The organism is Spirosoma gilvum (assembly GCF_054776815.1).
This window is the reverse complement of record NZ_BAAHBH010000006.1, coordinates 230,687-288,357: the sequence shown is the minus strand read 5'-3', so window position 1 is coordinate 288,357 and position 57,671 is coordinate 230,687. Positions and strand designations below refer to the sequence as shown.

48 protein-coding genes (1 of these 48 cut by a window edge) are annotated in these 57,671 nt (G+C 48.2%); 24 read left to right on the top strand and 24 right to left on the bottom strand.

Going from position 1 to position 57,671, the window contains the following annotated elements; translation table 11 throughout:
- Positions 1-80 precede the first annotated feature (80 nt).
- The 5 genes from ACYVFD_RS17665 (at position 81) to ACYVFD_RS17645 (ending at position 6,765) form a co-directional block, all read left to right on the top strand.
- Positions 81-1,193, top strand: a complete 1,113-nt coding sequence (locus ACYVFD_RS17665) for an alcohol dehydrogenase catalytic domain-containing protein (protein ID WP_461091653.1) — start codon at positions 81-83, stop codon at positions 1,191-1,193.
- Positions 1,190-1,993, top strand: coding sequence for an alpha/beta hydrolase (locus ACYVFD_RS17660; RefSeq protein WP_461091651.1), 804 nt, complete (start codon positions 1,190-1,192; stop codon positions 1,991-1,993). Before ACYVFD_RS17665 ends, ACYVFD_RS17660 begins: the two co-directional genes overlap by 4 nt.
- 129 nt (positions 1,994-2,122) lie before the next feature.
- Positions 2,123-3,355: a DegT/DnrJ/EryC1/StrS family aminotransferase gene (locus tag ACYVFD_RS17655; RefSeq protein ID WP_461091649.1), complete on the top strand. Its 1,233-nt coding sequence runs from the start codon at positions 2,123-2,125 to the stop codon at positions 3,353-3,355.
- A gap of 27 nt (positions 3,356-3,382) precedes the next feature.
- Positions 3,383-5,743: a hypothetical protein gene (locus ACYVFD_RS17650; RefSeq protein ID WP_461091648.1), complete on the top strand. Its 2,361-nt coding sequence runs from the start codon at positions 3,383-3,385 to the stop codon at positions 5,741-5,743.
- A 95-nt stretch (positions 5,744-5,838) separates the two neighbouring features.
- The gene (locus tag ACYVFD_RS17645; RefSeq protein WP_461091646.1) at positions 5,839-6,765 is read left to right on the top strand and encodes an Rpn family recombination-promoting nuclease/putative transposase; all 927 of its coding nucleotides are present in this window, start codon (positions 5,839-5,841) and stop codon (positions 6,763-6,765) included.
- Positions 6,766-6,790: 25 nt separating this feature from the next.
- Here ACYVFD_RS17645 and ACYVFD_RS17640 read toward each other — a convergent pair whose 3' ends face one another.
- The 5 genes from ACYVFD_RS17640 to ACYVFD_RS17620 all read right to left on the bottom strand — a co-directional run bounded on the left by ACYVFD_RS17640 (position 6,791) and on the right by ACYVFD_RS17620 (position 13,904).
- A complete protein-coding gene (locus tag ACYVFD_RS17640) occupies positions 6,791-7,693 on the bottom strand; it encodes a glycoside hydrolase family protein (RefSeq protein ID WP_461091645.1) in 903 nt (300 codons plus the stop codon).
- Between the two features lies 1 nt (position 7,694).
- Positions 7,695-8,858 carry a XylR family transcriptional regulator gene (locus ACYVFD_RS17635; protein ID WP_461091644.1) on the bottom strand — a complete coding sequence of 388 codons (1,164 nt, stop codon included), beginning with the start codon at positions 8,856-8,858 and terminating at the stop codon, positions 7,695-7,697.
- Positions 8,859-8,908: 50 nt separating this feature from the next.
- Positions 8,909-10,174, bottom strand: coding sequence for a sugar MFS transporter (locus ACYVFD_RS17630; protein WP_461091643.1), 1,266 nt, complete (start codon positions 10,172-10,174; stop codon positions 8,909-8,911).
- Between the two features lie 187 nt (positions 10,175-10,361).
- Positions 10,362-11,198, bottom strand: coding sequence for an ROK family protein (locus ACYVFD_RS17625; protein WP_461091642.1), 837 nt, complete (start codon positions 11,196-11,198; stop codon positions 10,362-10,364).
- Positions 11,199-11,321: 123 nt separating this feature from the next.
- On the bottom strand, positions 11,322-13,904 hold the full coding sequence (locus ACYVFD_RS17620) for a family 20 glycosylhydrolase (protein WP_461091641.1): 2,583 nt from the start codon (positions 13,902-13,904) through the stop codon (positions 11,322-11,324).
- A 213-nt stretch (positions 13,905-14,117) separates the two neighbouring features.
- On the opposite strand from ACYVFD_RS17620, the gene ACYVFD_RS17615 reads away from it, so the two are divergent.
- Positions 14,118-15,224: an acyltransferase family protein gene (locus ACYVFD_RS17615; protein WP_461091640.1), complete on the top strand. Its 1,107-nt coding sequence runs from the start codon at positions 14,118-14,120 to the stop codon at positions 15,222-15,224.
- A gap of 34 nt (positions 15,225-15,258) precedes the next feature.
- Complete coding sequence (locus ACYVFD_RS17610; RefSeq protein WP_461091639.1) at positions 15,259-17,682, top strand: hypothetical protein; 2,424 nt, start codon at positions 15,259-15,261, stop codon at positions 17,680-17,682.
- A gap of 24 nt (positions 17,683-17,706) precedes the next feature.
- On the opposite strand, the gene ACYVFD_RS17605 is transcribed toward ACYVFD_RS17610, so the two are convergent.
- From ACYVFD_RS17605 to ACYVFD_RS17565, 9 genes are all read right to left on the bottom strand, one after another.
- Positions 17,707-18,624, bottom strand: coding sequence for an Rpn family recombination-promoting nuclease/putative transposase (locus ACYVFD_RS17605; protein ID WP_461091638.1), 918 nt, complete (start codon positions 18,622-18,624; stop codon positions 17,707-17,709).
- A 94-nt stretch (positions 18,625-18,718) separates the two neighbouring features.
- Positions 18,719-19,870: an acyltransferase family protein gene (locus ACYVFD_RS17600; protein WP_461091637.1), complete on the bottom strand. Its 1,152-nt coding sequence runs from the start codon at positions 19,868-19,870 to the stop codon at positions 18,719-18,721.
- A 12-nt stretch (positions 19,871-19,882) separates the two neighbouring features.
- On the bottom strand, positions 19,883-21,265 hold the full coding sequence (locus ACYVFD_RS17595; RefSeq protein ID WP_461091636.1) for a purple acid phosphatase family protein: 1,383 nt from the start codon (positions 21,263-21,265) through the stop codon (positions 19,883-19,885).
- A 25-nt stretch (positions 21,266-21,290) separates the two neighbouring features.
- Entirely contained in the window at positions 21,291-22,154 is an 864-nt protein-coding gene (locus ACYVFD_RS17590) for a glycerophosphodiester phosphodiesterase (protein WP_461091635.1), read from the bottom strand.
- A 4-nt stretch (positions 22,155-22,158) separates the two neighbouring features.
- Positions 22,159-24,270, bottom strand: a complete 2,112-nt coding sequence (locus ACYVFD_RS17585) for a hypothetical protein (protein ID WP_461091634.1) — start codon at positions 24,268-24,270, stop codon at positions 22,159-22,161.
- A gap of 11 nt (positions 24,271-24,281) precedes the next feature.
- Positions 24,282-25,100, bottom strand: coding sequence for an HpcH/HpaI aldolase family protein (locus ACYVFD_RS17580; RefSeq protein ID WP_461091632.1), 819 nt, complete (start codon positions 25,098-25,100; stop codon positions 24,282-24,284).
- A gap of 134 nt (positions 25,101-25,234) precedes the next feature.
- Positions 25,235-27,511: a hypothetical protein gene (locus ACYVFD_RS17575; RefSeq protein WP_461091631.1), complete on the bottom strand. Its 2,277-nt coding sequence runs from the start codon at positions 27,509-27,511 to the stop codon at positions 25,235-25,237.
- Positions 27,512-27,569: 58 nt separating this feature from the next.
- Positions 27,570-29,798, bottom strand: coding sequence for a hypothetical protein (locus ACYVFD_RS17570; protein ID WP_461091630.1), 2,229 nt, complete (start codon positions 29,796-29,798; stop codon positions 27,570-27,572).
- A gap of 20 nt (positions 29,799-29,818) precedes the next feature.
- Positions 29,819-32,083, bottom strand: coding sequence for a ligand-binding sensor domain-containing protein (locus ACYVFD_RS17565; RefSeq protein WP_461091629.1), 2,265 nt, complete (start codon positions 32,081-32,083; stop codon positions 29,819-29,821).
- A 511-nt stretch (positions 32,084-32,594) separates the two neighbouring features.
- On the opposite strand from ACYVFD_RS17565, the gene ACYVFD_RS17560 reads away from it, so the two are divergent.
- From ACYVFD_RS17560 to ACYVFD_RS17535, 6 genes are all read left to right on the top strand, one after another.
- Positions 32,595-33,143, top strand: coding sequence for an RNA polymerase sigma factor (locus ACYVFD_RS17560; protein WP_461091627.1), 549 nt, complete (start codon positions 32,595-32,597; stop codon positions 33,141-33,143).
- Between the two features lie 135 nt (positions 33,144-33,278).
- A complete protein-coding gene (locus tag ACYVFD_RS17555; RefSeq protein ID WP_461091626.1) occupies positions 33,279-33,482 on the top strand; it encodes a hypothetical protein in 204 nt (67 codons plus the stop codon).
- Between the two features lie 75 nt (positions 33,483-33,557).
- Complete coding sequence (locus ACYVFD_RS17550) at positions 33,558-36,959, top strand: SusC/RagA family TonB-linked outer membrane protein (protein ID WP_461091625.1); 3,402 nt, start codon at positions 33,558-33,560, stop codon at positions 36,957-36,959.
- 127 nt (positions 36,960-37,086) lie between these two features.
- The gene (locus tag ACYVFD_RS17545; RefSeq protein ID WP_461091624.1) at positions 37,087-38,736 is read left to right on the top strand and encodes a SusD/RagB family nutrient-binding outer membrane lipoprotein; all 1,650 of its coding nucleotides are present in this window, start codon (positions 37,087-37,089) and stop codon (positions 38,734-38,736) included.
- Positions 38,737-38,836: 100 nt separating this feature from the next.
- Positions 38,837-40,105 (top strand): hypothetical protein, encoded by a 1,269-nt coding sequence (locus tag ACYVFD_RS17540; RefSeq protein ID WP_461091623.1) that lies wholly within the window; start codon positions 38,837-38,839, stop codon positions 40,103-40,105.
- Positions 40,106-40,194: 89 nt separating this feature from the next.
- A complete protein-coding gene (locus ACYVFD_RS17535) occupies positions 40,195-41,565 on the top strand; it encodes a PhoPQ-activated pathogenicity-related family protein (RefSeq protein WP_461091622.1) in 1,371 nt (456 codons plus the stop codon).
- 176 nt (positions 41,566-41,741) lie between these two features.
- On the opposite strand, the gene ACYVFD_RS17530 is transcribed toward ACYVFD_RS17535, so the two are convergent.
- The 5 genes from ACYVFD_RS17530 to ACYVFD_RS17510 all read right to left on the bottom strand — a co-directional run bounded on the left by ACYVFD_RS17530 (position 41,742) and on the right by ACYVFD_RS17510 (position 44,133).
- Positions 41,742-42,278 (bottom strand): hypothetical protein, encoded by a 537-nt coding sequence (locus tag ACYVFD_RS17530; RefSeq protein ID WP_461091620.1) that lies wholly within the window; start codon positions 42,276-42,278, stop codon positions 41,742-41,744.
- A gap of 27 nt (positions 42,279-42,305) precedes the next feature.
- On the bottom strand, positions 42,306-42,731 hold the full coding sequence (locus ACYVFD_RS17525; protein WP_461091619.1) for a globin domain-containing protein: 426 nt from the start codon (positions 42,729-42,731) through the stop codon (positions 42,306-42,308).
- Between the two features lie 128 nt (positions 42,732-42,859).
- On the bottom strand, positions 42,860-43,240 hold the full coding sequence (locus tag ACYVFD_RS17520; RefSeq protein ID WP_461091618.1) for a DUF805 domain-containing protein: 381 nt from the start codon (positions 43,238-43,240) through the stop codon (positions 42,860-42,862).
- Between the two features lie 297 nt (positions 43,241-43,537).
- Complete coding sequence (locus ACYVFD_RS17515; RefSeq protein WP_461091617.1) at positions 43,538-43,780, bottom strand: hypothetical protein; 243 nt, start codon at positions 43,778-43,780, stop codon at positions 43,538-43,540.
- A gap of 137 nt (positions 43,781-43,917) precedes the next feature.
- A complete protein-coding gene (locus ACYVFD_RS17510) occupies positions 43,918-44,133 on the bottom strand; it encodes a hypothetical protein (protein ID WP_461091616.1) in 216 nt (71 codons plus the stop codon).
- A 292-nt stretch (positions 44,134-44,425) separates the two neighbouring features.
- Between ACYVFD_RS17510 and ACYVFD_RS17505 the strand changes: the two genes are divergently transcribed.
- Both ACYVFD_RS17505 and ACYVFD_RS17500 read left to right on the top strand, forming a co-directional pair.
- The gene (locus ACYVFD_RS17505) at positions 44,426-44,662 is read left to right on the top strand and encodes a hypothetical protein (RefSeq protein ID WP_461091615.1); all 237 of its coding nucleotides are present in this window, start codon (positions 44,426-44,428) and stop codon (positions 44,660-44,662) included.
- A gap of 129 nt (positions 44,663-44,791) precedes the next feature.
- Positions 44,792-45,223 carry a response regulator gene (locus ACYVFD_RS17500; RefSeq protein WP_461091614.1) on the top strand — a complete coding sequence of 144 codons (432 nt, stop codon included), beginning with the start codon at positions 44,792-44,794 and terminating at the stop codon, positions 45,221-45,223.
- An 8-nt stretch (positions 45,224-45,231) separates the two neighbouring features.
- Here the strand turns inward: ACYVFD_RS17500 and ACYVFD_RS17495 are convergent, their stop codons facing one another.
- The gene (locus tag ACYVFD_RS17495) at positions 45,232-45,666 is read right to left on the bottom strand and encodes a response regulator (RefSeq protein ID WP_461091613.1); all 435 of its coding nucleotides are present in this window, start codon (positions 45,664-45,666) and stop codon (positions 45,232-45,234) included.
- Positions 45,667-46,007: 341 nt separating this feature from the next.
- The gene (locus ACYVFD_RS17490) at positions 46,008-46,412 is read right to left on the bottom strand and encodes a VOC family protein (RefSeq protein WP_461091611.1); all 405 of its coding nucleotides are present in this window, start codon (positions 46,410-46,412) and stop codon (positions 46,008-46,010) included.
- Positions 46,413-46,595: 183 nt separating this feature from the next.
- Here ACYVFD_RS17490 and ACYVFD_RS17485 point away from each other — a divergent pair, with 183 nt between their 5' ends.
- Positions 46,596-47,192, top strand: a complete 597-nt coding sequence (locus ACYVFD_RS17485) for a GDSL-type esterase/lipase family protein (protein ID WP_461091609.1) — start codon at positions 46,596-46,598, stop codon at positions 47,190-47,192.
- A gap of 72 nt (positions 47,193-47,264) precedes the next feature.
- Here the strand turns inward: ACYVFD_RS17485 and ACYVFD_RS17480 are convergent, their stop codons facing one another.
- From ACYVFD_RS17480 to ACYVFD_RS17470, 3 genes are all read right to left on the bottom strand, one after another.
- Positions 47,265-47,804, bottom strand: coding sequence for an RNA polymerase sigma factor (locus tag ACYVFD_RS17480; protein WP_461091608.1), 540 nt, complete (start codon positions 47,802-47,804; stop codon positions 47,265-47,267).
- 461 nt (positions 47,805-48,265) lie between these two features.
- The gene (locus ACYVFD_RS17475; RefSeq protein ID WP_461091607.1) at positions 48,266-48,607 is read right to left on the bottom strand and encodes a LytTR family transcriptional regulator DNA-binding domain-containing protein; all 342 of its coding nucleotides are present in this window, start codon (positions 48,605-48,607) and stop codon (positions 48,266-48,268) included.
- Between the two features lie 254 nt (positions 48,608-48,861).
- Positions 48,862-49,200: a LytTR family transcriptional regulator DNA-binding domain-containing protein gene (locus tag ACYVFD_RS17470; protein ID WP_461091606.1), complete on the bottom strand. Its 339-nt coding sequence runs from the start codon at positions 49,198-49,200 to the stop codon at positions 48,862-48,864.
- Positions 49,201-49,702: 502 nt separating this feature from the next.
- Here ACYVFD_RS17470 and ACYVFD_RS17465 point away from each other — a divergent pair.
- The 8 genes from ACYVFD_RS17465 to rfbH all read left to right on the top strand — a co-directional run.
- Positions 49,703-50,491 carry a sugar transferase gene (locus ACYVFD_RS17465; RefSeq protein WP_461091604.1) on the top strand — a complete coding sequence of 263 codons (789 nt, stop codon included), beginning with the start codon at positions 49,703-49,705 and terminating at the stop codon, positions 50,489-50,491.
- Between the two features lie 268 nt (positions 50,492-50,759).
- Entirely contained in the window at positions 50,760-51,524 is a 765-nt protein-coding gene (locus tag ACYVFD_RS17460; RefSeq protein ID WP_461091603.1) for a polysaccharide biosynthesis/export family protein, read from the top strand.
- A 50-nt stretch (positions 51,525-51,574) separates the two neighbouring features.
- A complete protein-coding gene (locus ACYVFD_RS17455) occupies positions 51,575-53,902 on the top strand; it encodes a GumC family protein (RefSeq protein ID WP_461091602.1) in 2,328 nt (775 codons plus the stop codon).
- 110 nt (positions 53,903-54,012) lie between these two features.
- Entirely contained in the window at positions 54,013-54,495 is a 483-nt protein-coding gene (locus ACYVFD_RS17450; RefSeq protein ID WP_461091601.1) for a UpxY family transcription antiterminator, read from the top strand.
- 113 nt (positions 54,496-54,608) lie between these two features.
- Positions 54,609-55,379, top strand: coding sequence for a glucose-1-phosphate cytidylyltransferase (gene rfbF / locus ACYVFD_RS17445; RefSeq protein ID WP_461091600.1), 771 nt, complete (start codon positions 54,609-54,611; stop codon positions 55,377-55,379).
- 8 nt (positions 55,380-55,387) lie between these two features.
- Positions 55,388-56,467, top strand: a complete 1,080-nt coding sequence (gene rfbG / locus ACYVFD_RS17440) for a CDP-glucose 4,6-dehydratase (RefSeq protein ID WP_461091599.1) — start codon at positions 55,388-55,390, stop codon at positions 56,465-56,467.
- Positions 56,460-57,374 carry an NAD-dependent epimerase/dehydratase family protein gene (locus tag ACYVFD_RS17435; protein ID WP_461091598.1) on the top strand — a complete coding sequence of 305 codons (915 nt, stop codon included), beginning with the start codon at positions 56,460-56,462 and terminating at the stop codon, positions 57,372-57,374. The genes rfbG and ACYVFD_RS17435 overlap by 8 nt, the downstream gene beginning before the upstream one ends.
- Positions 57,349-57,671, top strand: partial view of a lipopolysaccharide biosynthesis protein RfbH gene (rfbH, locus tag ACYVFD_RS17430; RefSeq protein ID WP_461091597.1) — the start only. The gene runs 1,000 nt beyond the window's last position; only the first 323 of its 1,323 coding nucleotides appear in the window; it begins with the start codon at positions 57,349-57,351; its stop codon lies beyond the right edge, outside the window. Before ACYVFD_RS17435 ends, rfbH begins: the two co-directional genes overlap by 26 nt.

Genomic DNA, 57,671 nt, shown 5'->3' with positions numbered 1-57,671 from the left:
TAATATCGAGTATAGACATTCTTTTCTGTGCATAGATCCAGGTTAAAAATGCTCCAATTTACTACCCAATTTTTAGTCTTATGACCGACTGCAAAGCCGCCATTGCTGATGGAAACGGCAGCTACTCCATCGAAACCATTTCTATTGCCGATCCGCAGGGCGATGAAGTACTTGTCAAAATTAAAGCGGCCGGTATCTGCCACACCGACTGGGATTCTCAATCGTGGGCGAAACCCCTGGTTATGGGTCACGAAGGGGCCGGTATCGTCGTTAAAACGGGCAGTCAGGTACGTGGATTACAACCCGGCGACCCGGTCATGCTGAACTGGGCAATTCCCTGCTACGAATGTTTTCAATGTCAGGAAGGCAATCAGCATATTTGCGAACGCAATTCGGCCGTAACGGCGGGCAATAAAGTGAGCGGTGGTCATGCCACGCTGGCATCTACGCTGTACAATGGCGTACCGATTGAGCGGGCATTTGGATTAGGTACGATGGCCGAGTATGCGCTGGTTCGGGAAGCTGCCTGTGTCAAAATTCAGGTCGATATGCCCTTTTCCTCCGCAGCGATTGTCGGCTGTGGTGTCATGACGGGTTATGGATCGGTAGTCAATGCCGCTCGGGTAAAACCTGGTCGGTCGGTGGTGGTACTGGGTACCGGGGGCGTTGGCCTCAATGTGATTCAGGGAGCCCGTATTGCCGGAGCAAACCCAATCATTGCCGTCGATGTGAATCCCTTACGACTGGAAATGGCACGGTTCTATGGTGCTACCGATACGGTCTTAGCCGCTAAAGACGATATAGGATTGATACAGGCAGCATCGCAGGTCAAAGCCATGACCAATGGGCGCGGGGCCGACTATGCCTTCGAGTGTACGGCCATTCCGGCTTTAGGGGCTGCGCCCTTAGCGATGGTTCGTAATGCAGGTGTCGCTGTGCAGGTGAGTGGCATTGAGCAGGAAATCAGCATCGACATGAATCTGTTTGAGTGGGATAAACTATACATTAATCCCCTCTATGGCAAATGCCGCCCTCAGATCGACTTCCCCATTTTGCAGCATTTGTACGCCAAAGGTGAGTTACTGCTCGACCAGATGGTCAGCCGAACTTATCCATTAACCGATCTAGATCAGGCTTTTGCCGATATGCATGCGGGTAAAAATGCCAAAGGCGTTATTGTATTTGAGGGATGAGCTGTTTTTTCACCACCGAACGTGCCGAACTCGCCGGTTTGCAGTTAATTACAGTCAAAAGCAACGCACTAAAACGACGAGCCGACCTGACTGTTTTTCAGCCGAAAGGAACTGAAAATAGCATCGATCTTCCGGTTGTCATTCTGCTGCATGGCGTGTATGGCAGTCACTGGGCCTGGGTAGCTAAAGGGGACGTTCTTCAAACCACCCAGACGTTGATCGATAGCGGAGCCATAAAACCCATGTTGCTGGTGATGCCATCCGACGGACTTTTTGGTGATGGGTCGGGCTATGTACCGCATCGACATGAAAACTACGAAGCCTGGATTATCGAGGATGTAATTGGCGTCGTTAGGGAGCAGTTTACGTGTGTAAGTCCTGCGTCTCAGTGGTTCATTACGGGATTGTCGATGGGTGGTTATGGCGCGCTTCGGCTGGGCGCTAAGTATCTGCATCTGTTTAGCGCCTTCAGCGGCCTGTCGTCCATTACTCATTTTACGCAACTGAGCCAGTTTGTCCAGGATTTTGCGGCCCTACAGGCTGAAGTGATCGAGCAGGACAGCGTTCTGGACTGGATGCTGAAACATAAAGACGACCTCCCTCCTTTCCGGTTCGACTGTGGACTAGAGGACAATTTACTAGCTCCGAACCGTGAATTACACCAGCACCTACTTGCCCAGCGGATTCCCCACACCTATGAAGAGTTTACGGGCGGGCATTCCTGGGAATATTGGCAGGAACATATTGGCCAAACATTACGCTTTTTTAATCAGTATATTTTTGAAAGAGCGAAAGAGTGAAAGAGCAAATTGCTGCCGCACACTTTACATCGCTCTTTCACTCATTCACTCTTTCAAAAATCCTCCTCACGAATAGTCAGAAATAGACATCCCGGCGTATTATAACTGAAGTGTTCTGCCCAATACGCTATGAATAAACCCGGATCAATTCCAGCATTGGCCATCAATAACGGTGAAAAGACCATCACCAAAACGTTTCCCTGGCCAATCTATACCGAAGAGGATGTACAGGCCGTGGCCGAAATAGTTCGGTCGGGGCAATGGGGAAATCCCGATTGTTCTGGAGCCGTAGCGGAGTTCGAACAGCAGTTTGCCGCGTACTGTGGCACTAAATACGCCATCGCTTGCGTAAACGGATCGGTATCGCTGCGACTGGCGCTGATGGCTTGTGGCGTACGTCCGGGCGATGAGGTGATTGTTCCGCCGTATACGTTCATTGCCACCGCTTCGGTAGTGCTGGAGGTAAATTGCGTACCGGTTTTTGTGGATATACACCCCGACACGTATAACCTCAACCCAGCCACCATTGAAGCCGCCATTACCGAACGAACGAAAGCCATCATCCCTGTTCATTTTGCCGGCCTTCCCTGCGATATGGATGCGATTCTGGACATTGCCCGTCGGCATAATCTGCGGGTCATTGAAGATGCCGCCCACGCACATGGTGCCGAATACAAAGGTCGGAAATTAGGCTCCATCGGCGACGCGGGAAGTTTTAGTTTTCAGTCGTCTAAAAATCTGACATCGGGTGAAGGGGGAATGGTAATTACCAACGACGATGCCCTGTACGAAACCATGAACTCCCTGCGCAATGTAGGCCGACTTCCAACAGGTCAGTGGTACGACCATTTTAATCCAGGTTGTAATTACCGCATTACCCAGTTGCAGGCGGTTCTACTAATCGAACAACTCAAGCGACTGGAAGAACAAACCCAACTCCGCAACGAAAACGGCCTTTATCTCGACAATCTGCTGGCCAATATAGAGGGGATTACGCCATTGAGTCGAGGCTCGGTCGATATACTTCATTCGTATCATCTCTACATTTTCCGGTACGACAAATCGAAATTTAATCAGACGTCTAAACAACAATTTGTAGCCATGCTGGCGGCTGAGGGGCTTCCCTGTTCGTCGGGTTACCCGCATCCGTTATACAAACAGCCGGTTTTTCAGAACAAGAACTGGATGTGCTATGCTATCCCCGATTCGGTCGATTATTCGCAGGTGAACTGCCCGGTTGCCGAGCGGGCCTGTTCGGATGAAGCCGTCTGGATTTTTCAGCAGGCCATGCTCGGTACGCAGAGCGACATGGAGTCCTTTGCCGAAGTCATCCGCAACGTTCAGCGTGCTGTCAACGCCTAACCTAATTTTCCCTATATCCTTTATTTCATGAAACGGATTGGTATTACTAACTGGTGGATTTTCGTACTGCTGATTCTGAGTGGTTTCGAGCGAATTCATGCTCAATCGATTTCGTTGGGCCGGGCGGTCGTGCTGGTATCACCTTCTGTACCGCTTCCGATGCGCGAGACGGCTCCGCAGATACTCCGCGAAGAAATCGCCAAACGAACCGGAATTTCCTTATCTACTCGTTCAAGTTGGCCTGCCAATGCAGTACGTATCGCGTTTGCGCTTGCTGGCGACAAAGAATTATATGGCAATCCCGTTCCAGTCAATACCGATCCTAATCGGGCTGAAACACAACCAGAAGGCTTTCGCATCGTTAGTGAAGTTGGCTCAACTGGGACTACACTGTGGGTTATCGGTGCCGATAGCCGGGGCATTCTGTTTGGCACAGGCTGGTTGTTACGCAACCTGCAAATGCGGCCGAAGCAGATTGAATTAACAACCCCGGTAAACGTCGCAACCGCACCCGCTTACCCGATTCGAGGGCATCAACTCGGCTATCGAACAACGGCCAATTCGTATGACGCCTGGACCGTTGCTCAGTTTGATCAATATATTCGGGAACTGGCCATTTTCGGCACCAATGCAGTGGAAGGTATTCCGTTTCACGAAGAAGAAAAACCCAGCCCACATTTTAAGGTACCAGCCCCGGAAATGCGCATTCGGATGAGCGAAATCTGCCAGAAATATGATCTGGATTACTGGGTCTGGACACCGGCTACTTTCGCGCTAACGGATGTTGCCAAACGCACCGCTGAGCTAGACCTGCATGAAACTTTCTACCGAACCTGCCCCCGGCTCGACCATATTTTCATACCCGGTGGCGACCCCGGCGACAATCACCCCAGGGAGGTCATGCCATTTTTAAAAGACCTGCATACGCGACTGATCAAATATCACCCAAAGGCTAAGATATGGCTTTCACTCCAAGGCTTCAGCGTCGAACAGGTCGATTATTTTTATGATTATCTGGCCCAATATAAACCTGATTGGCTGGCAGGGGTAGTGTACGGTCCCAGTAGTCCTTCTCTGTCGGAAACCCGCTATCGGCTCCCCAAACAATACCAGATCCGCCAATATCCCGACATTACACATAACATCCGTTGCGAGTTTCCGGTCTCGCATTGGGATCAGGCCTATGCCCTGACGCTAGGCCGTGAAGCGACCAACCCCCGCCCGTATGCGTATGCCAAAATACAGGCTGCCATGGCCCCATTTACCGATGGGTTCGTTTCGTACTCCGATGGTTGCCACGACGATGTGAACAAAATTGTCTGGAGTATGCGGGGCTGGGAGCCGGATAAATCTGTTCATGAGATTCTGGAGGAATACGGGCGTTTCTTCTTTAAACCCGAACTGGCGGCTCCTGTTGCGGACGGGATTGCCGCCCTCGAAAACAACTGGCAGGGACCACTGGCCGAAAACGGAGGAGTCGAAGCCACGTTTACCTTCTGGAGACAACTGGAAACGGCTAACCCTCAACTGGCTCAAAACTGGCGCTGGCAACTTTTCCTCCTTCGTACCTATTACGACACCTACACCCGCCGACGACTGCTCTACGAACAGTCACTTGAACAAAAAGCGAACGAACGACTTGCACTAGCCGACAAAATAGGGTCGGAAACGGCCATGAATCAGGCACTGGCGCTGGCCAGTCAGGCCGATACCAAACCGATTTCAACCGACTTACGCCAGAAGATTGAAACACTATGCGCCGATCTGTTTACCTCTGTTGGCTTACAGACGAGCGTTTCCAAATATAAGGCCAAAGGATATGAGCGAGGCTGTTTGCTCGATTTCGTCGATTATCCATTGAACAATCGCTGGTGGCTGGCCGACGAGTTCACCAAAGTAAAGGCTATGAAATCACCTGATGAACAAGTGGCTCGTCTGAAGGTCATTGGCATCTGGGAAACTCCTGGCAAAGGCAGTTTTTATGATGATGTATCCAGCATCAGCAAAGGCCCCCGCATTAAAACGACTTCCGACGATGCCACGGATATTGCCTGGTGGAAAGATGGGTTTAGCCGAGCCCGACTTTCGTCGCAAACCTTTCAACGCTGCCCCGCTCTCGACTATAGTCAACTTGATCCGGGGGCTCGCTACATCATTCGGGTCGTTGGATTTGGCGAAGCCCTGTTACGGGTAGATGGTCAGCGTCTGGAACCTACCGTTTATAATCGGGAAGCCGATACGGTGAAAGAATGGATTGTACCTCTGTGGGCTACGCAGGATGGCCGTATCAGCGTTACCTTCGACCAGCCCGAAGAATCGCACCTGAACTGGCGACAGAACTCCCGCATTTCTGACATCTGGCTACTGAAAGAAAGTCAGAAAGAGTAAGCCGCACACCACAACATTCATTTTCTGAATAGTAACGAACAACACTTTCTGGCGTCTAACCGCAACGCAGCATAGGTTGTTCGTTACTATTTTTCATGAAGCACGACGATACACTCTGGAAAGCAATAATAGAGGACATATTTGAGGATTTTCTACGGTTTTTCTTCCCCAATACGGATGACTTGTTCGCACTGGAAAAAGGCGTTGAATACCTTGACAAGGAATTAGAGCAATTATTTCCGCCCGATCAGGATGCCTATTCCCCTCGTTATGTCGACAAACTAGTAAAAGTGTTTGTCCGGGCAGATGATCAGATTCAGGAACAGTGGATACTCATTCATATTGAAGTTCAGGGTTATAAAGATTCCAGGTTTGCTGAACGAATGTTCCAGTACTATTATCGCATTTTCGATAAATATCAGCAACCGATTACAGCGTTTGCTATTTTCACAGATGGTCACAAAGGATACCAGCCTGCTCACTACGAGCGTGTTTATCTGGGAACAAAACTCCATTATCAATACAACACCTACAAGATACTTGAGCAACAGGAGACGGAGCTACTAACCAGCAACAATCCATTTGCGCTTGTCGTATTGACCGTTAAAGCAGCGTTGACAGGCAAAAAGTTAACTGAAGACCAACTTGTCGAACTAAAGATACAAATCGCCAAAGTGCTATTGAGCAGTCAGTTACAAAAAGCTAAAATCAGGAGCTTAATGAATTTTCTCCGTTATTATGTTCGCTTGGAAAACCCGGAAACGAACCGTAAGTTTGATACAGCGATCGAAGCACTCACAGCGACCAATACAACAATGGGCATTGAGCAATTTTTATTAGACAGAGCCAAAAAAGAAGGCCTCCAGGAAGGAGTTGAGAAAGGCTTTGAACAAGGAATCGAGCAGGAGAAACGAGTGATTGTCACGCGGCTTTTGGAAAAAACCAGCTTTAGTAACGAACAAATCGCTGACATTGCCGACGTTCCTGTAACCTTTGTTGAGCAACTCCGAAAAGACCTATAATTCTCTAGTTAGATCAGGGAGCAGCTTACTTTTTCGGCAAAAATACCTTCACGTCAGGATGCATGGTATAGAGCCTGTACGCTTCCCCATCCGGTACGAGAATCCCACTGGAGCAGTTGTTGCCCATAATCGGATTGTGCGGGTATTTTGTCCAGTGAATCAAATCCGTCGATACCGCGACATTCGTTGACCAGTCATGCCAGTCTTTGTACGCCGATGCATGATAATAGGCATAATACCGACCTTTATACTTGATGATCTGGTTCATGGCTACCGCGTATTGGTCATACACCTCAGGGCCTTTCTTCAGAACGGGCTCATCCTGTACATTCGTCCAAACAGACAGGTCTTTTGAGGTAGCCAGCCAGACGGCTTCATCGTTTCGTTCATAGAACAGATACCAGGTGTCGGCTTCTTTCCAGATTGCGGGCGTTCCATACGGGCCTTTGCTCAGTGGTGCGCCGTTTTTGTAGCGAATATCGAGCAGGCCATGTTCCTGCCAGTGAATCCGGTCAGTGGAGGTCAGTAAATGCGCTACATCGTTCTTCCCTTCCGCGAACATATAGTAGGTTCCTGCCGATTTAACGACCGACATGTCTTCAACCCAGGTATCGATATGAATTGGATTTCCAGCATAACGTGTCCAGTGTAATCCATCGGGCGAGGTTGCATAGCCCAAAAACTTCGTCTGGTCTTTGCCATCCCGATAACCCGTATACCATAAGTGATAGGTATCCCCTTCCCGCAGTATATACCCTCGCTCACGAATGTGTTTGTCCCAGGTATCCTGCCCAGTGCCGCTGAATACAGGATTTGTTGTATAGGGCGTAAACTGAACTAGTTGATGAGGAAACCCAGGCTCATCTGTTACAGGCTGACGATAACCAGCGAACAAGGCCAGACAAAGGAGTAGAAACCCGTTTTTCATATTATTTACCCGCCAGGTATTTATGGCGATATTCGAGTGGGGTAAGGCCTTTGACCTGTTTGAATTGCCGGGCAATATTCTTCGAATCGTTAAGTCCCAGATCCATCGCAATTTCAAAAACAGCCTGATCGGTTTCCAGCAGTTTTTTCGAGAATTTCTCAATACGCAGATTCTGGATGTACTTGTAAATCGGATAACCTACTACTTGCAGGAAGCGCATTTCCAGTGATCGGCGGGACAGGGGCACCTGCTTCACCACCTCATCGACCTGTAGGTTTTTGTCGATATTCTGGTGAATGTATTTGAGCGACAAGGCAATGTATTCATCGGCCGTCGAATAAATATCCGTCGACTGGCGGGTAATGATCTGCGTAGGCTCTACGATAATATCATAAAACGTGCTGATCTCCTTCCGAATCAGTTGATCGAGCAAATGGGCTGCGTCGTACCCGCCTTTCTCGGCATCCTGCACAATACTCGACAGGGGTGGATCGGATAGCTCGCAGAGTGTTTCATCATTATCCACACCAAGTACGGCCACCTCTTCGGGAATTCGAATTCTTGTGTGTCGACAGGTTTCGGTAATGTGCTGCCCCATCCGATCGTCGCAGCACAGGATGGCAATAGGCTTGGGTAGTGACTTCAGCCACTTACTTAACGAGCTGGGTTTATAGTACCATAAATCGCTCGAACTGTACTCTTCATGCTCAAAATAATGCACCGTACACCCTGCTCTGGATACCCGTTCATCGAATCCTTCGGCTCGCTCCCGAGACCAGACGATGTGCTTAAAACCGTAGAACGCAAAATTCCGAAAGCCCTTACGCAGAAAATAATCGGCAGCCATAGCGCCCGTTGCTCGGTGGGCACCCGTAATATTCGGAATTTCGGTGAATCGCTCTTTGAAATCCTGTGCAATGACCGGAATGCCTGCCTCAACGATTTTTTCGACACTGCTCTCGTTATAAAGCTGCCCAATAATACCATCGGCTCCCCACTCCTTCGCCCAGTTCAGAATCCCATCGACCCCTAGTGTTTCGCGGTGAAACAGGGGCATCTGGCAAAACACCCAGGGACCATGTTCCCGGGCATATTTGGAGATTCCTTTCAGCAAACTCCGGCTGTAATCCTCCGCAAAGTCGATGAGTAGAATAATCTTGTGCATGAGAAAAGAGTGATGAGCGAAAGAGTGAAAGAGCGAAAGGCGGCACTCTTTCACTCTTTCACTCTTTCACCGCCCGGCGGCCCGGTCTTTAATTTAATCGTTGCATTGGTAACCAGCGGTTTCGCCCAGACGCCGATACTGAAAATATAGCCTAACGTAAATAGCATGACCAACATAGCCCAGCGCAGTCCAAGCCACTCGGCCAGTCCGCCGATGACGAGCGGCACCAGCGCTCCGCCCACAATTCCGGTACACAAGATACCAGAAAAAGTGCCATGATGCTCAGGTACAGAGTTGAGCGCCAGCGAAAAAATAATGGACCACATCACCGACGCAAAAAAGCCAGTGCCCGGCAAGGCAATCAGTGCCCACTCTTTCGGGCCAAACAACCCGACCAGCAACGAGAGCACAGCCCCCACAGTAAATAGCTTCAAAACGGCCCGGCTGTCGGCCACTTTCAGAAGAACCAGCCCCAGCACACAACCAATCGTCATCAGCCCCCAGAAATAAGCAACGACTTGCGCTCCCACGGTTGATGGATCGACCCCATGATACAGTTGAAGAAATTTGGATATCCAATTGGAAATACCCTGTTCGGTACCTACATACGCGAAGATACCAGCGAAGTAAAGCAATACGGTTTTATCCCGAAGCAACGCTGTCAGGGTTCCACCTACTTCCACTTTCTCGTCGTCTTTTAGTTCGACCTTCGGGAATCGGATCAGGGCTACAATTCCGATCATCAGAACCGTAGTCAGGGCAAATACCCAGTATAACGAGACCCATTCAACGCCTGTCGGTACGACCTGATCGAGCCATTGAATCCAGAACGAGCGATCACCTTTATGAACGGTCTGGACGAAATAGCTGTACAGCCATGGACTCAGGAATGAAGCCGCCCCCGAAAATAGTTGGGCCAGAACAGAATTAAACGCAAAATGCTCTTCGCCACCGGCTACCCGAAGTAGGGGGTTAATAGCGACCTGTAGCATCGCCATACCGACACCAATGGCAAACAACGACCCCAACGCCACGGCAAAACGGGGCTCCAGGGCAAATAACAACGACCCCAGAAAAGCCAACAGAAAAGCACCGATCAGCACATTCTTTTCGCGGTACTTCTCAACCAGTATACCCGCCGGTATCGACACACCATAGGCGACAAAAAAAGCAAACGGCAGAAACCCAGCCAGACCAATACTCAGTTGAAAGCTATCGACCAGATCCGGTATAATCGGACCCAGGATGTTGGTCAGGAAGGAAATGACGAAGAAGATGACCAGCACCAGGATCACCAACAGGGTATTTCGTTTCATCGTATCTTTTTCAGGTGTTTTGCCAACCCAGGATTCTAATCTGACCAATTATTCGCTGCTGGACCGTATGACTTCATGACAACAGCAGGAAGTCATACGATCCAGTAAAAAGAAAAGTTTAGTCATAACATTTATCTTACCAACCTACAGGAAATACTGCATTTATACGGAGTAGCGGCTAACTCGATCACACCAATTGGCGAACCAGCGCAGCGGCTCCCAACAGGGCTATATTTTCGTTTTGCGATTGAAACAGCTTGAGTCGACGGAGCGTGACCGGGTACGCGAAGTCGGCCATACTCTCAAACATCGTCGTTTTGAAAAACGGGTATGCTTTGGCAATTGAACCACCCAGAATAATGACTTCGGGATCGAAGGTATACAGAACTACCTTCACGGCATTGCCAAAATGTTTGCCAAAATCGGCCCATAGGTTCAGCGCATGTTGCCCACCCAGCAAGGCAGCCTGACTGGCTTCCAAAGCTGTGGTTCCGTGAATAGATTCGAAAAAATCACCAGCGGCATACGACTCGATATTCTTATCCAGATAAGGCAACAGACCAATCTCGCCCGCTCCGCAGTTACTGCCCGTATACAATTGATTATCAATAATAACGCCCGAGCCAAGGCCTGTTCCGATAGCCATACCCACTGCCGAACGGTAACCCTGCGCTAGACCGAACTGATGCTCACCCAGAATAAAACAGTTCACATCATTGTTGACAAACACGGGCATATCGAACTCTTTTTCGAGAATATCCCGCAGGGCTACCTCCTTCCACGACGGAATGTTGGCGACATCGTACACCACCCCCTGCTCAATGTCGACTACAGATGGAACGCCGATACCAATACTGGTAACGGATGAGTCAACCAACGGACGGATGAGTTCAATCAGTTGGGACAAGGTAGCCGACAGGGAGTCTTTTTGCTGTAAGGTTTTGCTATGTTGCCGGACAATTGTACCGTCTTCAACCAGACCCGCCCGTACATTCGTCCCTCCTAAATCAACCCCAATAGTCATAGTGGAAATATTTTTATATTAGTTCAGATTAGTATAGAACGCAGATTAGTATGATTGTTATAATTTAATATGATCTGTGCAAATCTTAACGATCATACTAATCTGCGTTCTATTTTTATCGAATTACTTGCTAACAGTTATTGATCGACTGGATCGGCCTGCGGCATCAAAGCTTTTAAGTTTTACTGTACCTGTCACGGTAACGGGGCTCGCAAACGCTGTGGATTGTGCTGTGGGCTCAGATCCATCGGTTGTGTATCGAATCGTTAGGCCGGGTAGCTCGACATTCGCTTTCAACATCCCGTTTTCGATTAATGCACCCGGTGGTGGTATGCGATAGTTATAACCGCCATTCAACCGGGCCAGTCGGAAAAATTCCTTCTGAGCCAGTGTATTGGCAAATACATTCCAGCCTGCATCCATGGCCCGTTCGCGTGCCTGTTGGTTTTCGATAGTCTCCCAGGTACGCTCGGGTGCCCAGGCGCTCTCCGCAAAGCCAAGTAATTTAGGCAGTATATCATATTCGGCCATATCGCGCCCTTTTACAGTCTCGCTCCACAATTGGGATTCTACCCCCCGAATGTTTTTTCGGGCTTCGGGTTTCATCCGTTCCAGCCCGGCAAAACTGAGCGGTTTTCCCATCGAGGTTTTGTAGGTGGTTTTAAACATGTCGTACGGCGCAAAGGCCCAGTTGTCCCGAGTATCGACATAGCCCGCCCAATACAGTCCCGGCTCCAGTGGGTCGTTGTTGTACGACATATCAAAGTAGAAGTTCGACACGTTGCACAACACTACCGGATACCCGGCATTGGCCAGCCGATTACCCAAATCCAGATCGAACAGGTTGTTCCAGACGTACGGCACTACGCCTTTTCCAACAAACTCAGGGTTCACGGCCAGTTTCCCATCGGCCGATTTTGTGAGTACAACCTCCTCCCAGCCATGCACTTCGAGCTTCCGTTTGGCGAGTCGGTCGCGAAGTTTACGGAAGAAATAAGCCTGCAAATTTTTAGGGTCTTTGATGGTCGGATTCTCACTCAGCAGTTTAGCGGCTATTGGTGATTTCGTCCAGACACCTTCCGGCACTTCGTCGCCCCCCGCGTGCATCACATCCATCGGCAGGCCCGCTTCCTTGTACATCTTCGTGATTTCGTCCACCACTTTTTCGTAGAAATGGTAAGTCGACTCCCGCCCAACACTCACTACGTTATCGGTATAGCCCTGAGCTGACAGATAAACTGATTTGTCGTCGGGGTCGATCAGGCGGTATTCGTTCGCTTCTTTTTCCTTACCTTCTTTCATGAACCGCTGGTAGCGGGCTTCCATTGCTTTGATAGCCGCTCGTGCATGACCCGGCAGGTTCACTTCCGGTACAACCTTGATGTGCCGTTCGTGAGCATATTTCAGAATTTCGATAAAATCGGCTTTAGTATAATAACCGCTTCCGTATTTTTCTTTGTCGTAGGCCTTTGGACCCGACCCATAGGCCGGATGGAGTACAGGAGCTTCTTTACCCGAGGTATGCTCGCGTTGGGCCCCTACCTGCGTCAGTTCGGGCAAGCCATCGATTTCGAGTCGCCAGCCTTCGTCTTCGGTCGTATAGAACAGAAACTTGTTGATTTTATAATAGGCCAGCAAATCCAGAAGGCGGAGAATTGTCTCTTTGGTCTGAAAATTTCGGCTTACATCCAGATGCATCCCTCGAAATTCGAAACGAGGGGCATCGTCAATCTGGGTATAGGCCAGTGGAACATCAGCCGAGGGATTCCGATACGCGTCGGTTGGGAGAAGTGCCAATAAGCTCTGCGTTCCATAAAAGACTCCGGCCGCATCGCTTCCCGTAATCGCAATCCCTTTATCGTCGATACGCAACTGGTAGGCTTCTTTGGCAATGCCATTTACCCGAACCACTCCCGTTTTCAGAAAAATGCCTTTAGCCGTTGGCGCCTGACTGCTCAACGAAACCTCTCTCCCTACCAGCGCCTTCAACTGTTTACTCAGCAATCTAGCTTCGTTCTCCAGTCCTTTATCGGCATAAATCACAAAGGTCGAATTGAAGGCCAAAGTACCTGGCGACGTAACCAACCTGACTGGCGATGGAATGATTGGCTGCAGTTTTTCGGCGGAGAGCAAGGAAACCTTCAGGTTATTCTGGTAGGTTGTTGCCGGGCCTGCCGGTGGGTACAGATCGCCCGGTCCCCGTAGGATTTGCTCTTTCCGAATAAAGGGTTTAACCGTATAATTAGCGACCTGTACGATGGATTCTTCTTTGCCACCCTGATCATAAAAAACCACGTAAAGTCCCATCGGCGCATCGGTCACTTTGGTAACGGCCTCGGTTCCTTCATAACTGATTTCTGTGTATGCACCCGGTTTAAGACTGAACCCTTTAGCCGGAACCAGCTTATACCAGTCGCCATTGATATGCTGAACCGTTGCAGATTGGGGCGTTCTGGATGGCAGAATAGGCCGGGGCGACATGTTGAAAAACAAGGCCCAGTTGGCATCGGTCAATTCGTTATCGCTGTTGTTTTTCAGCATAAAACGAGCCTGAAAACCATCCTTGACATCGGTAAAATTGCTGACGAGTTCCCAGGAAACGGTGAGTTGGTTGCCAAAGCCTCCGCTTTCGGTAGCAGCCCGCTGACAGCCGTTTATGCCTATGATAAACAGGCAAATGAGGGTAATGTAGAAACTCTTCCGCATAAATCGTCCGGTTTAGTAGCCTTTATAGTACGCTAATCAGTACTAAAGATACCATTGTCAGATGTAATAAAATGGTCATTTAATTGTCATTCGCTGTCATTCATTAGTCATTAAGGTCGTTAATGGTCATTTTGTAGTCAGTGATCATTGTAAACTAAAAAAGGATAATCTATGACGACAAACGACCAGAAATGCCAAGTAAATGACTACTGAATGACCAAAATTCCGATGACGCCGAATCGACTCATTTCCCTGGATGCGCTGCGAGGGTTTACCATTGCCGCCATGATTGTTGCCAACTTTCCGGGCAGTGAGAAGTTCGTGTATTTCACACTGCGCCATACCCGCTGGAACGGTCTATCATTCACTGATTTAATTGCCCCAACGTTTCTGTTTATTGTCGGGGTATCCATTACGCTGGCTTATTCGCGCCATGTGGTCGAAGGAAGTCCGAAAGGAGAACTTTACCAAAAAATTATCATTCGCTCACTGAAGATTTTTGCGGTGGGCATGTTCCTCAATTTATTACCCGATTTTACGTTTTCGGATGTGCGCTGGACCGGCACACTCCACCGGATTGCCATCGTCTTTCTGGTTTGCGCAACGTTATTTTTAAACACAACCTGGAAACAACAGGCCTGGATTGGGGCTATTACGCTGGTCGCTTATTGGCTGGCCATGACGCTGATCCCTACGCCCGATGCGGGAAAGGTTGTTCTGGAGCCCGGCCAGAATCTGGCGGCCTGGCTGGATCGAAAATACCTTCCGGGGCGCATGTGGCAGGGTACCTGGGACCCGGAAGGTATTCTCAGTACGTTTCCATCCATTGTGACCACGATAACGGGTATGCTGGCCGGGCGGTTGATGCTTACCTCAATTAGCCCCGCCGAAAAAGTAGCGTACCTGATGACAGCGGGCCTATTCAGCGCAGCCGTCGGGTATTTCTGGGGTCTGACCTTCCCGGTCAACGAAAACCTATGGACAAGTTCGTTTGTGTTGGTCACATCGGGCTTTGCCGCCCTGCTGCTGGGAGCCGTTTATTTTCTGGTCGATGTACTGGGGCATACTCGCGGCACCAGGCCAGGCATCATCTTCGGCGCCAACGCCATCACCGTGTATGTACTGGCCGACATCTTTGCCCTTGTTTTTTACCGAATGAAATTCGGCAGTTATTCACTTAACGAACATGTAGTCAATGGATTGATTGGGATTGGCATTCAACCGGAGCTGGCCAGTTTACTGTATGCCCTGTTTTTCATCAGTGTCAATTTCATTCCAGCCTACATCTTGTACCAACGCAGGATTTTCATCAAGCTGTAGAAACCGGCTCGTCGGTACATATCCTACCCTTCCTATGCTTAAACGAATCGTTTTCTCCGTTTGCTTTTGTTTGGCGCTGACTACGGCTACGGCTGTGGCAAATCCAATCGATTTGTCTAAAGCACGGATTGTTAATACCGTTACGGACAAAAGCATGCTGCATCGAACGGTTGAAGTACTTCAACAGGAAGTTCGAAAACGGACCAACATTTCGCTACCCGTCATCACAAAACTCCCTGCCGACAACCAACCATTGATAGGACTTGTCCTGGAAAGCGATATAGATAAACTGCCCAAATCCTTTCAGAAATTTGTGCGCGATATGCCAGCAACGCAGCAGGAAGGTTTTAAACTGCTGACGGTTGAATCGGCCAACGCCGTACTTATTGTGGGGCATGATGCCCGTGGGCTACTCTATGGCGTCGGGCGATTACTGCGCAAGCTGAACATGCGTCCGGGAAAGCTTGAGTTGCCCGAACCGATTACCCTAGCCACTAGTCCGCGTTATCCGATCCGTGGGCATCAGTTGGGTTACCGGCCCAAAACCAATGCCTACGATGCGTTTTCGGTAGCGCAGTTCGACCAGTACATCCGCGAACTAGCGCTGTTCGGAGCCAACAGCATTGAGATTATGCCCCCCCGTACCGACGATGATTTTACCAGTCGGCATATGAAGTTACCAGCCATTCAGATGATTCGGGAGCAATCGCGTATCTGCGCCGACTATGGGCTGGATGTCTGGATGTGGTACCCGAATATGGGACAGAATTATACGCATCCCGATTCCATACAGAAGGAATTAGCCGAGCGAAATGAGGTGTTTGCGACTATTCCGAAACTGGATGCGGTGTTTGTACCGGGTGGCGACCCCGGCGAACTGGAACCGGATGTACTCTTTGCCTGGCTCGAAAAAGAAGCACAGGTTCTGCATAAGTACCATCCAAATGCTAAAATCTGGGTTTCGCCCCAAGTCTTCCGGCCAACAACGCGCTGGTTCGATGCCTTTTTCAGCTATGCCAATCGCCGGTACGACTGGTTTGGTGGAGTGGTTTTCGGTCCCTGGGTCAAACTGCCCGTACAGGAAATCCGGCAACGACTACATCCATCTATTCCGATTCGCCATTATCCTGACATTACTCACAATTATAGCAGCCAATATCCGGTACCGCATTGGGACCTGGCCTGGGCCATGACGCTTGGTCGCGAAAGCATTAACCCACGTCCGCACGATGAAAAGATCATTCACAATGCCCTGGATGAATTTGGAGCAGGCAGCATCAGCTATTCGGAAGGCACCAACGATGATGTTAATAAATTCGTCTGGAGCGATCAGGACTGGAATCCCGAAACCCCTGTTATCGAAACCCTTCGCGATTATGCCCGGCTGTTTATTGGCCCCGATTATACCGAAACCGTTGCACAGGGTCTTGTAGCGCTTGAGCAAAACTGGCGGGGTAGTCTGCTAACCAACGAATCTGTCGAACGTACGTTAATGCAGTGGCAGACGATGGAAAGCTCAGCTTCGCAGTCGATACGGCAAAATCCCAGATTTCAGATGGGTTTGTTGCGTGCTTACTATGATGCCTATACTCGTCACCGTCTACTCTATGAAACAAATCTGGAACAACAGGCACGCGACCGGCTGACGACTATAGAGCCTGGTGGTTCGTTGAGGGCGATTGAGCAGGCAAAGGCCATTCTGATGAAATCCTGGAAAGAACCTATTTTGCCTCAATATCGTCAAATCTGCTTTGCCTTAGCGGACTCATTATTCAAAAACATCGGTGCTCAGCTAACCATCGAGAAACATGGAGCCATGTCGGGACGAGGTAATTTTCTGGATAACATCGATATTCCACTCAACGACTCTCCCTGGCTCCTGTCGCAACTGGAGTCTATTGAAAAAATCAGTGATGAGCGCACACGTTTAACCAAAATCAATGAGATGCTCCACCGAACCGATCCAGGTCCAGGTGGCTTCTACGATCACATGGGTGCTCCCGAAAGCTGGCACCGGGTCGTCTCAGAAAAGCGCTGGGAAGAAGACCCCGGCAGTTTGCAATCGGCCCGAATCGGTTTTGGCGTCGGGCTAGTGGGTGTTGAGTGGGTCGATGAAATTAAAGCGACGGGTTTCAAAGGGCAGATTACCCCGCGAGTCTGGATGAAGCAGGCGAAAACGCTGTATGATCAACCCTTAAAAATTGCCTACAATGAACTGGACCCCAAAGCCATTTACCGCCTTCGCATTGCGTACACGGGTCGGTTCCGTTCGCGCATGAAGCTCACGACCGACGACGGTTCAGTCGTTCATGAGTTTATCCAGACGGGTGAGCAGCCAATCTATGAATTCGACGTTCCAAAGGCGGCACTGGCCGATGGAAACGTAACCTTCATCTGGACATGTGGCGAAGGAGAACGCGGTTCGCAGGTAACCGAGCTTTGGCTACTGCGCAAGTAGTGTGTGGGCCTAAAAAGCCTAAACTTATACGCTCTTCTTTTTGACCTCTTCGACAAACGATACCGGTACGCCAACCAATCGGGCGATTTCCTCAACCGTAAAGGAGGTTTCCCGAAGAAGCATTTGAGTGACAGTCTGGCTCTTTTCTTTCACCCCCTGTTCTATTCCTTGCTCTCTACCCTCTTTTTTAGCACGTTCCAGCAAAAATTGCTCAATTCCCATTGTAGTATTTTGTTGCGTTATAGCTTCAACAGCCCGCTCAAACTTATCGATTGCCTCCTGTTTTTCCAAACGTACATAATACCGAAGGAAGTTCATCAAACTTCGAATCTTATCTTTGGACAATTGGCTCGCTAACAATTCCTTAGCTATATTTATTTTAACGGCCAGCAATTGCGCTTCAGTCATCTTTTTGCCAAGTAAAGCAGCTTTACCGATTAACAATACTTTGGCAAAAGGATTTGTACTGCCTGATAAAGCAGCATCGCTTTGCTCCAGTAGTTTATAGACATTGTACTGATAACGGAGCTGGGTTCCCAAACAATCCTGTTCATAATAGGCAGGTTGATACCCTTTATGACCATCTGTAAATAAGGCAAAAGCTGTAATCGGCTGCCGGTATTTGTCAAAAATACGGCAATAATACTGGAACATTCGTTCCGCAAAATTGGGGTCTTTGTAGCCCTGTACTTCTATATGGATTAAAATCCACTGTTCCTGAACTTGGTCGTGTTGACGAGTATATACTTTTACAAGCTTGTCAACATACCGGGGTTGATAGCTATCCTGTTCAGGAGGAAACAATTGTTCTAATTCCTTATCCAGGTAGTCAAACCCTCTATTCAGAAGAAACAGTTCTTCTGCTTTCGGATAGAAGAATCGTAAAAAATCATCAAATACATCTTCTAAAATTGCCTTCCAGAGAGAATCATCTCGTTTCATCGTCTGGCAAAATAATAACAATTTACCAATTAGTCACCTAAAAGGTTAAATTGTCACTATTTTTTATTACCAGACAAATCCGGTGTATAACCTATTATACCCGCAGGAACGTCTTTTTCTTATACATGAAATATAGGAAAGCCCATTTGACGGCAATTACGCCCAGTGCCATGCCCACTTCCTGGACGGCTTCGGAGGAGGACAATTTCAGCAAGCCCTCGAAGAAGAACCGGCCTGCGTAGCCAAAACTAATAAACTCACCCGCCAGGTAGATCAGGATGGAGTTCATGCCGATAACCGTAAAGAAAAACGTCCAGCCTTTTATATCTTTTACGTCGATGATCCAGTAAAAAATAGCCAGCAGCACCAGGCTAAACCCGCCGGTAACACAGACGAACGAACTGGTCCAGAGGTTTTTATTGACCGGAAAAACGAAATTCCAGAGCCAGCCCAACAAGACAAATCCTACACCTATACCCAGCAATCGAAGCGCCTTCTGTACGCCCGTCCGCCCATGCGACCGGAGGAATGTACCGGCAAAAATGCCCAACAGCGCATTGCCAATGGCTGGAAGCGTTGAAAACACCCCTTCGGGATCGTGAATCGTTTTGTAAAGATGACCCGGCACAATCTGGCGGTCGATGTAGCTGGCCAGGTTACACTCCATCGTCAGAATACCTGCTCCACAGCCTGGTACCGGCACCAGCATCATTAACGCCCAGTAGCCTAGTAGCAGTCCGACAAACCAGATGTATTGGAAACGCGTGCTGGCATACAGGTAAATCAATTGCCCAAACATGCCCGCCAGACCAATGCGGCCCAGCACACTGGGGAAACGTGTATCCTGAAACGCTTTGACAAACAGACCATTGTTGTAAATAACACCCAGCAGCACCAGCACCAATCCCCGAATGATTATTTTCCGGGCAATCTCCGATTTATCCGCACCTTTATCCAGTCGGCTGCCAATCGAAAAAGGAGTCGACACACCAGCCATGAATAAAAACAAGGGGAAGATCAGATCGTAGGCCGCAAAGCCATTCCAGTCGGGGTGGCTTAACTGATCTGCCATGACCACCGCCCAGGCCCAGCCTGTCGTTTTAGCCAGTCCATGAAACACATCCTCACCACCCATAATCCAGAACATGTCGAAGCCACGCAGGGTATCGAGCGAGAGGAGTCGTTTGACAGGAGCGGGTTGGGCAACAGCGGGTTCGGCCGTCGATTGTGCGGTAGATGTTTGCATAGTAGGTTGGTTTTATTCTTTTTTCGCCTGTTTGCGGGCTTTATACTCCTGAAAACGATTCCGGTATTCATCCATTTGCGTGGGCGTATACCGTTTTTGATACTCAGCCGGTAATTCAAGCCGTTCGGGCGCTAGTACCGGAGCCTGGTCGACCAGTGTATTTTTCCCTTTACTGTCCTTCAATAAGTCAAACGAATCGTATTTCTCACCGGTCACCGTATACGATTGATAGGACAGCTTAGCCCCGTCGATTGAAATGGTCTGGTACAACTGCGTATTCGAGGCTGCCCGGTCCATCCAGTTTTGCAGACCAATGTCGTACATTTTCGGGCCACTGACCGATACCACGTAGATCGGCCCATCGGGATGTTTTCGACTCTTGCCTAATGGCATGTTCAGCCCTCGGCCATAGGTATGATCATGTCCTTGCAATACCAGATCGACGCCATACTTTTTGTAAATAGGCTCCATTCGTTCACGCCATTCGTCATTGTCCCGGCCTTGTTTGGTTGAGTAAATGGGATGGTGATGGGTCACGATGGTCCAGCGATTCGGATTGCTGCTCAGAACTTGTACCAGCCAGTTAGCCTGTGTGGTCATCACCGCCGAATCGAGCAGAGCGGCCTGTGAATTTAAGGAAATAAACCGCACACCCTGATAGTCGAAAAAATAAGCGGTCTCTTCCAGCCCTTTCGGTCCATTCTGGGGCAATACAAACGACGGACGCCAGTGCCGCGATACACGATAGGCCCCTTGTTCATCTTTGAAGTATTCATGATTACCCGGTGTAGCCAGCGTAGGTATCATCCCATTGATCCAGCCACCCGCTTCAAACCATTCGGCCCATTGCCAGTCGGCGTTGGACGTAGTGATCAGGTCGCCCGCATGGATCATCAGGCTTACGGTTGGCAGCGTGGAATACGCTCCGCGAATGGCCCTTGACCAAAGCGATCGGATGTCGTTCTGTGCATCGCCAAAATATAAAAATGAAAAGGGTGCTGGCTGATCTTTTGCTGTTTTAAACTGAAACCACTCAGTCCAATGCATTTTGTCGCCCACCCGGTAGGTGTACTTTGTGTCTGGCTTCAGATTAGTAAAATGGACGGAATGGTACAAAACGGCTTTGCCATCGAGGACAACCCGTTCGGCAATAGCTTCTACCGTCACGGCTTTGGTAACAAAATCAGGTGATGGGTCTGCCTCAGCAATAGCGCCTATAGCCTGAGTAACCGTTGAATCGGTACGCCAGTTAACCGACTGTGATGTGGCTGGATTCGCTTGCCAACCCAGAATAACCCGGTCAGGATAGGCCGTTGGGGTATAGTCTTTGTGTACCTGCGCCCATCCCGACGCCGTTATGGCTACCAGAAAAGCTGTATAGATCAGTTGTTTCATCACGTTCAAGTCAGGTTGTTTTAGATTACTTAGTTGGCCGTTGGGCTACTGCTCGGTAGACGCTCAGGGTATGATCAGTCTGAATCACATCAACACCCAGTTGGGCTGCTTTCCGGTAGTATTCGGGTGTATCCCCCTCATCCAGCAGATCGACAAATACCCGAAGGCCGCGTTGATGTAGTTGATCGACCAGCTCTTTTGTCAGTATCCGGGCATCTATATCGAATGCATACGGATGCAACCTCGCCACTTTATCTGTCAATTCTTCCATTTTTCGGAGTGAGGGCATACATTTCGCTTTAGGAGCCACTTGTTGAAGGGAAAGCAAAAATGCATCGGAGCCATAAAAGACCGCATCATTCAACAGACCATATTGCGACAGCACAGCGACCAACGGTTCAGCAGCCACCGCCTTGCAATCGACATACAAGTTGGTTTTCGTGCGATGGTGCTTATTCCAGTCAGCCACCAGTTGGCATACTTCGGCTAAAGTCGGAATTTGCTCGGCCAGGAATGATGCCCCAGCTCCCTTACCGGCCGACAATCGTTTCAGTTCGGTCAATGTTTGATCGGCTACTGGCCCTATGCCATTGGTCGTTCGATTGAGGGAGCCGTCGTGCAGAATAATAAGCTGGCCGTCTTTGGTCGTGCGAACATCGATTTCTATGTAGTCGACCTGTCGTTGCAAGGCGATCCGAAAGGTTGCCAGTGTATTTTCTGGCGCAAGACCTGTATTGCCACGGTGGGCCGACACCTGCATAACTGGCTTATTCGACAACATTTTCCGATAATAGGCAATGGAATCCATTGGTAATTCCGGCGATTGACCATACGCAACACCGGCACAAATCAACCCTCCTAGCAGATAGGTACGTATAATAGTTTTCATAACGCTATTTGTGTTCAGCATTTTTCAGATTCGGCTTGGCACGCCAGTAAGCTTCTGGCCCGAAGCGGGTATGCATGGTATTGCCTAACTCTTCATGCGCCGGATAAGCGTACACAAGCCGATTCGTCAGCACGAAAAAAACACCCGATAGAACAATAGCTCCAACTGTTCGTAGCCAGGCCTGGCGATAAAGCGGCTGAAACGATTCGGGTGGAGCTATCACGATCCGCTCCCGTTCATGTGGCATGACCAGCACCAACAGGGTCGCCCCAATGGCGTTGAGCGTAATCACCCATTCGGTCAGTAGCCGCTGGGGGTGCCAATCGACCAGAGCCCGTTCAAAATTCCCGACCACCATCAGCCAGAGCAGGACTAAAAAAAGCAATTGCCCACGACCCAGCCAGGAGGCCGGAATGATGGACAAGGGCTCCCGAAAATGCCGCCGGATCAGCCCAATCAAGAGGACTAGCAGCAGTAGCCAGGTCAGATTGAACCAACCCACCGGACTTAACTGCCAGGAATCGATACCGGGCAAACGGCCCAGATAGGGCACATCCCACAAAGCAGTGGTCGTTTTCGTCGATCCGTCGGGAAGTGTAATTGACCGGGTCCACACGTCAGGATTCAGTTGCTTACCCCATTCCTCGACGTTCTTGACCAGATTGACATACGGAATCGCCAGCCACACGAATACGGTCGCTACTCCTAACGTCCATCGCCCCTGTCTGTTCACAGGTCGATCCTGATGGATAGGCACTCGTGTTGCCAGAAAACCCAGCGCGACCACAATAGCGATGCCGTTCACAAAGCCGTACGTCTGTTCCAGAAAGCTGTGCCAGTTCTGCTGCTGCCAATTGGCCCAGTTGGCTACGACGGTTTTAAATTCAGCGTTATCGGGCGAAAGGCCACGTCCAGCCAAGATGCGCGGATTACCCGGTACCACCAGCAGTTGTTTCACCCACTGAATACCCGAAAAGCCCAATCCGCCAATCAAACCACTGATGACGGAAGACGTGGCCACAGCCTCTAACTGATGTCGTCGGAACCAGAGAAGTGCCCCGATAAAAACGCCCGTGATCCCCGCCCAATCGTCGCTGCGGGGCGGTGTCATTCGAAAGCCACCATAGTTGGCCAGGCCGATGCTTCCAAGTACAGGCACGGCCAGGAAGAAAAGTAGCCAGCCCGCAGCCATGTAGACGATCAGCGATGCGCCCTGGCGAAATTTCCCAAAGCGAACAAAATAGGCGGTAATTCCCAGCAGTAGCCCAATAAACCAGCCAATATGCTGCGGATAATCGCCAAACCACTGCGGCCAGTTGTTCAGAAAATTATGGGGATCGAAAGCCCGTTGCCCGGTTTCGGGACTGATATAGGTTGGATCGCCCAACGGGTACGTTAGCCACGAAGCCAGGGTTTTGTCCAGGCCCGCTACGCGTAACAATACCTGAATTGCCCAGCCGAAGAGCGCTCCGATGGCCGCAAAAGCAGGCAGCCACAGCCTGTTTTTTTCAGATCGATCGGTTAAGTCGAAAATCCCCATTGCCAGCAAAGCCGTGGAAGCCGCCAGATAATCGGCATCGAGCCAGTATAGCGGACTTTTATGCCGCGAAGCCGTATGATCGAACCCAATGCCTGACTGGAGCCACTCGGCTATCGGGTCTTCAATACTATCCTGAATAAACCACGCTCCAAACAGAAACAGTATTGGCTTGAACAGGTCCACCAATCGCTGATGCTCGGCGACAGCCGCTAATGCTGTACCGGCTCCGCCCAAAGCCGCCCACAAAAAACCGATATAAAACAAGCCTACATACCCATACCACTGCGAAAGGAACTGGCCACTTTGCGTATAGGCAATGACCTGCATGTAGGAAATGGAGCCGCCAAAGCCCCAACCAATAGCGCCAAAAAAGGCAAAGTAAAGCACCCGCTCTCGCCAGTCGGCCCGGCCCGATAACAACGCGACCACAATAGCCGCCAGACAGCCCGCAAAAGCGGCTCCGTATTCATGGCCAAAATTACCCCGAATGCCCCAGCCAATCGACAGCGCAAGGCCGCCTAATACGATGGATTGCGGACGCCAGATAGGAGACAGCGCCTGGGTTGCCGTAGTCATTAATCGTCAGGTTAAATAGTCAGTGAATCTGGCTGACTAGGCTCCTTTCCATCGCCAACGGCTTCTTTAATGATAGCCAGGTCGTGGCGCAGGCGCTGACTGAACAGGGCAATATCGAAGCTATGCACAACGATATTGGCCCCTTCGGCCATCCAGCGAATTTGCCGTTCGGGTTCCAGCGAAAAATGAATGCCGATAGCCAGCCCTTTCTGGCGGGTTTTGTGAATAATGGTTCGTACAGCCGCTTCGAAATCAGGGTGATCGTACTGCTCAGGAAGCTCCAGACTTACCGACAAATCGTGTGGCCCAATAAATACCGCATCCAAACCCGGTACTGATAGCATTTCGTCCAGCCGGTTCATCGCTGGAACACTTTCGATGTTGGCAATACACAGATGGTCGGCATTATACGCGGCTATGTAATCAGCCATTTCGGGCGACAAGGTATCGGTTCCGTTCAGGTAAGCGGCTAGCTTTTCGCCTTTCAGCGGACGGTATTTAGTAGCGCCTACCAGCGTCTGTACCTGTTCGACCGATTCGAGGTAGGGAGCCACGATGCCGATAGCTCCGCCATCAATAGCCTGACAGGCCAGATACGGATCGGGGCTGGGGATGCGAACGATCGGCGTAATGCCATACGTCCGAAACTGCTGACAAAGCCGGGCCAGTTCCGACCGATCCAGCGGTATGTGTTCAGTATCAATAAACACAAATTCAAGACCGATCTGTTTTATGACTTTAGGCCACATCGGGCCTGTCGAGGTGATACAGGTTCCGTATACATTTTGGCCATTTTTAAGCCGTTGCAGAAGACTAGCAGAACCACTCATAGGAATCGAATAGTAAACGTGATAAGCTACAGTACTCATCTACAGTACTACGGCCTATTCCTCTATTCGGGCTACTCTTTATACGAATTTAATGCGAAGGTGGCGGTCTACTTTGCGGTTGCGCTCCCAGCTATTCATCGTTCAATCGGTGCGCTGATTACGCCCAAATACCTACCCATCCAATACGGCAACAGGAAGGAATCACCTGCGCTCAGTTCAGAAACTACCTTACCCGGCCGATCCAGTTTGAAGAGATTGCGGTTGTGTTTGAGTTCAGGTCGTTCGTCGGGAGGCAGGACTTTGGTAGTTGTCTGGCCCCGGAAGTTGGCGGGTATAAACTCTATGTCTTTCCGATGGCTGTTCAGCATAGGCCATTCGACCATATCGAGCGGAAATTCCTGCAAATACCAGATGGTTTCGGGTAGATCGAAGGTTTTGGCGCCCGTCATGGCATAACATAAATTCCAGAGACCATCTTTTTCGGGGCGTTCCGCCTGCCAATGGTCTTTGATGGCCTCCCGGTATTTTGCTTTTAATTCAGGGGTAAACGCATACGGATACAGGCACCAGTAGGCCAGAAAATACATTTCATCGTCGGAGTGGTTCCATTCTTCCGAAAGCATCTTTGCCCAATCACCCGCGCCTTTAGGCGCCTTCCCAATCTCGCTCATGGGCCACATCAGGTTGTCCAGATAGCCGTACTGCTGCATCAGTTCGTAGGCTTTCTGCTTATAAATCGGCTTTTTGGTGAAATGATAAGCGGCCTGTAAAAAGGCAATGATGTTGGACGACATGATTTTCCGGTCGCCCACCGAAGTCGGAAATGCGTTGACATAGTCGGGATGCCACTTGCCCCAAAGCGTAGGTTTGCCATCTACATCGATCAAATACCAGTTGTTTCGGATGATGTTGGTCATCAGGCCGTCCATCAGTGTAATGGCTCGTTTTTTCACGTCACCATCCATCAGTTCGGCCAGCATGGTCAGGCAAAATAGCTGCCCTACCGTCTGATCGCTGCTGGTGGTGCCCCGCCAATCCCACTGTGGGTCGCTGGCATGGTTCCAGCCGTTGGTAAGTCCGCCATCCCAGGCTTTGGCCTCAAATTTATGATACCCCTGCCGTTCGAAGCCCCGTCCGAAAAAACCGTCCATTCCGGTAATGCTAAATAGCCGTTCCATAGCCTCGAACGATTCCAGGCAGTTCTGCAACGCGTCCTTACTTCCGGTCACTTTATAGCGAAACAACTGGCTGACCAAGTACATCGATGTCCAGAGGTTGTCACTGTCCCGTTGCCCCATTTGCGCTGTCGACAGATCACCGTTCTGAATGACGGTCACATCACAGTTGAACCCGTACCGAATGTGCCGTTGCCGAACCTGCTGTTCATAACGCAAGGCTTTCTGTTCCAGGGTCATCGACTCGAAATGGATTTCGCCCAGACCCTTGTTGGTTAGTATACAAACTGTTTTTTCGGCTCCCTCCTGAATGGCCGTTACGCGATTGCCCGGCAACCAGCGTTCGCCATAGTAGTAGTTAAATGTACCGTCGGGACGCAGCATAAACGCTCCCCTGGTCGAGCCAAACCACAAATTCCCCTGCACCACCGAAATCACGGTCAGGTCCGGCCAGGGTACTTTCTTCTGTATACCGCCAATCGGCGTAAACGAATGGGCGTCCAATACTTGATACCCGTCGTACGTGCCGAGGTATACCTTGTTTTGAAAAACCGCTAAACAGGTTAAACCCGGTTGTTCGAAAACAAGTTGGAGCTGACCTGTTTTCAAATCAAGCCGACTCAGTGAGTGCTTTCCCAACACCCAGTAGCGTTGCGCAATGGTTTCGTAGTGTAGACCAATTACTGAATCCTGTGGTAACGTACCTGCCCATACGCTCGAACCGTTTCGCCAAGCCCGGAGCCTGACCCCATCCGAAATCAAGCCTGAAAACGACTCGCCATTCCCAGTGGCTCCTCCACAAAATAGCCGAGCAGCAGGCATATCGTGCCGAACAGACAGTTTCCCAGCCCATGCATTGCTAAACAGGGCGGTATTGTCCAGGTAAACAAACTGTTGGTTATAAAGACCTAAAGCGGCAATAGCCCGGTCAGCCATCGGTCGGTACGTTTGGTCGGCCACCAGTTTACCGGGATATTGAAACTGTCCACCTGATGGACGCAGCAACCCTTGCGACGAAAGAACCTGTGTTATACCGTTTCGATCCGTACCGACATAATTAAGTTGGCGTGTCGTATCCGTAGTGTAGTATTTGACGCTAAAATCCTGTAGGTACGGCACATCCCGATAAACCGGTTGCTGCGCCGGGACAAAGGGCGAAAGAGTGACTGAGCGAATGAGCGTTCCGTAAAACAGCCAGCTCGTTCCGTTTTTTTTAAGAAGGGTTAATAGATTCATGATCAGCAAACGAAGTCCGTTTCACACTCAATCACTCAGTCACTCTTTCGCTCTTCATCTATCGCACCGGTGCGCTGATTACGCCCAGGTACCGGCCCATCCAGTAGGGTAACAGCCAGATGTCGCCCGCGCTATGCTCGGAGGTGCCGTTGCCCCGTGTCCGCTCCAGATCGAACATGTTGCCATTATGCCGCTGGATAGGCCGTTCGTCGGGTGGGAGTACTTCTTTGGTGGTCTGCCGACGAAAATTGTCTGGAATCAGCTCAATATCTTTCCGATGACGGTTTCGGATCTCCCAGTCGATCAGGTCGAGCGGAAACTCCTGCAAATACCAGACGGCTTCGGCCAGATCGAACGATTTTGTACCCGTCAACGCGGTGAAGATGTTCCAGGCGCCTTCTTTTTCGGGCCTTTCCAATTCCCAGTGATCGATAATGGCCTTCTTGAAATTGGCCCGGAGGGTATCGTTGAAGGCGTAGCGATACAGCCCCCAGTAGCCCACAAAATACATTTCATCGTCGGAGTGGTTCCAGCCGTCCGACATGTGCTTGCTGTGTTCATCGGCATTGTCTGGGGCTTTACCGATGATCCGCATGGGCCGCATCAGGTTTTCGAAATAGCCGTGCTTCTGCATCAGTTCAAACGCCTTTTTCTTATACTTTTCTTTATGCGTAAAATGATAGGCTGTTTGTAGCATCGCCACAATATTGGACGAGTTCAGTTTGCGGTCGCCTACATTGATCGGGAAAGAGTTGACATATTCCGGGTTCCAGCGGCCCCACATGGTTGGCTTCCCATCGAAATCGATCAGGTACATATTATGAGTGAGGATATGACTCATCAATGTATCAATCAGCATGATAGACCGGTTTTTCAGGTCTTTGTCATCGACCAGTTCGGCCATGGCTCCAAAGGCAAAGATGTGCCCGATCACTTCGTCGCTGCTGGTAGTCGATTTCCAGTCCCAGCCGGGCAGGGGTGAATGCTGCCAGCGTTCCACATCATGTAGTTTGCTGATATACCCTGCCCGCTCAAACGAACGCGCCGGAAAACCGGGAACCGGGGTAACGGTATACAATCGTTCCATCGCATCGAGCGACTCCCGGCAGTTTTGCAGGGCTTCTTTATCTTTCGTAACAGCGTACCGGAAAATTTCACCGGCCAAATACATCGACGTCCACAGACCATCATTATCCGAATCTTCCATATAGCCACTCTCCAGCACCCCTTTGTCCATCCGAACCAGCGACGCATTGAACCCATTCCGAATATGTCGGGTCCGCACCTGCCGATCGTAGAACTGCGCTTTCTCAGCGAGCGTCATCCATTTCGACTCAATTTTAGCCAGACCTGCCGTTGTAAGAATCAGGACCGAATTGGCTGGGCCTGCAACAATTTGTGTCACCTCATTGCCCGGTAGCCAGCGCTCACCATTGTAATAGTCGAACTTACCGTCGGAGCGCAGCGCAAAGGCTCCCTGATTCGAGCCGAACCAAAGCTTTCCAGCCACCTCCGCTACAGCCGTAATGTTCGTAGCTGGCACTTTTCGATGAGCCGCACCAATCGGTTTCTTCGTGTTCGAATCGAACTCCAGATAGCCGTCAGTGGTACCAATCACGACTTTAGTACCTTTTGCGGCCAGATCGAACGCGGTAAAGTTGGCCCCCTCCAACGCTTTGCTCAGTTTAGGTGCTTTGCCCGATAAGGTATACAGTGATTTTTTACCCAGTATCCAGAATTGATCGACACCGGGCTGATACCGAATTTGGATCGCTTCGTCATCGGGTATGACTCCTTTCCAGCGGACATCTTTGCCGTTGACCAGATGTAATGCTTTTCCATCTGAAACCAGAAATGTAAAATCAGCCCCGCCCGCAAACAGTCGGGCTTGTGGAAGCTGGTGTTCGGCAAAGAGTTTACCAGCCCAGGCATTGCTCAGCACCGCCCGATTATCGAGGTAGACAAGTTGATGGTCGTACACACCAATGGCCGCCAGCTTCATATCACCCATTGGCCGATACGACTGATCGGGCCGTACAGTACCGGCAACCAGAAACTGACCGCCTGATGGATGCATCAGCCCATTGCTCGTGAGCAGTTGAATAACTCCATTCCGGTCGCAGGCAAGCCCAGACAAACTGGCATCTGGCTTATCGGCATAATACTTAATGCTGTAATCCTGCAAAAACGGTTTGTCCTGATACACAGACTGAGCACTCGCCAGAATCCCCAACGACATTCCCAACGCAACCCCAGCCAAGCTTTTACGAATTATTCCTAAACACATAGATTTTGTTTTTCAACAGATTATTGAATCATTTTAAGGTATCGACCCATCCAGTACGGTAGTAGCCAGAATACCGGCTCCCGTTCAATATCGGGCGTACCATTCACTGCCGCCCATGGATTTTTGTCCCAGCGTACCACAGTTCGGATACTAGCCGGTGGTAATTCACTCACTTGCCATTCGTCCAGCACAGGCGTCCGCACGATTCGAACATCTTCCCGTTTGGTATGATCGACCATCCAGTTGACTAAATCGAGCGGTGTATCGACCAGAAATTCGACGGACGATGCCAACTCAACGGGCTTATTCCGGGCATAACAGTACAGAAAATTGATCAGTGGATTCTTATCGGCTTTCCGTTGCTGAAGCCACTGATCCATGTGAGCTTCGTAAAACGACCGAAGTTTAGGGTCCTGTTCGCAACGGACCAGAATAGGATACACATAAGCCGCCAGCATCACATCGAAGTATATGAACCAGGCTGGATTCTGATGCTTGATCTGCGCCATATTGCCCAGATATCCTTCTTTATCGATCAGTCGCCGGTAGTGCTGTTCATATTTAGGCTGACCGGTCATGTAGTACGCCAGCTTCAGAAAAGCCAGTAATTCCATCGAATTCTGAGCCCTGTCCGGTGCCCAGTCGGGGTCACGATTTAGCTTATCGGGCGACCAGACACCCCAACGCGTATGCTTCCCGTCGATGTCGGTCAGGGTAAAGTTATGGGCAATCAGGTGATCGACCAGCCAGGCTACGTGTGCCCGAACCACGGCCTTCTCAGCCTCGTCGGCTACCAGTTCGTAGTAGAAATAATAACCCATCATGTGCCCGCATACCTCATCGCTGCTGGTATCGCCTTTCCAGAGCCACTTGCCATCTTTCGATTTCCGCCAGCGCACCTCAACCGGTTTGAAACGAGGCTCTTTCACGAGTTCGTCGGCCCGCTCCTGCTCCGTGTAGGTTCGGTTGGTATCGTCCACCCGCGTCCAGTTGGCTGGTACAATCGTGCGGGCGAAAAAGCCATCCGTTTCGGTTACCTCCTGAAGAAGTTTTAAGAAATCGAACGCTTTTTTTGCTTTGACTTTCGCATCTGGCTGTTGGGTAGCCGCATACCGAAACGACTCCATCGCCAGGTAATTGCCCGTATATTCGCCATCATTGTCGTCGTCATCTGGCTCCCAGGTGCTTATGTCGCCCGGCTGTTTCAGACGACATTGTCCGGCAATCCAGGGCTGTCGAATATGCCGTTTCATGAGCACATCGTAGAAATAATCCTGTTTCTGAGCCAGAGTCATCGCTCGTCGTTTGATCGCGCTGACTCCCTCGGCCGTAGCCATCCAGGCCGTGCCCTGTGCATCGAAAGCAATGTCTTCGACCCGGTCATCGAGCAGCCACCGCCGGGTAAACCGCAACGAATGGCTACCGTCGGGGCTGTATCGCACCACGCCCACATCCGTACCGATCCACATCCGTCCATCAGGAGCCCGACCGACACAGTTTACGTAAATGGACGGGATGCCCTGCTTAGGCTCCAGCGTTTGCTTCGGTTTATCCTGACTCAGGATCGTAACGCCACCTAATCCACCTGCCCAAACACTCTGGTTCGAGTCCAGCGCTAAGCCCCGAATCAAAGCGCTCAATAGCTCGTCGGGCCGTTGAAAAATCCGGGTTTTGGTATCCTCAACATGATATAGCCCTACATCGGTAGCCACCCAAAGACCAGCCTGTTTATCCGATAGTACCCGCCGGATGGATCGGGGAAGCGAATACGCCTTTTTCTGACATCCCTGCTTATTGATCAACCATACGCCCGATGGTCCTAATGCATACACTCCCTCCGGGGTCGGGCAAAGCTCTGCAATCGGCCCGATAGGCCCGTCGATCTGTTCGAAACGCTGGTTTGTGTAGCGGAAAAGGCCATTCCACGCACCTACCCAAACGGATGATTGCGCATCGACGGCTACGGCATAGGCTGAGCCCTGACCGGTTGGAAAAGGCAGGCTTACCCAATCAGACTGGCTAGCCTTTTTCTGAAAAACACCCGCTTCCGAGGCAATCCAAACCGTCGATTGTCGGTCGACCGTAATTCTACGTACAGCTACCGAATGCCCATTTACAACCAGTGGGTATGCTTCGTGGTATTCCTGGTCAAAAGCGCGATCCCGGTAGTGCGTCGTACTATCCAGTTCTATTGCTCCTTCTGACCGACAGGCATAGCTAAGCCAGCACACCATGACGATGGCACATGCTGCAAACCCACGTCGAAAGGCTACACAACTATTCATCTGGAGAAAGGGAAGCTAACCGCATAAAGACCAATAGTGCCTTGTGCATTTGTTATACGGGCGTTCCAGGGCATTGGGCTACTAGTGCCCAACTAAAAATTTAGCGCTGACATGCCAACCGATACCTAACCCATCCATTCTCCACGCTAGTAAATCATTCCGAGTGTATCACGCAAAAATCCAGATAGGACGGCCCCTAAATCACTGAAAGTCAAATTAAAACGACTTGCGCAAATTGACGGTTATTTTACGCAAAGTGCGAAATTCTTTTGAAGTCCCCTCTTCTATATTTGTCTCGATAGTGGCGTAGAATCCAAATATAATTCGGTTTCTAAAGGGCATGTTAAGATATTATGAAGGATTTGTAAACTTTTATAGCGAATCCTTTGGCGAGTATTGTCAAAATTTTATTCGGCAATTCAACTTAAATAAGTTATAAAAATTCTACAGACCATTCAATACAAAGCATTTTAGTGGTTTGTTGCTCGTCATCCACCTTACTTTTCTACCTATGGCCATTAACTACTCAATCGAATCTATTTTAAGCAAGGTTGTTTTGGGCGACCAGGCTGCTTTCGCCAAATTATATAAGCATTACCGTACCCCTTCCCTGCGTTTCTGCCTGTCAATTCTGAAGGATCAGGAAGAAGCTGAAAACATGGTTCATGATGTATTTATTAAGATTTGGGAGCGCCGATCGACTATTAACCCGAGTCTAAACTTCAATTCCTATCTATTTACCTGTCTGAGAAATCAGGCGTTCGACTACCTGAAGCAGGTTGAAAAAGCACAGCTTCTCAAAAACCGCTATCTGGAACGCATGCAGGAAGCGCACGACGAATCACCGGAGCGTCAGGAAGCCCAGTTTAACCTGGTTCAAACAGCCGTCAGTGCGCTTTCCGAAAAACGCAAACTGATTTTACGCATGAATGTGGAAGACGGGAAATCGTATCAGGAAATTGCTGAATTGCTGAACATTTCAAAAAATACCGTCAAAAATCAACTGGTGAAGGCCAAGCAGCTTCTACGGGAACGGATCGACTTTGCGCTTTTGTCCTAGTTCGGTTGGGTTGGTTACGGGTTAACCTGCCTACTAACTCATGTCCCACTCTCTTTTCTAAAAAATACGCTGCGTCCTGATAGTCCTATCGCAGCCTTTCCGAGTACTACTGACAAACTGTCAAACGGAAAGGCCATGACTAATCAGGGCAGCCGCTATCTGATCGAACAGCTCCTCAACAATAAACTGTCGAGGGCCGAACTGGATGAATTTCTGGCCGGTCTGCATGACGAGCAGGCAGTACAGGCCTATTCAGATGTACTGGAAACCCATTTTAATCAACTCATAACCCAACAAAACCCCAACCCGGAACCCGATGAGCCAACTAGTTCAGGCTGAGCTAGTAACAGTCCATTCGGTCATTCTGATTTTTTCCCCAATGTATTTTATCGAACCTCTCATAACTGAACACGCATGAACACACATTCTACTTTTCAGTTGCTTCTGAGGCATTCTCTGACCATCACGTTGCTGATAGGAGCATGCTGCTTGCACGCGCTGGCCAAAATCAAACCGGCCAAAACCATTACCGGAACGGTTACGCTGGCCACCACCAGCCAACCCGTTGCCGGAGCCAATGTCCTGATCAAAGGGACCCAGTTAGGAACCGTCACCGATCAGTCGGGTAAATACGCCATTACAGTCAATAGCGACAATGCCGTACTGGTTTTCTCCTTCATCGGCCATAAAACCCAGGAAATCGCTGTTGGCAATAAATCAGTGATCGACGTATCCCTGGTCGAAAACAACGAGGTGCTGGGCGAAGTAGTCGTAACGGCGCTAGGCATCAAGCGGGAAGCCCGTTCGCTGGGCTATGCCGTGGGTGAAGTGCAGGGCAAGGACCTGAGCCGGGTGGCACAGGAAAACGTACTGAACTCACTGGCAGGTCGGGTTCCGGGCGTACAAATCAGTTCGACAGGCCCTTCGGGTTCATCGGTCAGCATGATCATTCGCGGAGCCAAATCGCTGAATAACGATAACCAGCCCCTGTTTGTGGTAGATGGTGTCCCCATTGCCAACTCGCTCAACAACGTCAGCCAGATCGGTAACGACAACCGCGTCGATTACGGGAATGCCATTTCGGACATCAACCCGGATGATGTCGAGAATATCTCTATTCTGAAAGGTCCCAGTGCAGCCGCCCTTTACGGCTCACGGGCGGCCAACGGTGTCGTGCTGATCACAACAAAAAGTGGATCGAAATCGCAGCGTATGACGGTGAATGTTTCGTCCAATACCGTTTTCGATCAGCCGTATAAATACCTGAAAATGTCGAGCAAGTTCGCTACGGGTATTCTGCCGTTTACGCCCAGTGCCAACCCTTATCCGGGCGGTGTCCTTCAGATCGATGAAAGTTCGGCCGGTGGCGTTGGCCCCGAACTGGACAAAGGGTATAACGCTATCCAGTGGAACAGCCCAATCGGAACCGATGGCAAGCCCATTCCAACCCCGCTGGTGTCGCATCCGAATAACATTAGCGATTTCGTTCGGACGGGTATTACCAGTACCAATGGGGTATCGATCTCGAACAACAACGACAAAGTCACCTACCGACTTTCGTATGCCAACATGAGCAGCCGGGGTATCGTCCCAAATTCCGACCTGTTCAAAAATACACTGGCTCTTAATACGTCGGTCCGTATCAGCAACAAGTTGAGCCTAAGTACGAACCTCGATTTTAGCCGGAGCAACTCCAACAACCGGCCCGCTGGTGAGCGCGGTACCAATCCGTTGCAGTGGGCTTATGGCGTTGGTTCTCATATTAATATAAACGATCTGCGCGACTACTGGGTACCCGGCAAAGAAGGTCTCCAGCAGAAATCACAGAGCATTGGCAACTACAACAACCCCTGGTTCCTGGCCTACGAAGTGAACAACAGCTTCGTGCGGGATCGGATGTTCGGGAACATGAAAGCCGAATGGCAACTCACCCCCGACATCAAACTGATGGGTCGCTACGCGCTCGATACCTATACTGAGCAGCGGGAAACCAAAATTGCCAAGAGTTACACGGGCGAACCGAACGGTGCCTACGGCCTGATCAACCTGAAACGCTACGAGCGGAACGTCGACTTCCTGGCTACGTATACGAAACGGTTCAATGCACTGAGCCTGGTGGTATCGGCGGGGGGCAATAACCGGTATTCGCAATCGACGGATATTAACACCAGCAGCAAAAACGGCGCGGGGCTAATTATTCCAGGTCTGTACACCATCCAGAACATCGCAACGGCCAACATCAACTACAGCAATTACCTGTATAAAAAGGCCATCTACAGCGTTTATGGTACGGCCAACCTGGGGTATAAGGACATGATTTACCTGGACCTGACGGCCCGTAACGACTGGGCCAGCACGCTCCCTGTCAACAACCGTTCGTACTTCTATCCATCGGCCTCGTTGAGCCTGCTCATCAATGAGATGGTCCATATGCCGTCGGCTGTCGATCTGTTTAAAGTCCGGGCGGGTGTAGCTCAGGTGGGTAACGATGCGAATCCATACAGTCTGTTTCCCACGCTGGCCGATGCCGGAGCCTGGAATGGCGTGACGCGTCTGAGCAAATCGGGTAGTATCCTGCTCCCTGATCTGAAACCGGAAATAGCCACCTCTTACGAGGTAGGTATCGACTACAATATGTTCCGAAACCGGCTTCGTTTTTCAGGAACCTATTACGTGTCGGAGAACCGCAACCAGATTCTGCCTTCGCAGATTGCCCCCTCCAGTGGTTTTACGACCAAAAACATCAACGCTGGTTTGCTCGAAAGCAAAGGAGTTGAACTGTCGCTGGGCGGTACGCTTATCGACAAAGGGGGCCTACGCTGGGATCTGACAACGAACTTCACCAAGAACGTTACCCGCATCAAAGAACTGGCCGAAGGCATCCCCTACTACACCCTTTGGACCGATGCCAAGGGCGGAGCCTGGACCTACGTAGGCGATAAGGTCGGCGACATTTACGATGCCGAAATTATTACCGTGACCGACCCGGCGTCGCCCTACTATGGCTACCCGATTCTGGATAACGATGGGTCGTGGCAGAGCAAAAGTGCGTCCACGGTCAAGAATAAAATTGGCAACTTCAACCCCAATTTTATCCTTGGTGCCCAAAGCTCGCTTTCCTACAAAGGCTTTACGCTTAACCTGTCGCTCGACTGGCGGGCCGGTGGTGATTTCGTATCACAAACCTACCGCTATATGGAGTCGGATTTGCGGTCGCAGCGCTTCCTCGATAACCTGATCAATCCGGGTGGCCGCACGGGCGATGCCCTGCGCAACTGGCTGGTCGAGAATGCCGATCAATACATCAAAATTCATGGCAACTACTTCCCGATTGTGGGCGGGCCAACGGCTGAGTATGGTGGGTATCCGTTCGAGTTTGGTGGCAAAACCTATGCGTATGGCGTATTCAACCCAGGCGTTATTGCCCAGTATGATGCCAATGGAAACATAACCGGTTACACCGAAAACCTGGGTGGAGCCGGTACCAAAATCATCCCGTACGGCGATAACTATCCCTGGTCGTTTACGAGAGCCGCTACCTTCGATGCATCGTTCGTTAAATTGCGGGAAATTTCGCTGGGCTACGATCTACCGGCTCGCTTCGTGAAGTCGATTGGGTTGCAAAATGCCAATTTCTCGATCTATAGCCGCAACATCATTCTGTGGACAGCGGCCAAAATCAACGTCGACCCTGAAATGGCATTTCAACCACAGTCGGGTGCCCAGGCCGGAACCCAGTTTAAACAAGGTATTGAGCGCTACAACGTAACTCCCTGGGTGATTCCGGTTGGTTTTAAACTTGGCCTAACATTCTAAAAAATAGTCAAGGATTGTCAACTGCTCCGCGTCAGAAATAGTCATTCATTGCCCTATTGAACGACACCTGACCACTCCTAACGCGAAGCAGTTGACCACTGACTGAAAAAACTTTAACGATTCTGTCATGAAAACTATATTCCAAAAGATCACTGTCGGCCTGGTGCTGGTTTTGGGGCTGTTCGTCCTGTATTCCTGTAAGGACCTGACCCAGTTGAACATTAACCCCAATGGTGTTCAACCCGAAACGGTGAACCCCAACCTGATTATGCCGACGGTGCTGACCGAAACGGCGAAGCTCTACACAAACCTGGGCTTTCAGGATATTGCCGGGGTTGTTCAGCACACGCAGAAAGATGCCTGGTTCAGCGGTCATAATGACTACGACTGGGGGGGCGACCAAAGCTGGACAGCCTATTACGATCAGTTGCGAAATAATGACCTCGTCTATCAGCGCGCTGTAGCCCTCAACATGGAATTCCAACAGGGTGTGGCGCTGGTTATGAAATCGATGCTGTTTGGCCTGATCACCGACCTGTGGGGTGATGCGCCGTATACCAATGCCCTGAAAGGCGAGCTGGGTGGAATCGACAACATTGCCCCCAAATACGACAGTCAGGATGTCATTTACGCGGGTATTCTGGCCGATCTGGATAAAGCCAGTACCTTATTGTCGAAACCCAAAACGGCCTATAGCAGTATTGTCGAAAGTGCCGATGTATACTACGCTGGTGATCCGACCAAATGGCAACGCCTGGCAAATTCGCTTAAACTCCGGTATCTGATGCGGATTTCGGCCAAACAGCCAGACATAGCTAAATCGGGTATCGAGAAAATCGTAGCCAATCCAGCACAGTACCCAATCATTGACGATGCGTCGTTCGATGCAACGATGGCCTACGTAGGAAACAACTCGGGTGATGCCTGGCCATCAAACTCTGTTTTCGACATCAGCGGTAGTAACTATCGCCGGATTAAAATGTGCGCAACGCTGCTGAAAGCCATGCAACCTACCAACGACCCTCGTCTGGCGATCTGGGCCAAAAAAGTAGAGATTCCGCTGAAAGTGGACGCCACATTACCGGCCGGAACCGACAAAATTATCAGCGGTGTTCGGTACCTCTCGCCCGATAAGGTCGGAACTACCCCAATCGACACCGACCCCAATTATGTTGGTCTCCCACCCAGTGCCTCACAATTACCATCGGCCTATAATTTCAACCCAACGCCTGGCCAGACTTCAGTCAATCCGCACGTATCATACCTCAACGAAATCTATACACAGGCTAAAGGCTCGTTGCTGAAAGCCCGACTGGTTTCGGCGGCCGAAGTGAACTTCATCCTGGCCGAAGCGGCTCAGAAAGGCTGGGCGGCCGGCGACGCAAAGACCCGTTACGAAAACGGCGTAAAAGCATCGCTAACGGCCTGGGGACTGTCGAGCAGCTATGCAGCCTTCATTGCCCAGAAAGGCGTTGCTTACGAAGGCACCCAAGCGCAGATCATCGGTCAAAAATGGATTGCAAGCTGGACTAGTGCTACCGAAGCCTGGTTCGACTACCGACGAACTGGCCTACCTGCTCTTCAGGCCGGGCCTGTAGCCAAACGGAAAGCCCTACCCCTACGCTTCTACTACATGCGGGATGAGCTGAACCTGAACAAAACCAATTCGAGTGCCGCTATCGACAAACTCGAAGCGACGACGAACTCCCAATCGGACGGAAAAAACAGTGCCTGGTCGAAACCCTGGCTGGTTCAGGGCACCGGCAAACCCTGGTAAGCCAGTAGCAATGAATAATGGATAATGTAAAATGGATAATGATGACCTACTCGTCATTCTACCTTTTACATTATCCATTATTCATTATCCATTTTACATTATGAAAACCCTACTCCTCTCAACCTTACTGTTCGTCGCTTCTCAGCTGGCTTCTGCCCAATCCTTTAAAGCAGGAGCAGCCGTCAGGCTGATTACCCCAAATCCGTTACTGCCGGTTTCGGGAGGTATCGGCACGCCCAAAAAAGCCGTCGAGAAAAAGGGGGAGTTGTATGTCAGGGCCTGCGTGTTTGAAAAAGGAGGTACCCGCGTTGCCATCGTCAGCGTCGATAACCTGGGTTGGCCGTCGGTGCTGGGTAATAAATCACGAGCACTGATCAAAGGCATTCCGCCCCAGAATATCCTGATCGGCTGTACGCATACCCATAGTGGCCCCGATGCCTATGGTTTTCCCAACGAAAAAGGGGAATCGTTTGCCGACCTGCCGTACCTCGATCAATGCGTACACGCCATCGCCGATGCGGTTAATGAAGCCGTTTCGAAGCTAGCGCCCTCTTCGCTGAAAACGGCCGTTGGAGAGGCCAAAGGGCAAATTGCTTACAATTACTACGCCCCCGACCTGTACGATCCTCGCTGTGGTGTTATCCAGGCCATTGCTACGACCGGTACCAACGCTGGCAAACCGATAGTTACACTGGTCAACTACGCCATTCACCCCGAAATCATTGGGTCGGGCCGAGGTATTCTCAGCCCCGATCTGTGTGGTCCGTTGTACGACCGTATCGAGTCGAAAGTAGGTGGTATCGCTATGTTTGTTAACGGGGCACAAGGAGGCATGGTTACGGCCGATAACCGTCGGGAAGGGGGCAAAGAAGCCAATACCTGGGAAGAATGCATCCGCATTGGCGAACTCCTGGCCGACGAAGCCCTACGGATTGTTGGCCCGGCCGACTCTCAGGCGAACCCATCCCTGTTTTGTACCATGCATCCGGTCACGTTTCCTATTGAGTCGGAGGTTATGAAATACATTGTCAAAAAATCGCCACTTCATTACGAGCTGGCTCCCGGCGATAAGGTGATTGCACAGGTCAACCTACTCAACATTGGTTCGGCCCAGGTGCTGACAATTCCGGGCGAGGCTTTGCCGAATATTGGCTACTACCTCAAGCGGCAGATGCACACCAAAGTGCCGCTCCTGTTCGGCCTGACCAACGATGCATTTGGGTATATGCTGACCCGAGTCGACTTCACTAGTTTTAAACGATACGATTACATTAGCCGAACCAGCCTCGGCGAAAATACGGCCGAGATTTACATAGCCGAAGCCCTGAAACTCATCGCCGAAGCGCCCAAAGCCGACGGCGCCAACTAACGCAAAACCACAGATTTCACCCAAAACCTGGTTAACAACCCTACCAATTAACCCTTCAGGATCATCTTTCAATTAATCTCAAAACCCTAATGAACACCTATTTCCTTAAAATCATCGCCACTATTGGCCTGATCAGTGTGCTGTTTGCCTTTGCGCTGCCGAAACCGACCGACGGCATTACCCCCTCGACCGCGCTGGATGCGTACTTGCACAATGGCGACCAGTCATTCAAATGGGAGGTAAAAGACACCTATACCTATGGCGACATTACGGCCTATGAGGTGCTGCTTACGTCCCAGAAATGGCGCGAATACACCTGGAAACACCAACTGTCGATCCTTGTCCCGAAAGAAGTCAAACACGATGGGGCACTGCTGTTCATCACGGGCGGATCGGTCAACAAAGAGGGCGAACCCAACTGGAATAAGCGGGAGGATATGTTCAACCGGGCCATCAGTCAGTTAGCGACCAAAAACAGCGCCATTGTGGCCGTACTTCGACAAACGCCTAATCAGCCGCTGTACGATAACCTGAAAGAAGATGCCCTGATTTCCTACACCCTGCATCAGTTCAAGAAAGATGGCGACTATAGCTGGCCGCTGCTTTTCCCGATGGTCAAAAGTGCCGTTCGGGCCATGGATGCTGTGCAGGCGTTTTCTAAACAGACACTCCAAAAAGACGTCAATCGCTTTGTGGTATCGGGGGCATCGAAACGGGGCTGGACTACCTGGCTGACTGGTGCCAGCGACAAACGGGCCGTAGCCATTGCCCCCATGGTAATCGACGTACTGAACATGCCGGTTAACCTGGATTACCAGATGAAAATCTGGAATAAGTACAGTGAGCAGATCGAAGACTATGTCAAGCTGGGCATTCCGCAGACAGTGCATAGCAAAGAAGGCAGTGCCGTTACGGAAATGATCGACCCCTATTCGTACCGGAAAAAGCTGACGATGCCCAAAATGCTGTTCATGGGTACTAACGATGAATACTGGACGGTCGATGCCGTGAAGCACTACATCAGTCAGATTCCGGGCGAAAATTACATTCATTATGTGCCGAACGTAGGGCACGATCTGGGCGACAAACGACAGGCACTCGAAGCCCTCAATGCCTTTTTCGGAACCACACTGACTAAACAGCCCTACCCTACCTGCCAATGGACCGTAACGCCAACTAAAACCGGCGTCAACCTGACGATCAAATCCACGTCTGATAAACTGGAAGATGTGACGGTCTGGTCGGCCAACTCCACCGATCGGATTTTCCAGGATGAAAAGTGGGAAGGTAAGTCTTTAGGCCTCAACCATACCGGAAGCGTGTCAGTAAGCGAACCCTATCCGGCTTCTGGCTACCGGGCATTCTATGTCGATCTGAAGTATAAATCCCCTACCGGTGGCACCTATACCGAAAGCACCCGCATGTTCATGACCGATAACGACGAGGTATTTCTGAAGTAATCTTCCAATAGAACCTGTTTAAACTTCTCCTTTAGCAGAAAATGTAAGCCCTTTTTTGTCATTCCGACGCAGGAGGAATCTCAAGCTTGACTAATCAACAACGTTAAGATTCCTCCTGCGTCGGAATGACAAACCGAACCAGTTTTACTAAAATGTAGAAAGTTCAAGAAGGTTCTTCATTTAGACTGACCTATTTCCAGTTTCACAATGCGGTTCAGGATACGATCGTCGTCGAGTTGCCGTTCGGGTACGTAGTGAATGCGCACGGCCATACCGTCGCGTAGGGAAACCTGCTCGGGGCCACCGTTAAAGAATCCGGCCATTTCTACATTGCGGTAATAACCGAACGAAACAGTATCGACCCGAAACGCTTCGTAACTGTAGTGATTGTTCTTGCCATCTCTCCGCTCCGTCCACTCTTTTTCCCAGTACCCCACAATCGGTCCTTCGACCTTCAGGGCTTTCTGGTGTTTTAGCTGGTACTGATCAAAGAGCGGAATACCTACCGACACCACCACGGCTATGACGGCAAACGCTATCAGCCCATTTCGGCCCGAACCCGGACGACTCGTGTACGCAGCTATCAATGCAGCCGCTGCCAGCCCGAACGGTAACACCAGCGACCGCCAGTTGAGCAACGGCTCTGTCGATAGATCGTAGAGGGTAGTATAACGAATGACGCCGTCTATCATGGTCAATCGAAAAGCGCTCATTTCTATTGAATGATTAGTCGATACCACTTAGCAATACGCCATGGTTTCGGCCAGCATAAGCTCTACCAGGCACGTATAACAGGCAACCCAGGCCTCTTCCATTCGTACTGACCAGCGGTAGCCCAATACGCGTTTGAGACTCCAGAGCATGGCCTCCTGCATCCTGAATTGCATATACTGTAGCTCCTCTACCCCGTATTGCCGATGCCGTCTGGCCAGCTGCACCAGAATATCGACCAGTGAGTCGGGGCGGTCCAACCGCTTAACCCCATACATCAGCATCTCGACCAGTTGCTGAGCCTGGTCCGTCAACGACGTTCGGCAGAACAACGGCTTTAGCTCAGGGGCGATATAAAAGAGTCGGCTGTAGAAAAGACTCCCTATCCTGTTGACAGATAGGGAATCAATTCCGGTAAAGCTTTGCTGGACAAGATACACCTGATTCGTTGTCATGATGCGATGCCGTATGTAGGGTTGCTAAATGGATTCATGACTCTTGTTTTATACTTAGTCAAGCTATAACGCTTGCATATATACGTAGAGAGAAATGAGCTGTCGAAGCCTGAATCACCTTTAGGCCATTACGCGTTTTGTTTGGGGTCGTTACCGTATTCGTTCGTTTCCTTAACGCCTTCGGTGCAGGCCAGAATCAGGTTATAAATCGGAATCAGCACATACCAGCCGCTTTTCCCTACGTCGTGCATCCGGCGAATTGCCACAGCTACCGAAGGAACCAGAATAGCCAGGTTCAACAGCATCAGAATACCACCGATGACACCTGATCCATTGAAGATCAATATATTGACAAAATTCAGTCCCTGTGTAACCAGTACATTCACCAGGAAGAAATACCAGTATTCGCTGCGACGGGCGCGTCCGTTAAAATCATTGTACTTTTTCAGTACGGCTACATAATTGTCCAGTATTGAAACACTACTGACGGAATTGGGGAGGGTGTTCATGATTGTTGTTTTTGTTGGTTATATAAAAAAGATGAAGGGCTACTTATCAAACAGCGGGTGTTCCTGCGCCGTTGTTGGTGCCTGCGGAAGCAAAAGTAGCGGACTGATAAAGGGGGTATCAACTACCGTCTGGTAACTGGTAGCGAAAATCTGATGATAGGCGAAAAACAGCAGGTAATTAGTTTATCTCATCAGGACTGAGTCCTGGCGCCCAGAGGTAGAAGGTTAATAAAAAACAATGCCGTTGACGATCAATCGAGACAACGGCATAGAGAAAATGGTCATGAAAGCCCATAGCTAGCCATGCTTGCCGCTGACCAGTTGGGTAATGGCTCCCCGGGTTATCGTCAATTCAGAGGCAAACTCGTCGAGTATTTGCTGGCAATCCTCAATGTTATGGCTAACCCGCTGATGAGCCAGCTCCAGGGCATCGATCCGCGACCGGTAATAGGGAGTCTGGTCAACAGGCCCTATTTCCATCAAATCCCAATAAATAGTCTGCAATTGGGTCAATAATTGGTGTGTTTCAACCTCATACATAGGACTTTTGTCAGGATAAACTTTATAGACAAATGTTAAGCCTATTCCGTATTCTTCCCAGTTTATTTTGCCGAATCCCCAATTTTGGGTGCTAAAAGTCAATTTTTAAGGGTTGTAATCGCCCCCTGCCCTCTTCCTCAGTCAGTAGATGAACCGGTCGACCTGTCCTGTGAAGCCCGATACTGGAGTAGGTTGATCAATCGCTTATACGGAATCAAGGCTTTAAGCTCACTTCCACTTCGCAACACCACCAGGGTCTTTTGCCCACCTTCGAGGGGCTCCAGCTTTCGTATATGATCGATGTTGACTAAACTAGTTCGCTCACTGGTACGTATGGGGACAAATGGATTCATAACGATAAGGGCAGCGTCCGGACTTGATGCCAATTGGTCATCAGAAAGGATGCAATTAATGAACAGGCAAATACGTCATGTATTCGAGTCAATGCTAACACGCACGTTACATTGTTTAACAACTATGTTGCATTTAGGCTGTATCTACCATGTAATGCGGTTAATCGCCCAAAACAGACTCCTTCCCGACCTGATTTATAACTGAGGAGGCCACTATGTGAACATCCAGAAGCCGTTTATAAATTTTTTTAATAAAATAATTACCAACAACATAACTTTTATATATTTGAGTATGGAAATCACACATGAAATGTTACTGTACCTCGGTTTCGACCATATGCCGTCAGGTCCCTTTATGATCTATAGTTATAAAGGATTTACAGGCCGGTTCGATATAGAAACCGGCACATTTTACTTTCGTGGTTTTTCAGTCGGCATTGTCAATTCGAATGATTTGCGGTTTATGCTGGGCGCTATCGACTTTGAGCACGAAGAGCAGTTTCTCCCCTTTCTGCCTTCCGACAATTAAGGTCGGGCTGTCAATCCAACGCATTCATGTCCACGAGCCATTGAGACAATAAGGCTCCGACTAATCATTTTCGACCTTTTCCTGGTTATACTACTCATACAGATCGACACCTGAGTAGTTTATATGGAAATGAATCACCCGATTATCTTCATTGATGATGACGAAGATGACCAAGTCATCTTTGAACCTCTGTTGCAAAAAATTGCGCCACAGACGCCCATACTTTTTTTCACGGATGGCCAGCAAGCCATCGACTACCTGCGAACCACCAGCGATCGACCGTTCCTGATTATCTCAGAGGTCAGCATGAATATCATGAGTGGGTTAGAATTACGACGACAGATCGAAACAGACAGTCAATTACGAAAGAGGGCCATCCCGTTTATTTTTTTCACTCACCCAGCCTACAAGCATCTGGTAGAGGAAGCCTATGAACTGACCATACAGGGATTTTTCGAAAAGAAACAAAACGTGTCGGAGCTCGAAAGTCAGTTACAAGCCATTGTAGCCTACTGGTCGAACTGTTTGCACCCCAATCGGTACAGCGATACTGATTACTGACGGTTGCTTCATTTCTTTAGCCAGATTTTGGGTACCGTTACGGTATCAAACCAGTAAACTTTAAGCAGCTTCACGTACTTCTTCCAATCGGCATACGTATCAGGCTTTTGTGTAAAGGCATTGGCGCCCAATACATATGCCTCTTCGGCAACCTCTTCGTCGGTATTTAAAGACAGAATAACCACCGGCACCATCTTACCCTGTGGATGCGCACGCAATAGGGCTAAAAAATCCAGACCCGTTTGTTTATCCTTCAGGTCAATATCCAGCAAAACTAGCCGGGGACCATGTTCTCTCAAGTTTTCCAGATACGTAGCAGCTTCAGAAAAGCTTCCGATCTGGATGAATCTGGCCTCTGGAAAAACAAGGCTGGCGGCCCTGTTCAGGACTTCAGCGAGTTGGGGATCATCATCCACCAAGAGCATAGGAAGCTTGGCAGGCATGTGGTTTAGGACTGTTCTTCTCTATGTACAATTAGCCACTTCAATTTGTTCAAATCAGCTTCTGTTGATTTGTGTCGATCTGCCCACAAAATGGGGAACCGACACCTCAGCAGCCAACTGTGAAAGCGTGCAATCTGCCAATAATATTAGTATTAATATACTTATAATCAATACATTAACTACCAGCTAAACAAACTGGCATAATTTCCGATATAAGAGAGGCAGGCATATGCCTTTCGAGCTAGTTGTTCGCTACAATAGGTAGCTTTAGATATATATCCTACTTGATTTACTCAACTTATGAAAAAATTGAAGCCCGGCAGTTATGCCGGGCTTTTTCGTTAATCAACTAAAGTTGAAGTTGTAAACAAGGTGAGCTGCATCCCATCGGGAGCTTTCACCCGTGCCACATCACTCCAGGGCGCTACTGTTGGCGGAGCCACTTCGGTTGCGCCACCGTCGATAAGGATTTCGCTGGCCTTAGCTACCGGTTCAACGACCCGCAACGCCAGTCGTACCGGCCCCGACACCCGACTTCCAACCTCCAGTTGATCGATCCGTGCAGCGTGACTGGCATCGATCAGTTCAAGGGAGGCCCGACCTGCGTCCAGAATAATGCCATTACCGGTTTCCTCATGCCATTCTTTTGACGTTTCCAGCCCAACGGTATCCCGATAGAAGCGAATCAGTTCATCCAGGTTTTCGACGGTTAGTATCAGCCGGAGTTCTTTTACTGTGGTTTTCATGCTGCGTTTTCGGTTTTAAGCATCCGGCAAGTAGTCATTCCGTTTTCATCCGGGTGCCGATTTATTTAACTATCACACGCTATGGATAAAAAAGTTCAATCCAGTGCATCCGGACGGTTTGCAGGCTGAATTGTGGTCCTATTCCCAGCCGGATTTGTCTATATTTGTCCGTCTGAATTGCTTATGAAGCGTTACGTTCGATACATTTCCCGGCTGCTACAACCTGAGCCGAAACATTCTTCGGTAATCATGCTGGGCGATTCGTTGATCAGAATGGCGAACTGGAACCAACTGCTAGGCCGAAAAGATATATTGAATCGGGGAGTCAGTGGCGACTCACTTGAAAGGATTTGCCAACGAGCCCAGACGTTTCCCTCGTCGACGGCAAAAATCATTTTTCTGGAAGGAGGTATCAACGACCTTCCGCATCCCGACACCAACCATCTCTTTGCCTGTTATCAGAATCTGGTCAACGGCTGGCAATCGCGTCAGGTACTTCCCGTCGTTACTGGCTTATTGTACCTCTCCCCGCTGGCAGCCCGTTCATACGCCTGGCGCAGCGACTGGCAGGGCATCAACTCACAGGTAGCCCGGCTGAACGATCAATTACAACAGTTCTGTGCGCAGGAGCAGCTTGATTTTATAGACTTAAATGGGCATTTATCGCTACCCGACCAGTTACGGTCCGTATATACGACCGACGGCGTTCATTTAACGGATGCTGCATACGCCATCTGGGCAACCGAGGTAACCCGAATCCTCAACAAGCATCAGGTGTGATGGATGGCGCGGGTTGCAGGGATTGCATGGGCAGCAACCCAAGCTATTCCCTGCCATCCATGCTATTCCCCGCTACTCCCCGCCAGCCCTGGCCAACGCCCGGATTTTCTCCCGACTTCGCTTCAATCGCATCTTAACGGCGCTTTCTGACAGCCTGAAACGGTGGCTAAGCTGCTGGATACTCATATTTTGTTCATACTTCAGCCGAAGCAGAGTGGCGTCGTCTTCGGGTAATTGCTGGAGTAATACCTGCAATTGCCGACTCTGTTCATCAATAACCTCCTGTGGATTGGGTTCGTCCACGACGGTATCGATCACCGGGGTAAGACGCTCCGTAACCAGACGATTGTCGATACGGATTCGATCCATGCAGTAGTTATGGGCAATGGAATACAACCAGGTCGACATCCGGGAATGGTTTCGGAACGACTGCCTATGCGTAAAGGCTTTCAGGAAAATATCCTGCGTACAGTCCTCTGCAGCTGCCACATCGTTGGTGACCGACAGGCATTTCTGAAAGACCTTCTTTACATATTTTTTATACAGGGTATCGAAGTCGTCGATGGAGGAAACGGGAAGCTGGCTCTTATGGGTTGCGATGCTCTGTTTCATTGCATTTGTTGACGTTTTCATAAAAAAGGACAACAAACCCCTGAAAATGTTTGGCAATATCTCCTCGCAGTCAGGAACGTATCAATAATTATTCATATACATCAAGTTTAATGAATAACAGTAATCGATAACATGTTTCCAGAAATCTTCGCCTAAAAGCACTAAACAATACCGAAAAAATTACTTTTCTGGTCTTTAAACCCCTTAGAAAGCTGATATTCTTTTAACTTCCGAGGCTAACAGGCTTATTTACTGGACGGTAGCTATTTGACCACCCTGCTTTACTGATGGTAGCCCGTTAATCGATCCCATCAGGCTCGCTGATTAAGCATAACTAGCTTAACGTATACGACTTTGTCATCCCGACGCAGGAGGGATCTTCGGAGATAAAATAAAAGGTGGCTTCCGAAGATCCCTCCTGCGTCGGGATGACAAAAAATAAACTAATTATCCCTCATCATTCACGCACTCATCAGCTTCAGTTGCGCCAATGAATTCAACACCATAGGCACCCGCCGACGAGCGATTTCAAAGCAGGCGTCGTTGGTCATGGTGACATAATTGGTATCCGTCGAATTGCCGGCCGGTTTGCAGGAAGCAATGTACGTCTGGTTGATTAAGACTTTCTTGTGTACCCGCAGAAACTGGGGCCACTGATCCTCGAACCATTTCAGGGTCCGGCACGACATCACAACTTCGCCATTTAATAAGTGCAGAAATGAATAGTTGATATGCCCAGTAAGGTAAAGCACCTGCTGCGGATCATAGTGATGCTCTCCGCGTTTTCCAGGAAGACGTTTCATGATCGTATGCGCTCTTATGTAGCCCCCAGATTAATTGGATCCGGTTAGGGTAAGCTTATAGTACATTCTTTTTTCATGGGACTTTACAGAGGCTACTGACTGCCATTTCATCGCGCCCTGCTTTCTTCCCCTGAGCGTTTATAACCGTTGAGCGACCCTACTAAAATTACAATTTAATAGTAATATATTGCAAATATACAAATTTCATAGATATAATCTAAAAGAGTTATTAAAAGGTAAGCGTACTAATTGGGCTATAAAGCAGATTGAGCGGGATTAAGCTCCAGTAAATTGACAATCTCAACAATTCGCCGACGACCAATCGATAGCGAAGCGCCATTGCGCATAATGAGATAGGCCGCAATGGGTGAAATCTGTACCCAGTTATGAATATGCTGGGGATTGACCAGGTAACCCTTATGAATACGGATAAAATCAGGCCACCGAGAATTGTACCATTTTAAGGTACGGCTAGACAGAATCCGATCGCCATTGATCAGGTGGACAGTACAATAATTAACGTCACCGGTCAAATAGAGCACTTTTGCCGGATCAAAATTATGCTGAATCTGAGCTGCCGCCGAACGCTTCATACACCATGAACAGGAGTGGGTTGCCAAAATTATCTAATAGCTCCTACAAAAAAAACTAATCTAGTTTATTTTTACCCAATACTATAAACATAAAAAGTATAAAAGTTTATGAATATTTGATCAGATTAGATACTGTATATAAACTAAAAGTTACAATTCCGTCCTTATACACAATTATATATAAGTTCATAACTATTCTTTTTCATTTCGCTTGTAAAATAATCCAAGGGGTTAAAAATGGACCAATATAATTCATATTCATATATACAAAAAATGATAGATTAAGTATTTTTTAGAGGCTGATTTTAGCCTTTCGCCGTTTAATAAATACAATTTATTTAATAGTCAGCCATTCCATAAACAGCCCTATAATTGTAATCACAGACGATAACGATACACATAACTAAATCCTTGAAACAATTATTGGCAAATGGCTGATATGAGTTAATACATAGTATTTTGTTCCATACTCCATGTTCAATCCACTTACCCTCCCATACGTATGAATCCAGCCTCTACTCTGTTTCGACGTACTGATTCTGAGTTGATTAACGACAACTTTACCATTGGTTATAGCGCTGCAGATATCGACTTGCCAGCCACCAGAACGCAATCGATTAAACAGCCCATTACAGCCATCCATTTAAAATGGGTGGATACGCCAGAAGTAGTCACATTACCGAAACGAACCTTTTATACCCGATTCGGCAAACGAATGATCGACGTAGTGGTAGCTAGTCTGGTTATTGTATTAATCCTATCCTGGCTGATTCCGGTTATTGGTTTGCTGATTCTGCTGGAATCGAAAGGTCCTGTATTTTTCAAACAGGCTCGCTCGGGTCGCCGAGCCAAAGCTTTCCAATGCTTTAAGTTTCGAACAATGACCCACGGGAACAAGACGCAGGAACCCTTCCGGCAAACAGCCCGTAATGACGATCGGGTGACACAAGTAGGCAAGTTTCTGCGTCGGACCAACCTGGACGAAATGCCCCAGTTTATTAATGTACTGCTGGGTGATATGAGCCTGGTAGGTCCACGCCCCCATGCCGTACCTCATGATGCGTTACATTGGGATTCTCCGGCTTATCGCGAACGGTATTGGGTCAAGCCGGGCATTACGGGTTTAGCGCAAATTCGGGGAGCCCGCGGTGCAACGGGTGCTACACAACGAATGGATCATCGCGTAAAATACGATCATTTATATATTCCGAACCAAACTCTATTCCTTGATCTCAAAATCTGCCTGCGTACCTTGAATCTAATGTTCAAAGGCGATATTCATGCTTGGTAGTTACTACATCATACTACTTAAAACCAAGTTTCTGCCTTTTAAAGCGCTCAAATTGTTATTATTTTATCTATACCATTACTATTTTCAGGGCATAATCGGAAAATATCAATTCATCTTATCTTCCTATTGTACAATTACGGACAAATGTTAACTTTGTTCTTTGGTTAATTTGTCCATACCGTAGGACTCACGTATGACGTTTCTTTTAACGAATTTATTTCGGAATATTAGTAGCATAAGAGTTGTCAATTGGCTATTAATAATACCATTGTTATATTCCTGTGCTTCGCCCAAGACAATAACTTATTTTCAAGGCCAAGGTCCAGTCGACACCATCCGCTATAGTACCCTGGCCTCTATTGAACCAGCCATTTCCCGCATTCAGACTGACGACATTTTAGCAATTGTAGTTAGTAGCTTGAGCGAAGAATCCAACGTATTATTCAACTTCTCAAATACGAACGCTCTAACGACCAGTTCATTCCCAGGCACTTCGACTGGAGCAGGTAGCCGGAACCAACCATTAGGCTACTTGGTCGATCCGATGGGTAACGTCGAGATTCCATTAGTGGGGAAAGCGAAAGTAGCGGGTATGACACTTGAAGAAGCCGGTGTCTTTATTAAAGAGAAATTGAGCAAATACCTCAAAGAGCCAACCGTAAATGTCCGTCAATTAAACCATAAGTTTACCATCCTTGGTGAGGTCAACCGGCCGGGTGTTTATAATTTACTAGATAATCATACCACATTACCATCGATCATAGGGATGGCTGGCGATCTGACGGTCTATGGGCGCCGAACCAATGTCATGCTGATTCGAACGACGAATGAAAAGCGCGAAGTTTTCCGAGTTGACCTTACCTCACGGCAAATTCTTGATTCGCCTTTCTATTATATACGGAATAATGATATAATTTATGTAGAGCCGCTGCCAGGCAGAGTAACCTCAACTGACAGAACCGTTCAGTTATTGCCCATTTTCTTAGGCGTAACGTCGACATTGCTTGTGATTGTAAACCTCATTCTGAGGTAATTGGGAGTAGAAAGGAGACAGTGCGTAAGCTTGTACTAATTGATTGAAGAATGGCTGAGTCAACTACTGATTTTTGGGAAGAGAAAGAAACACCGTTTAATCTACGTTTATTTTTTCTAAAATACCTGCGTTATTGGTATTGGTTCATACTATCGCTCATACTAACAATAGGAGGAGCTTATATTTATCTACGATATGCTACACCCATTTATCAGGTAAGCGCTGTCTTACTCATTAAAAAGCAGGATAAAGCGCAAGCTGATGATATTCTTAAAGCATTTGAGTCAGGACAAGGGGATAAGATCGTTGAAAATGAAATCGAATTGTTAAAATCCCGCACACTCATGCAGCGGGTGGTAGATGACCTAAATCTATCCGTATCTTATTTCAAAAAAGGTGAAATACGACAAGAGGAGGAGATTTTCGGAACATCGCCCATTTGGGTCTATCCTGGCGCATTAACCGAAAGTGCTTATAAAGAACCTGTGTATATATCTATAATCAATAAACAATATTTCGAACTACAGAATAAGGAGGGCCAATCTAAAGGACGTTTTTCCTTTAGCGAAAATCTAAAAAATAGTTACGGAACTTTCCGCGTTTTTCTAAACGACTCATTACGAAGATCTAAAGAAAACTTGATAAAAGTTACTTTTTCAAACCGGGAAAGCTTAGCAGAGTATTATCAAAAGGCAATAGATGTAGAGCTAATTAACCAGAAAAGTACTGTTCTAAAATTAACTATTGAAGATGCTGTTCCTAATAAAGGGAAAGCTATATTGTCAAAATTGCTGGAGGCTTACACATACTCTGCCTTAGCTGATAAAAACCGGGAGGCTACCAATACTTTACATTTCATTGATGAACGCCTTCGACTTATTACTGGAGAGCTAGGTAATGTCGAAAAGGATGTGGAATCTTATAAAAGTGCTCAAGGGATTACTGATTTAAGCGCTGAAGGGAACTTGTTCTTAGAAGCGGTTAAGGATAATGATTCTAAACTGAACGAAGTTGACCTTCATTTGAAGATCTTGGATGGAGTTGAAGCCTATCTAAAAAGTAGCCAAAGTGGAGTTGCCCCAGCCACCCTTTCCGTCACAGATCCTGTCTTGATTGAGCTATTGACCAAGCTCAATGAACTCGAAACGCAGCAAGAGAAATATGCACGCACTACTCAAACTGACAACCCTTTTCTACAGACTATTAATGCTCAGGTAGCCAATACCAAGAAAGCCATTCAGGAGAACGTGACTAACCAACGAAATAATCTATTAGTTACACGAGCAAGTCTTGAAGGGTTAAACAAACGTTTTGAGTCATCGATTCGAACCATTCCTCGAAAAGAACGTGAATTTCTCAACATAAAACGGCAACAAGGGATAAAAGAAAGCTTATATCTCTTATTACTACAAAAGAAAGAAGAAACTGCTATATCATATGCCTCTACAGTGACTGACAGTCGGATTGTTGATGATCCTTACAGTGCGCCAAAACCGATTAAACCTAACAAAACTAACATTTATTTAATTGCATTTATGGTTGGTCTACTTATTCCTATTGGAATAATTAGTGTCAGTGACCTATTGAATGATAAAGTACAATCAAAGAGAGAAATTGAAAATCAAACAGGCTTATCTGTTTTCGGGGAAATAATGGAAAAACCCAAAAACCTAAAAGATAATATTCTTGATATTAAGGGAAACAGTATTATTGCTGAGCAATTCAAAATTTTGCGGGCAAATCTGCAATATGCTGCTACAGGAATAGAGCTTGGGAAGGGACAAGTTATACTACTTACATCTTCAATTAGTGGTGAAGGAAAAAGCTTCATTAGTATCAATTTGGCATCAAGCTTGGCTCTGCTGGATAAACGCGTGATACTTTTAGAGCTAGACTTGCGGAAGCCAAAAATAGCCAGTTATTTGAATGTTTCTAACGGAAAAAGTCGAGGTATATCCAATTTTCTGATTGGTCAAAGTGAAATAGGTGACCTAATTACACCAACTTCGCTTAACCCAAACCTATATATTATTCCAAGTGGCCCTATTCCCCCTAATCCTTCCGAATTGCTATCGAATGGGCGAATAAAAGTTTTACTAGATGCCTTACGAGGGCAATTCGACTATATCATTGTAGATACCCCACCAGTATCTCTAGTTGCCGATGCTCCACTAATTAGTCCATATGTAGATACAGCATTTTACCTTGTACGGTTTGGCTATACACCCAGAACCTATTTATCATTTTTGGCTAATCTACAAAATGGCAAAAAGTTCAAATCATTAAACGTCATTTTTAATGGCATTGATTACCGAAGTAGCCAAGATTATGGCTATGGATATAGTTATGGATATTCCTACAAATACAGCGAAGAGTAAAACTAACCTATAATACGCTTACACTTTGCCGAGATAAACATTAGTATTCCTACTCCTAGACCTCACCTAACAAAAATCCTTGAAGTGGACCCAAAAACCAAAAAATAATTATGCCTTGGTTTGTATTGTACACCAAGTCTCGAAGCGAAAAGATCGTAGCTGACAAATTAATGACAATGAGCATAGAAGTATATTGTCCTATGATGAAGATTAAACGAAAGTGGTCAGATCGTATAAAAGTAGTTGAAGAACCATTATTTCGATCCTACTGCTTTGTCAACTTAGAGGAACACGAACGATACAAAGTGTTTGATGCACCAGGGGTTGTTCGGTATCTATTTTGGCAAAATAAACCGGCTGTTGTACGGGAGGCAGAAATCGACGCCATTAAATTGATGCTTAATGAGGTTGATCATACTTTATTGAGTGTGCAAACTTTCCAACCTGGCGACCAACTCCGTATAGCCTCAGGCACATTTTCCGATACCACAGGGAAAGTTATTCGTCAGCAGGGTAAAATCGTTACAGTACTACTAGATACGTTACAGTTAATGCTAACAGTTGATCTTTCAAGAACAGTTATAGCCGTTTAATGGCTGTTTTCTATTAAAGAGTAAGCGTATACTTTTATCATATAACCTCTTTGGCTAAGTATCCTTCTGGGACTGAAAGGGCGGAGCTATAATACAACCAAAATAATCCTACCATGAAGATTGTATTACTCGCGGGTGGCTTAGGGACTCGCTTAAGCGAAGAAACCGTATTAAAGCCAAAGCCTATGGTTGAAATTGGCGGCAAGCCGATTTTATGGCATATTATGAAGATTTATTCAGCACATGGCTTTAACGATTTCATTGTTTGTCTGGGCTATAAAGGGTATGTGATTAAAGAATATTTCGCCAATTATTTTCTGCATCAGTCTGATGTTACATTCGATATGAAGCATAACAATATGCAGATTCATAATTCCCAAGCCGAACCCTGGCGAATTACGCTTGTTGATACTGGTGTGGATACAATGACAGGTGGGCGAGTGAAACGGGTTAAAGACTATATTAATAACCAGCCTTTTATGCTTACCTATGGCGATGGAGTAGGTAGCGTTGATATTAAAGAATTAGCCAATTTCCATAATCAAAACAAAAAGCTACTTACTGTCACCGCTGTGCAGCCTTCAGGGCGCTTTGGTGCCCTGAATATTTCCGATTCGAATGGTGTATTATCATTCATGGAGAAGCCAAAAGGTGATGGAGCCTGGATTAATGGTGGTTTCTTTGTTTGCCAACCGGAAGTGATCGACTATATAGCAGAAGATAGTACCATTTTCGAGCGAGACCCACTAGAAAACATCGCTAAGGATGGTCAAATGATAGCCTATAAGCACGAAGGGTTCTGGAAACCCATGGATACGCTTCGGGATAAACAGGAGTTGGAAAGTCAGTGGGAATCGGGTCACGCCCCTTGGAAAATCTGGTAATCACAGCTATGAACTATCAACATCTACCAGATTATTATAAAGGCAAACGTGTATTCCTGACCGGGCATACTGGTTTCAAAGGGTCTTGGCTACTCAACTGGCTTTATATGCTCGGCGCAGAAGTAAAAGGCTATTCGCTTGCACCACAAACCGACCTTGATTTATACCATATTATACAAGGTGATACACTTTGCCAGTCAGTAATTGCCGATATTCTGGACAAAGCCCGGTTAGAGAAGGAATTACTTTCTTTTGAACCTGATTATGTCTTTCACCTGGCAGCTCAACCTTTAGTACGACTTTCCTATTTAATTCCGTCCGAAACCTTTGCCGTTAATGCTATCGGAACAGCTTATGTCTTAGATGCTGTACGGTTACTAAAAAAGCCCTGTGCTGTCATTCTAATCACGACCGATAAAGTCTACGAAAATAAAGAATGGCATTATCCTTACCGCGAAACGGATCGGTTGGGCGGCTATGATCCGTATAGTGCCAGCAAAGCCTGTGCTGAATTAGTCATAAGCTCGTATCGTAATTCATTTTTTAATTTAGCCGATTATGGTGTACATCAAAAAGCGATTGCAAGTGCACGGGCGGGAAATGTAATTGGTGGAGGAGATTGGGCCAAAGACCGCATTATTCCTGATATCGTTCGTGCGCTTACTAAAGGCGAAGAAATTAGGGTAAGAAATCCAGCAGCCGTCAGACCCTGGCAGCATGTGCTTGAGCCATTAGGTGGATATTTACATTTAGGTACAAAACTTATCGACCATCCTGTAACCTATGCCGACAGCTGGAACTTTGGTCCATTACCAGAGGATAATTTAACTGTTGAAGAGCTGGTCAATTTAAGTATCCAATGTTGGGGGGGAGGAAGTTATCAGAAATCGGACCGCAGGGGAGAGCCTCATGAAGCCGGATTGCTCAAATTAGACATCAGCAAAACAGTAAACGAAATTCACTGGAAACCCAAATATCAGGCACGTAAAGCAATTGCAAATACGCTATCCTGGTACCGCATATTTGCAGATAACACTCCGGGAGATAAACTAACTAGTAGTCAAATAAAAAATTTCCTAAATGACTAACTGCACCGTCTTAATTTTAGGAGGCAGTGGTTTTGTTGGCGCTCATATTGTTGATGTATTTTCGCAAAACGACTTATTCCGTACACTTAGCACGTCAAGGCAGCCAACAAACACTCAATTTTATTTCGATATACTTGATCCTGTAACCTGGCAATCGGTTATAGAGGCAAAACCTGATTATATAATTGAAGCAACTGGCTACGGTGTAGTTAAAGAGGAGGCAAACTTAGATTTACTCTACCAAATTAACTATATAAAAAAAACGGAATTCATTGACTTTGTGTTCAAAAAACTGCCTGATGTATTCTGGATACAAATTGGGACAGCATTTGAATACAGTTTGGAATTAGAAAGCTTGTTAGAAAGTAGTTTTTGTTTTCCAAAAACACATTATGGCATTTCAAAGTCTCTATTTTCTACTTACCTAAGAGATAAAGTCAAGCAACGTTATTGTATAGTTAGGCCCTTTGGTATGTTTGGCGAGGCCGAAGCTGCTTCTAAATTCTTCCCAATGCTGATTCTAGCTCAAAAAGAAAAACGAGTTATTAATTTATCGGATGGGAGTCAACAACGAGATTATTTTTATGTCAAAGATTTAGGCAGCTTTTTAAGACATTTAATTGAAAGTGGCCAGATGCTTGAATTAGCTGGGCAAATAATAAATGTTGGTTCAGGGAATTCACAATCATTACGGCAACTGAGTCAGTTACTTGCCGAACAGATCCCCAATTTTGATCCTATTTACTGGAAATGGGGTATTGTTGCTCAACGAAGCGGAGAAAATGCATTATTTTATAATGCATCATCAAAAGCAGCTAAACTAGGTCTTATTACAACCCAACTTGAGAAAGCATTCCAAAAAACTGTAAACTATTATTATTATGGAGGAAGTACTATCACAGTATAACAATATTGACAATAATTTATTAGAGCAATTGCTACCACTATTATCAAAAAAAACAAAAAAAGATATTATTCCGGGTGAACATTATATTCCAGTCACTGGGAAAGTGATCGATGAACAGGACCTTCTTTATGGGATTGATGCCGTAATGGATGGCTGGCTAACCACCGGGCGCTTTGGAAAAAAATTTGAATACCAATTTGCCAAATATTTTGGGGCAAAATCATCCATATTAGTCAATTCTGGTTCATCGGCAAACTTGTGTGCTTTTTATGCCCTCACGTCGCCTAAATTAGGTGA

Excerpts from the sequence above, each read along its gene's own strand:
- ACYVFD_RS17655 (WP_461091649.1), top strand. The coding sequence starts at position 2,123 with ATGAATAAACCCGGATCAATTCCAGCATTGGCCATCAATAACGGTGAA.
- ACYVFD_RS17585 (WP_461091634.1), bottom strand. The coding sequence starts at position 24,270 with ATGACTACGGCAACCCAGGCGCTGTCTCCTATCTGGCGTCCGCAATCC.
- ACYVFD_RS17625 (WP_461091642.1), bottom strand. The coding sequence starts at position 11,198 with ATGACTATTGGGGTTGATTTAGGAGGGACGAATGTACGGGCGGGTCTG.
- ACYVFD_RS17630 (WP_461091643.1), bottom strand. The coding sequence starts at position 10,174 with ATGAAACGAAATACCCTGTTGGTGATCCTGGTGCTGGTCATCTTCTTC.
- ACYVFD_RS17485 (WP_461091609.1), top strand. The coding sequence starts at position 46,596 with ATGAAGCGTTACGTTCGATACATTTCCCGGCTGCTACAACCTGAGCCG.
- ACYVFD_RS17660 (WP_461091651.1), top strand. The coding sequence starts at position 1,190 with ATGAGCTGTTTTTTCACCACCGAACGTGCCGAACTCGCCGGTTTGCAG.
- ACYVFD_RS17570 (WP_461091630.1), bottom strand. The coding sequence starts at position 29,798 with ATGTGTTTAGGAATAATTCGTAAAAGCTTGGCTGGGGTTGCGTTGGGA.
- ACYVFD_RS17615 (WP_461091640.1), top strand. The coding sequence starts at position 14,118 with ATGACCAAAATTCCGATGACGCCGAATCGACTCATTTCCCTGGATGCG.
- ACYVFD_RS17505 (WP_461091615.1), top strand. The coding sequence starts at position 44,426 with ATGGAAATCACACATGAAATGTTACTGTACCTCGGTTTCGACCATATG.
- ACYVFD_RS17645 (WP_461091646.1), top strand. The coding sequence starts at position 5,839 with ATGAAGCACGACGATACACTCTGGAAAGCAATAATAGAGGACATATTT.
- rfbF (WP_461091600.1), top strand. The coding sequence starts at position 54,609 with ATGAAGATTGTATTACTCGCGGGTGGCTTAGGGACTCGCTTAAGCGAA.
- ACYVFD_RS17470 (WP_461091606.1), bottom strand. The coding sequence starts at position 49,200 with ATGAAGCGTTCGGCGGCAGCTCAGATTCAGCATAATTTTGATCCGGCA.
- ACYVFD_RS17520 (WP_461091618.1), bottom strand. The coding sequence starts at position 43,240 with ATGAACACCCTCCCCAATTCCGTCAGTAGTGTTTCAATACTGGACAAT.
- ACYVFD_RS17540 (WP_461091623.1), top strand. The coding sequence starts at position 38,837 with ATGAAAACCCTACTCCTCTCAACCTTACTGTTCGTCGCTTCTCAGCTG.
- ACYVFD_RS17515 (WP_461091617.1), bottom strand. The coding sequence starts at position 43,780 with ATGTATGAGGTTGAAACACACCAATTATTGACCCAATTGCAGACTATT.
- ACYVFD_RS17560 (WP_461091627.1), top strand. The coding sequence starts at position 32,595 with ATGGCCATTAACTACTCAATCGAATCTATTTTAAGCAAGGTTGTTTTG.
- ACYVFD_RS17600 (WP_461091637.1), bottom strand. The coding sequence starts at position 19,870 with ATGCAAACATCTACCGCACAATCGACGGCCGAACCCGCTGTTGCCCAA.
- ACYVFD_RS17640 (WP_461091645.1), bottom strand. The coding sequence starts at position 7,693 with ATGAAAAACGGGTTTCTACTCCTTTGTCTGGCCTTGTTCGCTGGTTAT.
- ACYVFD_RS17495 (WP_461091613.1), bottom strand. The coding sequence starts at position 45,666 with ATGCCTGCCAAGCTTCCTATGCTCTTGGTGGATGATGATCCCCAACTC.
- ACYVFD_RS17480 (WP_461091608.1), bottom strand. The coding sequence starts at position 47,804 with ATGAAACAGAGCATCGCAACCCATAAGAGCCAGCTTCCCGTTTCCTCC.
- ACYVFD_RS17665 (WP_461091653.1), top strand. The coding sequence starts at position 81 with ATGACCGACTGCAAAGCCGCCATTGCTGATGGAAACGGCAGCTACTCC.
- ACYVFD_RS17435 (WP_461091598.1), top strand. The coding sequence starts at position 56,460 with ATGACTAACTGCACCGTCTTAATTTTAGGAGGCAGTGGTTTTGTTGGC.
- ACYVFD_RS17635 (WP_461091644.1), bottom strand. The coding sequence starts at position 8,858 with ATGCACAAGATTATTCTACTCATCGACTTTGCGGAGGATTACAGCCGG.
- ACYVFD_RS17575 (WP_461091631.1), bottom strand. The coding sequence starts at position 27,511 with ATGAATCTATTAACCCTTCTTAAAAAAAACGGAACGAGCTGGCTGTTT.
- ACYVFD_RS17580 (WP_461091632.1), bottom strand. The coding sequence starts at position 25,100 with ATGAGTGGTTCTGCTAGTCTTCTGCAACGGCTTAAAAATGGCCAAAAT.
- ACYVFD_RS17525 (WP_461091619.1), bottom strand. The coding sequence starts at position 42,731 with ATGACAACGAATCAGGTGTATCTTGTCCAGCAAAGCTTTACCGGAATT.
- ACYVFD_RS17590 (WP_461091635.1), bottom strand. The coding sequence starts at position 22,154 with ATGAAAACTATTATACGTACCTATCTGCTAGGAGGGTTGATTTGTGCC.
- ACYVFD_RS17500 (WP_461091614.1), top strand. The coding sequence starts at position 44,792 with ATGAATCACCCGATTATCTTCATTGATGATGACGAAGATGACCAAGTC.
- ACYVFD_RS17555 (WP_461091626.1), top strand. The coding sequence starts at position 33,279 with ATGACTAATCAGGGCAGCCGCTATCTGATCGAACAGCTCCTCAACAAT.
- ACYVFD_RS17535 (WP_461091622.1), top strand. The coding sequence starts at position 40,195 with ATGAACACCTATTTCCTTAAAATCATCGCCACTATTGGCCTGATCAGT.
- ACYVFD_RS17475 (WP_461091607.1), bottom strand. The coding sequence starts at position 48,607 with ATGAAACGTCTTCCTGGAAAACGCGGAGAGCATCACTATGATCCGCAG.
- ACYVFD_RS17565 (WP_461091629.1), bottom strand. The coding sequence starts at position 32,083 with ATGAATAGTTGTGTAGCCTTTCGACGTGGGTTTGCAGCATGTGCCATC.
- rfbG (WP_461091599.1), top strand. The coding sequence starts at position 55,388 with ATGAACTATCAACATCTACCAGATTATTATAAAGGCAAACGTGTATTC.
- ACYVFD_RS17545 (WP_461091624.1), top strand. The coding sequence starts at position 37,087 with ATGAAAACTATATTCCAAAAGATCACTGTCGGCCTGGTGCTGGTTTTG.
- ACYVFD_RS17450 (WP_461091601.1), top strand. The coding sequence starts at position 54,013 with ATGCCTTGGTTTGTATTGTACACCAAGTCTCGAAGCGAAAAGATCGTA.
- ACYVFD_RS17455 (WP_461091602.1), top strand. The coding sequence starts at position 51,575 with ATGGCTGAGTCAACTACTGATTTTTGGGAAGAGAAAGAAACACCGTTT.
- ACYVFD_RS17610 (WP_461091639.1), top strand. The coding sequence starts at position 15,259 with ATGCTTAAACGAATCGTTTTCTCCGTTTGCTTTTGTTTGGCGCTGACT.
- ACYVFD_RS17620 (WP_461091641.1), bottom strand. The coding sequence starts at position 13,904 with ATGCGGAAGAGTTTCTACATTACCCTCATTTGCCTGTTTATCATAGGC.
- ACYVFD_RS17465 (WP_461091604.1), top strand. The coding sequence starts at position 49,703 with ATGAATCCAGCCTCTACTCTGTTTCGACGTACTGATTCTGAGTTGATT.
- ACYVFD_RS17605 (WP_461091638.1), bottom strand. The coding sequence starts at position 18,624 with ATGAAACGAGATGATTCTCTCTGGAAGGCAATTTTAGAAGATGTATTT.
- ACYVFD_RS17510 (WP_461091616.1), bottom strand. The coding sequence starts at position 44,133 with ATGAATCCATTTGTCCCCATACGTACCAGTGAGCGAACTAGTTTAGTC.
- ACYVFD_RS17550 (WP_461091625.1), top strand. The coding sequence starts at position 33,558 with ATGAACACACATTCTACTTTTCAGTTGCTTCTGAGGCATTCTCTGACC.
- ACYVFD_RS17595 (WP_461091636.1), bottom strand. The coding sequence starts at position 21,265 with ATGAAACAACTGATCTATACAGCTTTTCTGGTAGCCATAACGGCGTCG.
- ACYVFD_RS17490 (WP_461091611.1), bottom strand. The coding sequence starts at position 46,412 with ATGAAAACCACAGTAAAAGAACTCCGGCTGATACTAACCGTCGAAAAC.
- ACYVFD_RS17650 (WP_461091648.1), top strand. The coding sequence starts at position 3,383 with ATGAAACGGATTGGTATTACTAACTGGTGGATTTTCGTACTGCTGATT.
- ACYVFD_RS17530 (WP_461091620.1), bottom strand. The coding sequence starts at position 42,278 with ATGAGCGCTTTTCGATTGACCATGATAGACGGCGTCATTCGTTATACT.